Raw genomic sequence first — 57,671 nt, 5'->3', positions numbered from 1 at the left:
ATTCGTACTCATCTTATAGAAAGCATTAAGCAGAAAAATAGTTTTAGTAGTCTTGATTTCTTGATTGTATTTCAGGCTATTGAAGGCTTTGCCATTCGATTCCTTTATGGAGATAAGGGGCCTAAAGTTCTATTAACTTCTTTAATTCGAGATTTCAACGGTATTACAAAGCTCAAGTGCGATGAAATAGATATTGCGGCAGCTATTGATTCTCGCAACTATTACTCGCATTTCATGAATAAATCAAAGAAACCGAAAACACTTGATGGCGCAGAATTATACTATATGACAAGGAAGCTGAGAAATTTATTGATATGTTGTATGCTGACCTTTATAGGCTTCTCGCATGAAAACATCAATAAATTGCTATCGAAAAGCACTTATAATTTCAGTGCATAGAGCACATTCCTAAATGCGCTTTTTGAACATATTTTTGTTGCTATTTTGTTACTTGTCGCAAGAAAGGCTTTATTCTATTTATTAATAATCAGATGAATACAAACGAGAGTAAATAATATGTGGCAGAACTTCGTGAACTCTTATCAGATCTGGAGGAAGGACAACGGCGGAGCGCAGTGAACGGCCGCACGGGGCGCTCTTCGTGCCGTGGGCGGATAGGGGAGGCGGAGTAGAGTAGAGTGCCGGCTGCAGGATGTGTCCTTTATCGCCGGCCGCCGTCCCGGACTTCGACATTGGGCAGAAAGCCCGCAACGATGCCCAATAGAGGCAGGAGCGTACTGATCCGGAAGATGAATTCGATGCTCGTCCGGTCGGCGAGCCACCCGAAAAAAGCCGATCCGAGCCCGCCCAGTCCGAACATCAGTCCGAAGAAAACGCCGGAAATCATGCCGACCTTGGCCGGCATCAGATCCGTCGCATAGACGAGGATCGCCGAAAAGGCCGACGAGATCACGAGACCGATGACGACGGCCAGTGCGACCGCTGAGGTCAGTCCTACGTAGGGCAGCAGCAGCGTGAAGGGCGCCGCACCGAGGATCGAACCCCAGATGACGTATTTGCGGCCGATGCGGTCGCCGAGCGGACCGCCGAAGAACGTTCCTGCGGCCGAAGCCGCGAGGAATGCGAAAAGGCAGTACTGCGCCCCCTGCATCGACACCGAGAATTTGTCCATCAGGTAGAACGTGAAGTAGTCGGTCATCGAAGCGATGTAGAAATACTTCGAGAAGACCAGCACGCCCAGAATGCCGAGTGCCGTGCGGACCTGCCGTTTCGAAAGCGTATGCGTGCGCACCGCTTCGGGTTGTGCGGTCCGGCGGGCCGCGACGAGCAGACGGCATTCGTACCAGCGTCCTATGCGCACGAGGATGAAGATCGCGAGCAGCGCGGTCAGTGCGAACCACCCGATCGAGCCTTGCCCGAACGGAATGACGATCAGCGCCGCAAGCAGCGGCCCGACGGCGCTGCCGGCGTTGCCGCCGACCTGAAAGATCGACTGTGCGAGTCCCTTGCGGCCGCCCGAGGCGAGCTGTGCCACGCGCGAAGATTCGGGATGGAAGACCGAAGAGCCGCATCCGATCAGCCCCACGGCCGCCATGATCCACCCTAAGGCCGGGGCCGTTGCGAGCGCCAGCAGGCCGACGAGCGTGAAACACATGCCCGCTGCGAGCGAGTAGGGCCTCGGATGGCGGTCGGCGAGCCGGCCCGCGACGGGCTGCAAAAGCGAGGAGGTGAGCTGGAATACCAGCGTGATGGCTCCGATCTGGGCGAATGAGAAGCCGAATTTTTCCTTCAGCAGCGGGTAGACGGCCGGAATGACCGACTGCATCATGTCGTTGAGCAGATGGGCGAATCCGATGGCGAACAAAACCGAGTAGACGGTTTTGCGGCGGTCGGATCGGAGGTTTCGGGGTGTTGTCATCGTTGCTGTCGCATCTTTGTTCGAACGGGGCTCGCGGGCGCAGGGCGGTGGGGCGTGGTGCGGGCGCAAGCCTTTCATCGGGGAAGCTGCGAGGCCGCCTCCAATTCCAGCAAATATTTTTTCGCCTCCAGCCCTCCGGCATACCCGGTCAGCGAACGGTCGCTGCCGACGATTCGGTGGCAGGGTGCGAATACCGACAGCGCATTCGCACCGTTGGCGTTGGCCACGGCCCGGACGGCGCGGGGAACGCCGATGCGGCGTGCCAGTTCGCCGTAGGAGACGGTCGAGCCGAACGGGATGTGCAGCAGTTCGTTCCATACCCTCGTCTGAAACTCCGTGCCGGCGAAAAGGAGCGGCACGTCGAACTCGCGGCGTTTCCGGGCAAAATATTCGTCGAGCTGCCGCACGGCCTCGTCGATCACCTCCGACGCGCCCTCTTCGAATTCGGCGTGCAGGAGCCGTTGCAGCCGCCGGCTCACGCGACTGCGGTCTTTCGCCGCCTGCCAGTCGCACAGGCAGAGCCGCTCGCCGAGCGATCCGAGCAGCAAAGCGCCGCACGGCGATTCGTAACGTGTCGTCAAAATGACGTTTCGGTCGTTCCGTTGCATCTTTTTTCTTTTTCGTTCGTTTTTTCGGTGGCCGTTGCTTTCGACCTTTTTTTGCCGTCGGACCGGACCGGAGCGACGTGCCGGACGGCGAATCGTACAAAATTAACGATTCTAATCGTTTTTACGACTATTCGGAGCGGATTATTTCCGACTTACGGACGGGAACGTGCGGTACACGATCGACCGTCCGGAAATTCGAGTGGACTGCGGGACGGTTTGTTTTTTTGCGGCGCGAATTCGGGGATTTACGTATTTTCGACTTCGTTTTAGATACTCCTGCTTTGCAAAAGCGAATAGATTTGCTTTTGCACTCGGCTTATTCGTATCTTTGCGAATCGTCGGGGAACGAATGTAAAGATTCGGAATATTATGGATGGTCTGGAGACGGAGAGATTGATTTTGCGGCATTTCACGGAAAAAGACATCGCCGCTTTGTTTGCGCTCCTGAGCGATCGGGAGGTCAACGCATTTCTGCCGATGTTTCCTCTCGAAGAGATCGGGGAGGCGGAAGCGTATCTTTCGTACATAGGGGATCGTATACGTGAGGGCGGATTCTATTATGCGATCTGTCTGAAGGAAGACGACCGGCCGATCGGCTGCGTGCATGTAAGCGCGGACGACAGCCGCGATTTGGGGTACGCTGTCCGCAAGGAGTATTGGCATCGGGGAATTTGCACCGAGGCGTGCCGGTCCGTGGTCGGGATGGCGAAACGGTCGGGTATCCCTTATCTGACGGCCACGCACGATGTGAACAACCCGCGAAGCGGACGTGTGATGCGAGCCATAGGCATGACCTACCGCTATTCCTACGAGGAGCTGTGGCAGCCTAAGAATTTTCGGGTTACGTTCCGGATGTATCAGCTCGATCTCGACGGGAAGGAGCACGGAGTTTACGAAAAATACTGGAATCGCTATCCCGTTCATTTTATCGAGGAGCAGCCGTTCGGACGATCGGGCGGCCGGGCATCGTGCGGTACGGAATCCCAAAATCCGGAATGTGTATGATTATTCTGATTGCGGGGGATACGCATACGGGCAAAACCTTGTTGGCGCAAAGACTGCTGGAGAGGTATCATTATCCCTACCTGTCGATCGACCACTTGAAGATGGGGTTGATTCGAAGCGGCCGATGCCCTGTGCCGGCCGACGGCAGCGATGCCGAACTGACGGAGTGTCTGTGGCCGATCGTGCGTGAGATGATCAAGACATGCATCGAAAATTCGCAGAATCTGATCGTCGAAGGGTGTTATATTCCTTTCGGCTGGGAGGCGGATTTCGCAGATGAATACCTTGCGAGGATCCGTTACGTCTGCCTCGTGTTCAGCCAAGCCTATCTCGAACGGAATTTTCGGGATATACTGCTCCATGAGTGTGTGATCGAAAGGAGAGGCTCGTCGGAAGCGGTTCTCGAACGGATGAGCCGTACCAACCGGTATAATCTGGAGCAGTGTATGGCGCGGAACTACCGATACGTTTTAATAGAAAGCGACTATCGGATCGACATCGAGGAGTTGTAAGTGTCGGGAGCATGCGGTCCGACCGTCGGCATGTCGTTCCCGTGCCCGACGGCCGCGCGGAATACGCGGGATGCCCGTTCGGTTTCGTGTTCGCTCCCGTCCCTGACACTGTTTTCGTTTTCGCCTTCATCCCCCGTCTTTGCCGCCGTCCTTCGTTTCCGTGTCCGCCTTGTCGAAGGGGCTTTTAGGCGTGGCCTCCCCTCGATCCGGCGGGTCGTCCCGCTCCGTCTCATGCGCGGGTATATTTCGACGAGCCGCATGCCGTGCCGGTGCAGACTGCGGTTCGAGCGGACTTTGAGAACGGATTGAGGGACGGACTGGATATTTTTGCGGACAGGCGTTGCGGGCGGAGTGCCGCCTTTGTCCGGTGCAGGTTCTTCCTTCGGCGAACTTCTTTCGCCGAGACCGGCGGGTACTTTTCCGGCATCTGCGGCCGGAAGCCTTCCCTTGTGATCGAAGAGGCTGTCCGACGAATTTCGGACAGCCTCTTGGTTCGTACCGTCATACGATGTCTTTTCGAGCAGGCTATTCCCGGAGGCGGCTTGTCGGATAGCCCTTTCCGATTTGCCCGGACGAATGAATACGATGTGCCGAAGTGTGCGGAGCAAGGAGTCTGCGTAAGCATATGAACGGGCGGCGACACCGTTAAGGACGCAGCGGACCGCTCGTTACGACACGGAATTTCCGCGCGACCGGGTTCGTCCGGAAGGTCGGAGCCGCCCCCCCCCGGATGCTTCGGATTCACTTCCCGCCTCGGGACATCACCTCCTCTTCGGGGAGCGGCTTGGTGCAAAAATACCAATCGTAGCAGCGCACGCCCTCCGCAGGCCGCTCCATCCGTTCGTCCGCGGCACTCTTCGTGCTCCCGGCCGGAGCGATCACGTCGTCGCCCGGGCGCCAGTCGGCCGGAAGGGCGACGCCGAAAGCGTCGATGGTCTGCAAACCGATGAGAATACGTTTGATTTCGGCGAAGTCGCGGCCCAGCACGAGCGGATAGTAGAGGATGGCGCGGATGATGCCCCGGGGGTCGATGAAGAAGACGGCCCGCACGGCGGCCGTGTCGCTTTCGCCCGGATGGATCATGCCGTACTTTTTGGCGACCTCCATCGTCATGTCGGCGATCAGCGGGAAACGGATGTCGAGGTTTCTGATCCCTTTGTATTCGATCTTTTCCCGTATGGCCCGGAGCCATGCGATGTGGCTGCTCACGGTGCCCACCGAAAGCCCTACAAGCCGGCAGCCGAGGGCCGCGAATTCGTCTTCCATTTTGCCGAAGAGCATGAATTCCGACGTACATACGGGCGTGAAGTCGCTCGGATGACTGAACAGAATCACCCATTTCCCTTTGAAATCTGCGGGAAAGTCGATCTTCCCCTGCGTGGTCGCGGCCTCGAATGCGGGCGCCGGATCGCCGATGCGCGGCATGGCGGCGGTTTGATTTTCCATCTCCATAACAACTGTGAATTTGACGTTGTCGGGAGAGATTCAAATTGGATGCCGCACTCTCCGCCTCCTTGCCGATGCGCCGGAAAAGAGGTCGGACCTCTTATTTTCGGAAGACGAAGTAGACGGCCAGTACCAGACAGCAGAAACCTGCGAGATGGTTCCAGCGCAGCGGTTCGGACTTCATGAAAGCCACGGCGAAGAGCGTGAAGACCAGCAGCGAGACGACCTCCTGAATCACCTTCAGCTCCCAGAGCGTGAAGGGACCGCCGAATTCGAGGCTGCCCATACGGTTGGCGGGGACCTGAAAACAGTATTCGAACAGGGCGATGCCCCAGCTGACGACGACGATGGCCGCGAGGCCGAAACGTTCGAGTTTCGATTTGAAGGCGATGTGTCCGTACCACGCGAGCGTCATGAAGGTATTCGACACGATCAGCAATCCGATGGTCAGCAGTCCTCTGAGCATAGTTGTTTTAATAAACGGTTGAATGCTTTTTCCGTCCGTTTCCCGCCTTGCCGGAGCCCGGCCGGCGTTCGGTTCTGCGAAACGGTTCGCTTTCTTGCAGTTGTTTTTTCGTCCGGGCAATCATCGGGCGAGGCAGGATCGCACTTGGCCTGACGAAACGGTCGATCGTCTTCCGTCTTCTCCGAAAGTTTCGACAGCGCTGTGTGCGCCTTGGGTTGTCGAGTGCGGGGCCCTCCGACATTGCCCCCCCCCGACAAAGTCGGCCGTTCGCCGTCGGCTCCTCGGCAGCGGACTGCACTCGTTGTCGCCCGCGTATTCCTGCCGCCGGCGACGAACGTCGATCACGCTCCGCGACCGACTGTAAAAAATGCCCTCCCCCCTCTCTTCCCGTCTCGGCAGGGTTTGGACGAAGACCGTACTCGCGTCCTGTCGGTCGGAATCGCTCCCTTTGCCGAGGCGGGGGGGGCCGCGTCGAACTCCGGATTTTACCCGGGTTGCACGCGGTCTGCCGGGACCGCTCCCCCTCCCGTTTGCGGGGATGCTCTCCCTGTCCGGCAACTGCCGGCCTATGTCCGGATTGCGTGCGGTCTGCCGAGAAAGCTCAGGTCGGTGATTTCGGTGAAGTCTCCGATGACCCGGTCGGCAGCGGTCGTTCGCAGCTTTTCGCGGGAGAGCGTCGTCGCCAGTGCGAAGATGCGTCCGGCTCCGGCGCGGCGTGCGGATTCGATGCCCGCTTCGGCATCCTCGAACACGAGACACTCGGCCGGGTCGAGCCCGAGTTTCGCCGCGGCCGTGCGGTAGATTTCCGGATCGGGTTTGCAGCGCTTCACCTGATCGCTGTCGACGATGGCCGCGAAGTATGTGCGGATGCCGCACGTATCGAGTACGAAATCGACGTTCGCACGCGGACCCGACGAGCCGACGGCGCACGGAATGTCCGCCGCACGGAGCCGTGCGAGCAGCTCCGCGAGACCGGCGACGGGCCGGATCGCGGGGGCATAGATCTCGCGGTAGATCGCCTCCTTCTCGGCGGCGAGGGCCGGCAGTCCCTTTTCGCGGAGGATGTTCTCGGGCAGTATGAGCCGCATGATGTCGTCGTTACCCATCCCGAAGGCCGCGGAGAGTTTCCGCTCCCAGTCTTCGACCCCGTAGCGCCGGCAGAAGATGCCGAACGCATCGACGTGTACGCGGGTGTTGTCCACCAGTACGCCGTCCATATCGAACAGTATGCCTCGAATCATGGCGCAAAGATAGGTTAAAAATCGAGCCGCAGGCTGAAATCGACCGCAAAATTCTGAATTTTCGCGCCCCGTTTCCGTTCGCCTCGGGTGAGTTGCCGGATGAAGTCCGCACGGATGGGGCGGAAGATATTTTCGGGCCGAATCCCGTCTCGACGCGGGAGTGTCGCACGGACGACATGCCCGCGGGAGGAGCCGCATACGGAAGGCGCGCATGACGACCGTGCTTGCAAAAACGGAGAAAATGCGGCCGTCGGGGGCGATTATGGATTTTAATCGATTAAATTTGCAGGACGAATCGGACACGAATGAAGCGGGAACGCATGACGACGCACACGAAAACGGAGAAGACCAATGCGGCGCGCCTGCTCGACAAGGCGAAGATCGCCTGCGAGCTGGTCCCGTATGCGGTGGACGAGGAGCATCTGGATGCGGTGCATGTCGCGGAACAGTTGGGCGAAGCGGTCGGCACGGTCTTCAAGACGCTCGTGCTGAGAGGCGACCGGACGGGCTGTTTCGTCTGTGTCGTTCCGGCCGATTGCGAGGTGGACCTCAAGACGGCGGCGAAGATCTCGGGAAACAAGAAGGCGGAACTGATTCCGATGAAGGAGCTGCTGCCGGTAACGGGATACGTTCGCGGCGGCTGTTCGCCCGTGGGGATGAAGAGGCGCTTTCCGACTTTCGTCCACGGTTCGGCGCTGGAGCACGAGGCCGTCTACGTCAGTGCGGGGGTGCGCGGTTTGCAGATGAAGTTGGACCCTTCGGACCTTATCGCATTCCTCGGAGCCCGGACGGCCGACATCGCACGGCCGAAACAGTCCCCGCCCGTTGACGTTGAGACCTGAAATTTTAGCGGGAACTCCATGCCGGTGCCGGATTTCGAAAACGGATGCAACAATGTATTTCACGGTCCATTCGTTTCTCCTGCGGCCGCAATGTGCAGCTGTGAGGCGTCGCGCCCGCGTCGGGGGGCGGTTGCGCATATGCTTTTCCCGACATCGGAAGCGGCGGGAATCGCAGGTGCGCCCTCACCCTCGCCGTGTCAGTTGCTCCCTTCGAGCCATTTCAGAAAATCGTCGACACGCGAGCGACTTACGACCATCTTGAATTCGTGGCTCGGTCGTGCCGTGATTTTCAGTCGGTTGCCCATGTATTTCACGATGCTGACGATCGCCGGCATGGCGATGATGCAGCTGCGCGAGATCCGGAAAAACCGTTCGGGATCCAGTTCGTCCGAGAGGACTTCGAGCGACTGGTCCATGATATAGCGGTTGTTGTCGTTGGTAACGAGGTAGGTATTTTTCTCTTCCGAGTAGAAATAAGCGATGTCGGAGGCTTGTACCGGCACGATCCGGTCGTTGAAACGCACGATGAAACGCTGTTTGTATTCGCGCGGGCGGCGGATCGCATTCAGCAATACGTCGGTGTCGATGCCGTTGCCGCGTATGCGGCAGCGTTCCACGGCGCGCTTGAGCGCTTGCAGTTCGATCGGCTTGAGCAGGTAGTCGATGCTGTTGACTTCGAATGCCCGTACGGCGTAATTGTCATAGGCGGTGGTCATGATGACCCGCGCCGTTACGTCGATTTGCCGGAATATCTCGAAACAGTCTCCGTCGGAGAGTTCCACGTCCATGAAAATCACGTCGGCATTGTTTCCCGGCGTTCGCAGCCAAAGCACCGTATCTCTGACCGAGCCGGTGGTGCCGACGATCCGCACGTCGGGGAAATGTCGGGTCAGAACCCGCGCCAGATTGACTTGGGCCATCGTTTCGTCTTCTACGATCAGTACGTCCATATTATAGCAAAGGTAAGGTAATGCGATATTCGGTATTCGTGCAGCGCACCCCGATCTGTATGCCCGACAGGTCGAGGTACTGCTGACGGATATAGTTCAGCCCCACACGGGTCGAGGGGGGCTCGGAAACTTTCATCCGGAGGTTGTTCGACACCGTTACGGCTTCGCCCGCAGCCGCAATGCGTATCACGAGCGGCCGGTCCGCTCCCACCGTATTGTGTTTGATGGCGTTCTCGATCAGCAATTGTACCGAACAAGGCACGACATGGCGGTTCATGGCCTCGTCCGATATGTCGGTCTCCACCCGGAACCCTTCGGGGAAGCGCACCTGCAACAGGTCGACGTACATCCCCACGAAGGCCATCTCCTCGCGCAGACGCACGAGTGTCTTCTCCTCGTTTTGGAGCATGTAACGGTACATGCCCGCCAGCTTGTGTATGTAGGCGCTCGCCTGCTCCGTGCGCTGCTCGCAGACTAAGCAGTCGAGGATATTGAGCGAGTTGAACAGGAAATGGGGGTTGACCTGCTGTTTGAGCTTCATGTAACGGAACTGCGCTTGGTGCGCCTTGCCGCGTTCGGCACGCAGTACGGCGCGTGCGACCATGGCGTAATTTATTATGAATACGACCGAATAGAGGGTCGCCTCGACCAGCAGAGTAACGATCCACAGTTGCAGGAACTCCCGGGCCGTGAACGAGCGGTCGACTGCGAACGGCAGATGCAATCCCGTGACGAGCGCCGCGCAGGCCGACGTGCACAGTACGAACAGGAGGAAAGCCGCGATTTCGGCGATGAGACCGTGCCGGGTTTCACGCCTGTGCGTATGCCGAACATAGATGATATTGACACACAGTAGGATAATCAGTACCACGGAGTTGGATGCCAGCAAGTCGGCGATGCGGTAGAGGCGGTCCGCGGAAAAGGAGGGCGAAGAGAAAATCTCCGCATAGGCCAGCCGGAGCGCGAAGATCACGCCCACGGCCAGCAGCAGCAATCCTATGCGGGGAGTCCAGACCGTAGGCTGAGCGGGCGCTTCGTCGCCGCGGCGGAACAATCTGGTGAACCATACGACGCCCCAGCCCAGCAGTTCGGTGGTAACGAAGGTCGATAGGGCATGTACCGCGGGCGGAGAATGCAGCACGGTTTCGATCAGTTGCGCTCCGCCCGTACCCAACAGATAGCCGACCACGTTGACGACGATCACGCTCGCGGCGGTGAATTCCGCATTCAGACCCCGTTTCAGGCAGATCAGAACGATCAGTACGATCGTCAGTAGCGTGAGCACCAATTCGTCGTTAATGCCTGCCGTGCGGCACAGAAACGCTACCGCCGCATGTAGAAAGGCGAAAAGATGAATCGTTCCGGAAACTTTAAGCAATCGCATCGAACCCATTTGCAGACCCGCAGATTTATAATTTCGGCTGTTTTTACGACTAAAATATACATTCCCTCCGGAAATTCCAAATTCGGGTAGTTCTGCTTAACCATTCGTCGTGAAATTCCGACCGTTCATCTGTCCGAACGTTCCGTTCATCGTCCGGAAAAAGCGCGACCCGATTTTTTTATTAAAATTTGCATCGCCTAAAAACTAACCGAAGAGTCGGAATGAACAAACCTAAACTCTCATTTTGGCAGATTTGGAATCTCAGCTTCGGATTCCTCGGCGTGCAGGTCGGATATTCGCTCCAGAATTCCAATACGTCGAGCATCTTCGAATCGCTGGGGGCCGATGTCAGTCATTTGAGCTATTTTTGGCTGGCGGCACCGCTGGCCGGTATGATCGTCCAGCCTATCGTAGGGCTCTTTTCCGACGGTACATGGACGCGCTTCGGCCGCCGTATTCCCTATATTCTCGGCGGTTCTCTGGTCTCCGCTCTGGCGCTCGAACTCATGCCCAACTGTCCCCGACTGCTCGCGTTCGCTCCGCTCGCCATGGGCGTTTTCATCCTGTTGTTCATGGATCTGTCTTTCAACGTTACGATGCAGCCTTTCCGGGCGCTGGTGGCCGACATGCTCGACGATTCGCAGAAGACGCAGGGGTACGTGGTGCAGACCTTTCTGATAAACCTCGGTGCCGTCGCGGGTGCTGTCCTGCCACTCGTCATGACATGGCTCGGCGTATCCGACGAGGCCGCTCCGGGGGGCGTTTCGCCCCACATCGCCTATTCCTATTATGTCGGAGGAGCGATCCTGCTGCTTACGGTGCTCGTTACCTCGTTCAAAACGAAGGAATACCCGCCCGAGGAGTTCGCCCGCTACAACGATCTTTCCGAAGAGAAGGCCGGGTCCGAGAGTTTCGTGGGGCTCGTGCGCAGCGCTCCCCGCGTGATGGTGCAGCTGGGCATCACGCAGTTTTTCTCGTGGGCGGCACTCTTCCTGATGTGGACTTACCTCAAGCCTGCCATTACCGGCGTAGTTACCGACCACACCACGGGCGAGGTGCTCTCGGACGGTGCCACGCAAACATGGGTCGGCGTACTCAACGGCATCTATCCCATCCCCGCCTGCATCGTTGCGCTGTTCCTCGGACGCATTGCCGCACGCTGCGGCAACAAGCCCGTCTATGCGGGTTGCCTGCTGGCCGGGGCGCTGGGCTTCGCGGGAGTGTACCTGCTGCACGACCAGTATGCTCTGATGCTTCCGATGGCGGGGATCGGCATCGCGTGGGCGGGCATCCTCGCCATGCCCTACGCCATCCTGTCGCGTGCCGTCGAACCGCGCCGCATGGGTATATACATGGGTATCTTCAACTTCACGATCACGCTTCCTCAAATCGTCGTCGGACTGGCCGGCGGTGCCGTCGTCGAGTACTGCTTCGACCGTGAGGCGGCGGACATGCTGGCTCTGGCCGGGGTATTCATGCTGTTGGCGGCGCTGTCGGTTTTTCTGGTGAAAGAACACAAGGCCGGATAACGGCCTGCATCGTAAAATCAATTCACAACTAACCAAAAAGCTTATGAAACGGATTTTAACTATGTGTATGAGCAGTTTGCTCATATGTATCATTTCCCCCCCCCTCCTCGTGCGGGCGCAGAATGCCGGTTATGAGGTCAAAGGCGTGGTTGTCGACGATTCGGGGATGCCGGTTCTGGGAGCTACCGTAATCGAACGGGGCACGGCCAACGGGGTCTCGACGGACGTCGACGGTAGCTATGTCATCCGTACGGCCGGCCCGGAGTCGGTCGTCGAGATCAGTTACGTCGGATACAAGACCGTCAGCTTGGTCGCCAGTTCGTCGTCGCTGGCGCACGTTTCGCTTGAGGTGGATGCCATGGGTATCGACGACGTGGTGGTGATCGGTTACGGCACGGTCAAAAAGAACGACATGACCGGTTCGGTCGTGGCGATCAAGGCCGAGGAGTTCAACCGCGGCGCCGTAGTCTCCGCGCAGGACATGCTCAAGGGCAAGATCCCCGGCGTGCACATCATCCCGGGCGACGGCGGTCCCGGTTCGAGTTCCACGATCCGCGTGCGCGGTGCGGCTTCGCTCAATGCGTCGAACGACCCGTTGATCGTGATCGACGGAGTGCCCATTGCGGTAGACGGCGGCAAGGGTATGGGGAATCCGCTGGAGACGATCAACCCCAACGACATCGAATCGTTCACCGTGCTCAAGGACGCTTCGGCGGCGGCCATCTACGGTTCGCGTGCTTCGAACGGCGTCATCCTCGTTACCACCAAGAAGGGGTACGGCAATACGCCCCGTGTATCGTACAGCGGCAGCGTGAGCGTACAGACCAATTCCGACGAGCTGCCCGTCATGTCTCCCGGCGAGTTCCGCGACTACATCAATCAGGTCTACCCCGCAGGGACGACGACCGGCGACAAGGTGCAGTCGATGCTCGGCGATCAGAATACCGACTGGCAGGATTTGGTTTTCCGCACCGCCATTTCGCACGACCACAACGTCAGCCTGATCGGCAATGTCAACGACCGCATGCCCTATCGCGCGTCGGTGGGCTACACCAATCAGCAGGGTACGCTCGAAACGTCGAAATACGAGCGCGGAACGCTCGACCTGAGCCTTTCGCCCAACTTCTTCGACAAACATCTCACCGTCAATCTCAACGCCAAGGGCGTCATCACTTCGCAGCGGTACGCTTCGAGCGGAGTGGTGGGGGTGGCGGCTTTCTTCAATCCCACGATCGACCCCTACTTCCGCAACGAGGACGGTTCGATCGACTACACGACTACCAACGGCTATTGGAACTACGGTTCGGGTCGCGGCGAAGACTTCACGCCCAACACCCTGCTCGGCGCGGGACCGCTTTCGCAGCTCTACGACCGCGACAATACGGCGCGTGCCCGACGGTTCATCGGCAACGCCCAGATCGACTATAAGGTCCACGGTTTCGAGGCGCTGCGTTTTAACCTCAATCTCGGTCTCGACATATCGAAAGCCAAGACCTATGACGGCGTGAATCCCGGTTCGTTTCAGGCGTATGCCGACACCGAAGCCCGCGGCTGGGGGCAGTATTCGCGGACGACGAATTTCCGCCGCAACCAGTTGCTCGAATTCTACGCCGACTTCGACAAGGAGTGGGGGATCCACCACCTCGATGTGATGGGCGGTTATTCGTGGCAGCATTTTTACAGTTCCGATCGCTCGGTGTCGTATTTCAACGAGACGCACGAACAGAAGGGCGAGGATTCGCGCTATCCGTTCAACCGGCAGGAGAACTACCTGATTTCGTTCTACGGCCGCGTGAACTATTCGATCGCTTCGAAATACCTCTTTACCTTCACGTTGCGGGACGACGCCTCGTCGCGCTTCTCGAAAGACACGCGCTGGGGCCTCTTCCCTTCGGCCGCCTTCGCATGGAACATCGCCGAAGAGAACTTCCTGAAGAACCAGCGCGTGTTGTCGACTCTCAAACTCCGTCTCGGCGCCGGTCAGACCGGCCAGCAGGAGATCGGGTCGAACTATCCCTATCTGGCGCGCTATTCGATGTCGACCGACGTCTACAAACAATACAACATGGGCTCCAACGGCTACATGTTCTACCTGACGCCGGCGGCTTACGATCCCAATATCAAGTGGGAGACCACGACGACCTATAACGTCGGCCTCGACTTCGGATTCCTCGACGGCCGCATCAGCGGCAACGTCGACTGGTATCTGCGCCAGACGGACGACTTGCTGAACAACGTCCTCACGCCGATGGGGTCGAACTTCGGCAACAACGTGCTGACGAACATCGGTTCGATGGAAAACCGGGGCGTCGAATTCTCGCTGAACCTCATCCCCGTGAGCACGAAGGACTGGAACCTGACGATCGGTCTGAACGGTACGTTCCAGCACACGGAGTTCACGAAGCTCAACAATACGAACGATCCCGACTACAACATCCAGACGGGAAACATCACCAAGGGTACGGGCAACCAGCTCCAGATCCACAAGGTGGGATATGCGCCCTACACCTACTATTGCTTCCAGCAGGTGTACGACGCCGACGGACATCCCATCCAGAACGCGCTCGTCGACCGCGACGGCGACGGACAGATCACGCAGGCCGACCGCTACATCACCGACAAGAGCCCCAACCCCGACTTCTTCTACGGCATCAGCCTCAAGCTGAGCTGGAAGAATTGGGACTTCGGCTTCAACGGCCACGGTTCGGCGGGCAACTGGGTCTTCAACGATTTCGCTTCGGCCAATTCGACGTCGAACATAGATATCAATGCCGGCAATCTGCCGAACTTCGCCCGTCTGGTCAAGAAGACCGGCTTCACCGAGGCCAACAGCGGCGAACAGTGGTATTCGGACATGTTCCTCGAAAATGCCTCGTTCTTCCGCATGGACGACATCAATCTTGGGTATACGTTCCGTGAGTTGGGAAGTTGGAAGGGTACGCTGCGTCTGGCGTTCGGCGTGCAGAACGTCTTCGTCATCACCGGATACAGCGGCGTGGATCCCGAAATTCCGGGCGTGAACGGCATCGACGGTTCGATCTGGCCCCGTCCGCGCACCTATTCGCTGCGTCTGAATGTAAACTTCTAAAATCCAAGAACCATGAAAATGAATCTGAAATACATCGCTTTGGCTGCGGCGGGCGCGGCGACGCTCATCACGTCGTGCATCAGCGACCTCGATACCTTGCCGCTCAACCCTTCCGATTCCACTTCGGAGACGGTTTACGGTACGGATGAATACGGCTACCTCGCCGGACTGACCAAGCTCTATTTCCAGTTCGTGTCGAACGATACGACCGATCTGCTCGTGAGCGACGGCGGCTCCTCGGAGCTCATCCGCGCCTTCTGGACCATTCAGGAAGTTACGGCCGACGCCTGCAAATGCGCTTGGGAGAACGATGCTTGGGTGCGCGCCATGAACACCAACACGTGGTCGGATGCCGACAACGATGCGACCTATGCGGTCTACGTGCGCACGTTGCAGGGTATCGCCTTCGTGAACGAATACCTGCGCCAGACCGCTCCGGACAAGCTCTCCGACCGCGGCGTGAGCAGCGAGCTGGCCGCCAAGATCGAGAGCTTCCGTGCCGAAGCCCGTTTTCTGCGCGCTTATTTCTACTGGATCGCCCTCGACGTGTTCGGGGATGTGCCTTTCACGACCGAGTCCTCGCCTTTCGGCGGCGGCGTGAATCCCACGCAGGCTACCCGTGCGGAGGTGTTCGATTTCTGCATTACGGAGCTGAAGGAGCTGGCCGCCGACGGCAGCGCCATGCCGGCCGCCCGCTCGAACTACCCGCGTGCGGACAAGGGCGCCGTCAACGGCCTGCTGGCCCGCATGTACCTCAATGCCGAAGTCTATACCGGCACTCCCATGTGGACGGAGGCCAAATCGGCGTGCGAAGCCGTCTTCGGCATGGGCTATTCGCTCTGTCCGGAGTATTCCGACCTCTTCCGCGGCGACAACGGCGAGAATCCCGACGCACGGCAGGAGATCATCTTCGGCGTGGACTACAACGCCGAACGGACGCAGTCTAACGGCGGCACGTCGTACCTTACTCTGGCGGCCATTGCCGCCACCGACGTAACGGCCGATCAGAAGATCAACGGAGTGAACAACGGCTGGGCCGGTATCCGCGTGCCCTACGAATACGTGCAAAAATACTTCGACGTGCGTAATCCCGACTATTCGGCGGGTACATATGAGGTCGACGACAAGCGCGGCGAAATGTTCTACATCAAAGGACGTCAGGAGTCGATGAACGATGCGCTCTACGTTTTCCTCAACGGCTGGTCTTGCATCAAGTTCAATAACATCCCCCACGATATGACCAACGACGAATTCCTCGCCACGGCTGCCACGAAGGCGTACAGCGACATCGACTTCCCGATGATCCGCTTGGGCGAAATCTACCTGATTTACGCCGAAGCCTGCATGAATCTGGGACAGGCCAACACCGCACTGCCGAAGCTCGCGGAGCTGGCCGACCGTGCCGGGGTTTCCGCACCGTCGACGGTTACGGCCGACTGGCTGCTCGAAGAGCGTGCCCGCGAGCTGATGTGGGAAGGACACCGCCGCACGGACCTGATCCGCTACGGTTTGTTCACCACTTCGTCTTTCCTCTGGACCTACAAGGGAGGGACGTTCACCGGACAGGGGTTCCAAGACTATATGAAGATCTTCGCTATTCCCTCGTCGGAGCTCGCTTCCAACCCCGAGTTGAAGCAGAATCCCGGTTACGGAACCGCAACCGATAAGTAATCAATCATAAAAACCGTACGACCATGAAAATTACACGATATGCGATGATGCTGGCGGCCGCGGGGACACTTCTCTCCGCCTGCCAGAAACTCGACGAGACGCGGGCTTACGACCCCGACAAGGTCGTGCCTCCCGTGCTGCATGCGTTGCCCGAGGAGATCGTCATCACGTCCGATAATATGAGTACGACGCAGGTCTTTACGTGGGACGGTGCCGATTTCGGCGTCCGCACCCAGATCAACTATTCGATCGAAGCCTCGTACCGGGACGATGCGAAGCAGGTGCTCTTCACGGGAATCTCCGGCACCTCGTCGGAACAGACCTACGAAAGCCTCAACAACCTTCTGGCCCTGCCGGTCGAGAACGGAGGGCTGGGACTTCCGTCGGAAGAACCTGCGGAGGTGAAATTCTACGTCAGCGCCACGATCGGAACCGACTTCGAGAAATACTACTCGGAGCCCGTTACCGTCCGCATGACGGTAACGTCTGCCGATCCCACCTACCCTGAAGTTTGGGTGATCGGCGACTACTGCGGCTGGAGCTTCGACAGTGCGCAAAAACTGTTCAGCTTCTCGGGCGACGAGATCGCTTACGAGGGTGTCGTGGATTTCGGCGATAAGGCTGCCAACGGATTCAAGCTGAGCGGTGAAGCGGGCTGGAACGACGCATGCAACTGGGGTACCGACGGCGATGCTGCGGCGCCCGATTCCGAAGCCGCTTCCATCACGCTGATTTCCAGCGGCGGATCGGGCAACATCACGGCTTATTCGAAACGCTTCTATCGGTTTGCGTTCGACCGTTCGTCGCTGACGCTGACCAAGGAGCTCGCCTTCGACCAAATTGGCATCGTGGGCGACGGAGCCGAAGGTTGGGACGGACCGGACATCGTGATGGAGTTCGATGCTGCGAAACAACGTTTCTGGGCCGACGCGGAGCTCTCGTCCGGTGAAATCAAATTCCGGCTCGACGGCAAATGGGACACTTCGTTCGGTTCGGCGACCGAGGGGATGCTCGACGGCGAAGGCAACATCGGGGTCTCGGCGGGCAAGTACCGTATCTATGTCGATCTGAACAACTCGGCCGAGCAGACTTACGAACTGAGCGCCGACGACTACGGTGCAGGCGGCGAAGAGCCCGAGCCGGATCCCGAGACGGCCGACTGGTATGTCCACGGACAGACCGTAGCCACTCCCGACTGGGGGCCGACGGCCATGGAGAGCGCCAGCACGAACATCGTGGCCTACAAAGCCGCAGGAGTCGAGGTGGCCGCCAACTCGGAATTTCTCTTCAGGAACGGCGACGAAACGCAGTGGATCGGTGCCGATGCCGCGTTTGCGGGGAGTAGTCCGTACACCCGCACGATCGGCTCGGCCTTCAAGGTTTCGGCCGATAAGGTCAATGCCCTGATCGCCGACGCCGGCACCTACGATTATTGGCTGCTGCCCGAGGCGGGACGCGCCTATGTCATGGCGGCCGGTGCCAAACCCGAGCTGGTGCCCGATACGTGGGGTGTGGTCGGAAACATTACCGGCTGGGGCGATCTGGGCGACTTCTCGATGAGCGAGCAGGGCGAATACTTCGTCCGCAAGGGCGTAGCGCTCACTACCGCCAGCGAATTCAAAATCCGCTTCAACAACGTTTGGGACGATGCCAAGAACTATGGCACGGTTTCGGGCGGCACGGTTGACATCAACAAGGCGGTCGGGGTCATTACCGGCGGAGGGTCGCAAAACATGAAGGTACAGCTCGACGGTACCTACGACATCTATTTCGACCTTGCGAATTCGAACGTATACATCATGTCCGAGGGCAAAACCCCGGCTGAGGCCGAATAACGGCCGCTGTTTTACAGGACGGCGCATCGTGCGCCGCCCTGTTTTTAGCCTGTCGGCTCTGACCGGCCGATAGGCCCCGAAACGAATATTAACCGAATTATCGTTATGAGAAAATATCTATTCGCGCTGCTGGCGTTCGCGTTTTCCGCGTTCGTATCGTGCGGCGACGACAAAGCCGACGAGATCGGCGGCGGTTTGCTCTCCGTGTCTCCCGCGGAACTCGTATTCGAAGCGGCCGGCGGCAGCCGGGTGCTCGATCTGCGGACCGATGCGAAGTCATGGTCGTTGACCCAAAGCGAAAATTCCGCGTGGTGCGTGCCGGCGCTCACGTCGGGCAAAATCTCCACGTCGTTCGTTATCACCGTTGAGGCGAACGAATCGTCGAAACGCGAGGCGACGCTCACCTTCACCGCTCCGGGGTGTGAGCCGGTCGTCGTCAGCGTTACGCAGAGCGGCGATCCCGCCTTGGATTTCGAAGGCGAGGAGGTCGTCGCCGAACCCGATGCGTGGGACGACCGCAAACGTGCCGACATAAGCTATCAGTTGTTGGTCTACAGTTTCGCCGACGGCGACGGCGACAAGGTGGGCGACCTTCAGGGGTTGATCCGCAAGCTCGACTACATAGATGCGCTCGGCGTTTCGGCCGTGTGGCTCTCGCCGATTCATCCGGCCGCTTCGTACCACGGCTACGATGTGCTCGATTACGCGGCAGTCAATCCCGATTTCGGGACGGACGCCGACTTGCAGGCTTTCATCGATGCTGCGCACGCTCGCGGTATCCGGGTCTATCTGGACTATGTGCTCAACCACACGGCCAAGGATCACCCGTGGTTCCGGTCGGCGATTGCGTCCGAAGATAGCCCTTATCGGGACTACTATGTTTTCTCGGAAGACCCGCAGGCCGATATTGCGGCCGGCCGGATCGCTCAGATCGCCACGGAAGGCGCTTCGGGATACGATTCCGGTCAGTGGTTCTCGACCGATACGGGAAGCGGGGCCTCGGGACGCTTCAAGTTCGTGCTCGATTGGACGGATGCCGATTCCCCGACCGTAACGGTGTCCGAAACGACCGATGCGGCGGATGCGGACAATACGCAGAGTGGGGCGGATGACAAGTACCTCTATTACGGCGACAACACGAGCAAACGCTTCTATCCCAAAGGGGACGGTCGTTACGAGCTGACGCTCGACTTCGATTCCGACTGGGGCTTCCTCATCCGCACTTCGACCTCCTCGTGGGCTGCCGGTACCAAGTACGGTGCTCCGGACAACCGGACGATCATCCGGTTCGGCGACCCTTTCACGCTGATGTCGAACCGTTCGGCCGAGCCTGCGAACGTGCAGTTCTCGTTGCCGACGATGTACCATTCGCACTTTTGGACGGCGGCATTCGCCGACCTCAACTATGGCAAAGCCGACGAGGCCGAGCAGTCCGGGGCATTCGAAGCCGTTGCGGAAGCGGCCGACAAATGGGTGCGCATGGGTGTGGACGGATTCCGCCTCGACGCCGTGAAACACATCTACCACAACGCCTCCGGTGATGAGAACCCCACCTTTCTCAAGAAATTCTACGACCGCATGAACCGGACCTACAAAGCCGCCGGCGGCGAGGGCGATTTCTATATGGTGGGCGAAATGCTCGACGAAGCGGCCAATGCGGCTCCCTACTACCGGGGGCTCCCTGCCCTGTTCGAATTCACGTTTTGGTATAAGCTCAAGTGGGCGCTGCAAAACGGCATAGGCTGCTATTTCGTCAAGGATATTCTCGATGCGCAGTCCCTCTACGCGCAGTATCGCGAAGACTACATCGAAGCTACGAAACTTTCGAACCACGACGAGGACCGCACGGGGTCCGATCTGGGACGGTCCGTCGAAAAGATGAAAGTGGCGGCTGCCGTACTGCTCACGGCGCAGGGATCGCCCTACATCTATCAGGGCGAGGAGCTGGGCTATTGGGGGACGAAAGCCAACGGCGATGAATATGTCCGTGCTCCGATCCTGTGGGATGAGGCGGGCAGCGACCTTGCTTCGGGAAGCCTTTCGGGCAAGATCGACATGCAGATGCTTACCGCAGCGATTTCGGTCGAGGCACAACAGGACGAAGAGAACTCGCTGCTCAACCATTACCGTACCTTTGCGCGGCTTCGCAACACGTACCCGGCGCTGGCTGAGGGCAAGATGACCCAACACCCGGTCTACAACGACAGCAATACCTCGCAGCAATCCATTGCGGCGTGGTACCGTGAACTGGACGGCGAACGGATGCTCGTCGTGCACAACTTCGGCGACGAAATGCAAATACTGACTCTTACCGATCCGTTGGACAAGGCGGTGGGCGTTTCGGGCGAGGTGAAACTCCAGCGCGGCGACACGCAGTCGAAGCTGTTCATGGGCGCCTGCTCGTCGGTGGTATTCGCGCTTTAGCCTCGGACGATGAAGCGCCTGCCCGCACCGTCTCCCGCACCGGCGGCGGCTCGGGGCTTGCGGACACAGCATCCGGCCGCCCGTCCGGGCTGTGCTCGGCCGGCGGCCGTCTGCGGAACGAACGTGCGCCGGCGCACGTTCCGCACGACGACCGCCGGGGACGCAGGCTGTACGTACCGGGATGCGGGCTGTGCAGCGGCGGTACGGAGCGGCGGATGCTGACCGCCCGGTCTTCTTCCCGGCCGAAAAAGGGGAGAGTACGGAAATGAATTTTTGCTAACTTTACAAACGACGATATTGTGAACCGATTTTTCATGACATTCGCAGCAGTCGGACTGCTCTCCTGCACGAGTGCAAGGCAGCCCGCATTCGATCCCGCTTCGGTGGCAGACGCCTCGGGCGAAGTTTCGCGCATCGAACCTCTTTCGTGGTGGACAGGAATGCAAACCCCGCTCCAGTTGCTCGTCAACGGGGCCGGCATCGGAGAATACGAAGTCCGCATCGAAGGCGGACGGGGCGTCGAGGCGACAGCCTGCCACAGGGCCGACAGTCCCAATTATCTCTTCGTGGATGTGGAGATCCGCCCCGAAGCCGAACCGGGGACCTATTATCTCGTATTCACACGGGGCGATCGCACGTTCAAGGTCCCCTATGAAATCGCGGCGCGTAGCGAAGGCTCGGCCTCGCGCACGAGCTTCACGACGGCCGATATGATCTACCTGCTGATGCCGGACCGTTTTGCCAACGGCGATGCGTCGAATGACTCGGTGCCCGGCATGCGGGAGCGAGCCGACCGCAGCGATTTGTCCGGCCGTCATGGGGGCGACCTGCAAGGGATGATCGACCATCTGGACTACATCGCGGAACTGGGTGCCACGGCCGTATGGCCCACGCCGCTGCTGTTGGACGACGAGCCTGAGGGTTCGTACCACGGCTACGCCTGTGGCGACTACTATCGCATAGACCCCCGGTTCGGTTCGAACGAACTATACAGGGAATTCGTCGGCAAGGCCCATGAAAAGGGGCTGAAGGTGATTATGGATGTCGTAACCAACCATTGCGGTACGAGCCATTGGTGGATGGAGGATCTGCCCTTCGAAGACTGGATCCATCAGTTCCCCGAATTCACGGGAACGAACGTCTGCTTCTCGACGAACATGGATCCCAACGCATCGAAATACGATCTCGACCGGCAGGAGAGCGGTTGGTTCGTTCCGTCGATGCCCGACATGAACCTCGACAATCCCTATGTGCTGCAGTACTTCAAGCAGTGGGCCGTGTGGTGGGTCGAATATGCCGGTTTGGACGGATTTCGCGTCGATACCTATCCTTACAACGAGAAGGTGCCGATGAGCGAGTGGTGCGCGGCCGTGCGCAGAGAGTATCCCGGTTTCAATATCGTGGGAGAATGCTGGACGTCGTCGATCCCGCAATTGGCATACTGGCAGGGCGGCAACCTCAACAAGGACGGTTTCGACTCGCACCTGCCCTCGATCATGGATTTTCCGTTGCAGGAGGCGATCTGCCGTGCGCTGTCCACCGATTCGCTCCGCTGGGGCGAAGGGATGACGCGCGTCTACGACTGCCTGTCGCATGACTTCGTTTACCACGACTTGTCGAAGATGCTGATCTTCGCCGCTAATCACGATACCGGCCGCATCGGCGATGTCGTGCGCAAAAATCCCGACCGGCTGAAGCTCTCGATGGCGATGCTGGCCACGATGCGCGGAATCCCGCAGATATTCTCGGGCGACGAAATGATGTTCACCTCGAAAGACCTCTCGCAGGGGCATGGCGGACTGCGCGTGGATTTCCCGGGAGGCTGGGAGGACGATCCGGTGAATCTGTTCGACCCTGCTCAGCGCAATGCCCTGCAAACGGATCTTTTCGACTATACGCAGCGGCTCTTCCAATGGCGCAAGTCGAAGCCTGTGATCCACAACGGACGCACGATGCACTTCCTCTCCCGCGACAATACCTACGCTTACTTCCGCTACGACGACACCGATGCGGTGTTCGTTTTCATCAACAATTCGCGCGGCAGCAAGCAGGTGCCTTGGGCGCATTACGCCGAGATCACGGCCGGGCTCGGCGAGGGCCGCGAGATCCTGACGGGGAAAGCCGTGCAGGTGGGCGACGCTACGGCGGTCGGGCCGCGGCAGGCATTGATCGTAGAATTCGAACGCAACTGAAATAAGACGATATGACCATGAAAAAGATGTTTTTATTCATTTCCGCACTGTTGGCCGGCGGGACCGTTCCGGCACAGGAGGTACTTCTGTCTCCCGACGGAGACATCCGCATGCAGTTCAGTATTACGGACGGCGGACGCCCCACCTATACGCTCGACTTCAAGGGACGCGCCGTGATTCTGCCCAGCCACATGGGACTCGAACTGCGCGGCGAAGCTCCGAAACTCGAATTCGGGACGGAAATCGAGAAAGGCGAACCCGGCACGCCCGTATCGCTCTACGACGGGTTCACCGTGGCACGGGTCGAGCGCAGCGAATTCGACCAGACTTGGCGTCCCGTCTGGGGCGAGCAGGCCGAGATACGCGACCATTATAACGAAATGGCCGTTACGCTGCATCAGGAGGCGACGGACCGCGATATGACGATCCGCTTCCGGCTCTACGACGATGGTCTGGGATTCCGGTACGAATTTCCCGAACAGAAGACGCTGACCTATTTCGTCATCCGTGAGGAGAAGACGCAGTTCGCCATGGCGGGCGATCACACGGCCTTCTGGATTCCGGGCGACTACGACACGCAGGAGTATGACTACGTGGAGTCGAAGCTTTCGCAAATACGGGAGCTGATGCCCCGGGCGATCACGCCCAACTCGTCGCAGACGCCTTTCTCTCCCACGGGAGTGCAGACGGCGTTGCAGATGAAGAGCGATGACGGGCTCTACATCAACATCCACGAAGCGGCGCTGGTCGACTATTCGTGCATGCATCTCGATTTGGACGACCGCCGTTTCGTTTTCACCTCTCACCTCACGCCCGATGCACAAGGATGGAAAGGCTACATGCAGGCGCCCTGCCGTACCCCGTGGCGCACGGTGATGGTTTCGGACGACGCCCGCGACATCCTCGCCTCGAATCTGATCCTCAACCTGAACGAACCGTGCGCTTACGCCGATACTTCGTGGATCAAACCCGTGAAGTACATGGGCGTATGGTGGGAGATGATCACGGGCAAAAGCGACTGGGCCTATACGCGCGACGTGCCGTCGGTTCAACTCGGTACGACGGATTACACCCGGTGCAAGCCCAGCGGCCGCCATGGAGCGAACAACGACAACGTGAAACGTTACATCGACTTCGCGGCGGAGCACGGGTTCGACCAGTTGTTGATCGAAGGCTGGAACGTCGGCTGGGAGGATTGGTTCGGGCACATGAAGGACTATGTTTTCGATTTCGTTACTCCTTATCCCGATTTCGACATCGCGGCGTTGAACGACTACGCTCACAGCAAGGGAATCCGGCTCATGATGCACCACGAGACCTCGGCCTCGGTGCGCAATTACGAACGCCACATGGACGCAGCCTACCGCCTGATGAACAAATACGGGTACAACTCGGTCAAAAGCGGTTATGTGGGCGATATTCTTCCCCGCGGAGAGCACCACTACGGACAGTGGATGAACAATCACTATCTCTACGCCGTCCGTCGGGCCGCCGACCACAAGATCATGGTCAACGCCCACGAGGCAGTACGCCCGACGGGACTTTGCCGCACCTATCCCAACCTGATCGGCAACGAGTCGGCGCGCGGCACGGAGTATCAGGCGTTCGGCGGGTCGAACCCCCATCACGTAACGATCCTGCCTTTCACGCGCCTGCAAGGCGGACCGATGGACTACACGCCCGGCATCTTCGTCATGGATGTCGAAGAGATCAACCCCGACAACCATTCGCACGTCAATGCGACGCTTGCGAACCAGTTGGCGCTCTATGTAACGATGTACTCGCCGCTGCAAATGGCGGCCGATCTGCCCGAGCACTACGAAAGATACATGGATGCGTTCCAATTCATCAAGGACGTGGCGGTGGACTGGGACGAGAGCCGCTACCTGTTGGCCGAACCGGGCGATTACATCGTCGTGGCACGCAAGGCGAAAGGTGCGGACGAATGGTTCGTCGGCGGCGTAACGGATGAGAATCGTCGTACGGTAACGCTTCCGTTCGACTACCTCGCCCCCGGAAAGGAGTACGTGGCGACGCTCTACGCCGACGCTCCGGATGCCGATTACCAGACCAACCCGCAGGCATACGTCATTCGTACGGGCAGGGTGAATGCGCATACGAAACTCGATGTTGAAATGGCTCGCGGCGGGGGTTTTGCGATTTCGGTGCGCGAAGCGACCGACTCGGATCGCAAACTTCGGAGACTGAAATAGCTGGTTGTCGTACAGGCGAATCACGGCATTTCCCCTGCAGAGGCCTCTTATTCGATCAACGCTGCAACTTTTCAGGTTGCAGCGTTGTTTTTTTGAGTGAGGCAATGATCCGCAAACGGATCTCCCAATCACCGAATATCATGTCTGTATCCTGTCGAACAACCTAATATGCAAAGGTTCACCGGAATCTGTAAATCCTTGTTTTTCCTGATTTCGGCCCTGCTGTTGAAGATCCTTATTCGTCCCTTGCGGAACATGCAGGGCGCTTCGTTCCGGGATGCTGTTATTTCCCTGCCGTCTGTCCGTTCGAGCAATACTATTCATGGGGCCGTGAAGTACGAAATGAAAGCGTCGGCGGCTTACCGGGCATTGCTATCGCTCGTCATCCGCCTGTGCGGCCGTATCGCGCATCGGGCTCGTTGTCCGTGCCTTCCGACCCGGACGCAGCCCATGCGGGATGAAGTCGGCAAAGCCATGCGTATTACCGGACGGGACCTGCCGTGTTGCCGCCAGACCGGAATCGTTCCCCATGCCTTCATCGGGATTCCGATCCGGAGGCTTCGATCGTCCGCCGGTCCGCGACCGCTGCTCCTATCCCGGGGGGGGGCGGCAAGGGCTGCGAGGGCATCGGCCCTCGCGGCGAGGAACCGTGCCGCAGCTTTATGGGGGCATGTCTGATTTAGGGCGTCCGGCAGCACGATGCGAATAAGGTATTTTTATTCCAACGTGTCGCGTTTTATTCTTCGAAACGTGCGGACCATGGTGTTCGGCCGAACGCATGACGGGAATAATACTGGGGTTGGAGGTAATTCGTTCCGGATGGATGCGAAAATCCTCATAGGCTTGCCGCCGCTCCTGCGGCGTGGTTCGAGACTGGAGGTGTCGTGCGGCTCTTTCTAAAAGCGAGAGCAGACCGGCTTGGGTTTCAGGTTCCGTAGGCATGTCGATAAATTGGAAAATGAGTGAGTTATAGAGGGATACGATCCCTTTCGACAATCAATTTCGGTCGCGTATGGAAACCGTCGTAAAGACGAAGACCCCGATCGCAGCGGACAGGGGCTTCATTATATTTTTTAAGACAGAAATGAATATACACTATTATTCATATGGACAACAGCGTTTCGAATCTCAACGGATTTTCGGATAACGCAAAAAGTACAACGGTTGCTTCGGAACTTCAAGTTTAACGTTAAACGATTGAGAATAAATATTTTCGACACGGAAAATACAAAAAAACAGTCTGAAAAGCAAACGAACGCCTGCTTTCCGTATCACAGCTTGCCTAAAGGTCGTATTATCAGGGCGGAGCTATCCTCCGCTATGTGCCGGTTGAAACCTATTTGCTTTCATGGTATTCGCTGTCGCTGTTTACCCGCCATATATTCGCTTTGTCGGGAATGCGGTTCACGATATTGTCCACGGCAGTCATCGCCGTGAGCATGGAGTGATCGATGTTGTTGTAGCGGTGCATGCCGTTGCGGCCGACCAGAAATAGATTGTCGATGCGATCCGTCCAATTCCTGATCTCATCCATGCGGCCGTATGAGCCGAAGTAGGCTGGGTATGCTTTGGGCATGCGCACGACGACGGCATCGAGCAGATCGGCGCGGTCGATCATTCCGATCCGTTCCGTTTCACGCGCCGCAAGGTCGATGAACCGTTCGTCGGGCATCGTCCAATAGTCGTCGCCTTCGTTCACGAAATATTCGATTCCGATCCAGACCGTACCGCTGTCTTTGACCATATAAGGACTCCAGTTGTTGAAAATCTGTATACGTCCGGCCGTTACGTCAGGTTCCTGAATGTAGATCCACGTATCGGGAGGATAGGGCCTGCCGTCCGAAGAGTTGACGTTCATGCGTCTGAGCAGCATCCCGACGGTCATGAAATCACGGTAAACGAGCCCCGACGCCACCTCGCGGACATTCTCCGGTACGGGTGCGTCCATCGCGGCGATCAGATCCCGCACCGGCATGGTAGAAATCAGCCACTCGCCTTCGATTCTCTGTTCCCCGCCGTCTTTGCCCGCGACGGTTACGCCCGCAATGCGCCCTTGCTCCATGTGAACGGCCGTAACACGCCGTCCGAGCAGGAGGGTGCCGCCTGCCTGCCTGATACGCTCGGCAGCGACCTCCCAGATGTGGCCCGAACCGAACTTGGGATATAAGAATCGTTCGATGAGCGAGGTTTCGACCTGCTTCTGGTCTGCTGCGGCATTCTTGCCGCGGCCGATCCGGCGTGCCATATGCGCCAGCGCGGTTCCGATGGAGAGACCCTTGACGCGCTGGCTGCCCCATTCCGGACTGATCTCGCGACACTCCACACCCCATAACTTTCGGGTGTAATCGCGAAAGAACGTCTTGTAGAGTTCGCGGCCGAATCGGTTGATGTAGAAATCTTCCAGCGAGCGTTCTGCGCGTATGGGAAACAGGCGGATCCGTGCGTAACTCGCGCCGATCTTGACGAGGCGGCGTACCCCCAGATTGCGCATGGTCTGCCACGAGAGCGAGATCGGATAGTCGAAGAACCGGCGCAGGAAATAGATCCGCGACAGACGGTTGCGCACCAGCATCACGTCGTCCTTCTTTCGGGCGGAATGCGTCGCGCCATCCTCGGCGGGCATCCACTCCAGCCACCGGTTCGTAACGGTGTCCGACTTGGAAAAATAGCGGTGTCCGCCTATATCCATGCTATTGCCTTTGTAGCGGACCGTTCGGGCTATGCCTCCGACGGTTTCGTCCTGCTCGACGATAATGGGGTCGATGTCGCTGCGATGCAGCAGCTCCCATGCGGCAGTCAAACCGGCTGGGCCTGCACCTATGATGATCGCACGTTTTTTATTCTCGGTTTTTTCCATTGAACAATAAATATTTTCGAGCCGTGAAGTTCCAGAAGAACACGGCGGCGGTCGCCACCGTTTTAGAAATCAGATAATGCAGTTCCAGAAAATCCGTCATACTCCAGAGGATCGCTTCGTTCAGCCCCAATCCGACAATTCCGATCGAGACGAAAGCCGTGAACTCGGCTATGCGGCTATGCAATGTACGTTCGCTGAATACCCACGATACGCTTAATGCATAATTCACGGTCAATCCGGCCGCAAATGCGATCGCCGCCGACAGCAGATAATGTACGCCGCACCATCCGGTCAGCAACCATAACAGTCCGAAATCGACTGCGAAAGCCGTCCCGCCGACCCAAAAGTATCGGAACAGCTGCACCCAGCCGCTACGGGCCGGCCGCTTGAGAAGACCGTCTGTCATTTTGATCCGAATTTCAGGGCGGCCGTCTTACGGTCGAACCGCAAAAGATAAGTGGGAGGGACCCGAAACGCCCCCGCGACTTCGAATAGTTCCGGGTGTTTGCAGATCGCAGGATAGAGATAACGGCCTGTGGCGGCATATCCCATCTGGTCGAGCACCACGTAATCGACTTCGGAATCGACGAGCCCGCGAATCAGCGATTCGTCGTCTTCGGTATAGCGGAAATTGCAGACGTGGCACTGGGCATAGACATAGAAAACGGACGGTTTGCGGCTGCATACGACCGTTTGCGCCGGGAGCCGCCTGCGTACCGTTTCCGCAGCGTCTATGAAACCGGCCAACTGCGGAGGCATAGGTTTTCGAGATTCTTCGGCTACGGCCGCGAGCCTCGGGCCGGCCAGCAGCGCCGCCGGAATCAGAAGCCACAACGGACTGAATGCGCTCTTTGCGCCGAAGCGTTTGCGCAACCCCATTTCTATGAGCGTGCAGACGCCGATCGTCAGGCCGATCTCCAGCAACGGAACCAGTGTGGTGATATAGCGATTTCCGCTCGGAGCGCTCCACAGGCAGATGATGCCCAATACGGCAGCCGAATAAGCCGCGAAGAACCAGAAGTAGCGTCTTATCCGCCAGAATCCGAAGAGTATGAGGGCGATCAGCGTCAAACCGACGGCCCACTCCCCGAATGTCGAAACCGCATCGTAATCGACCTTCAAGTAGGGTGTTACGGTATTCGGGATAGCTTTGGTAATCAGCATTTGCAGCGTTTTCAGGCCGCGGTCGATCATTTCACCCAACGAGACCGTACCCTGTTCGGGTTGCCAGACATTGACGGCCAAGAGCTGATCGAGGTAACGGCTCCCGCCCAAGCCGGCGAGGCGGTTGCGTACGGCCCACGGCAAGGTCGTGAGCAGGAAGCCGGCGACGAACCCGATCGCCGTCCGCCACTTACGCACGCACAGCAGCCAGAGCGTGATGCCGGCGATGAGCGTGATGCCCTGCGTGCGGATCATGTAACCGTATCCGGCCGTGAGAATGAGCAGATAGAAATAGGGATTCCGCCACCACTTCCGGTTTTCGGCGCTCCGGTCGAAGAGATAAAGCAGGTAGATGGCAAGAGCCGTGAACAGCAGATAGGAAGTTTCGCTCATCATGATGGTGGCGAATTGCAGTACCCTGTAATTGAGCGATGCCACGATTACGGCCGTCAGCGCCAGCGATTGCGGCACCACGCGCCGCAGGAACAGGAACAATAGGGCCGCAGCACCGAATAGCATCAGGCCGTTCCATATTTTCTGTGCGACGATGCTGTCGGTCAATACCCGAAGCGGAGCCATCAGCAACGGGTAGCCCGGCGGAAAGCCGTTCGACGCGGGATGTCCCGGCGTGCCCAATTCGGTGTATCCTTCCCCTTGGGCGAGCGAGGTCGCATAAATATAGTATTGGCTGGTGTCGCCGTTCATGTCGAGCGTCGGTTTGAACGTGTAGGCGAACAGCGCCGCACAGACGGCTGCGATCGCGGCTATGTACGGCCGGACGCTTTGCGTCCTTTCCGGGGAATTCGGAGTTCGGTTGTTCATATGAATTCGGGGTAATAGGGAGGAGAATGCATTTTGGGCGCAGAGGCGTTTTTATTTTCTCTCAGAAAAGAAATTTTGCGTAGGGAGGCTGCCGGTAGACCTCTTCTTGCAGAGCGGGGCAACGTCGCAGACCGCTGACATCGCGGCAATAGGACATACGATTTTAGGATTCATGATCGGCAACGGTTATTTGGGGTATTGCAAAATTAGCGTCGGCGTATGAACACAACAAAAAATCGCCTCGTAAAAAGATTACAATACGATAGTTAAATTGTTTGATTATTAGTAGTATATGTTGTGTGGAATGGACATAATTATTACATATCAATAAATAATTGATTCACAGCGGTTTATATTTTAATCGTTCTTTTCGGGAGGAGGTATTGTTTTGACATACAAATAATTACGACATTAAATCTATGAAGCAGGCTTTCGACGGAGCGTCCGATGCTGCTATTTTAGCCTTGAGACGCGATTTTTTCACCGCAGTGTAATTGAGGCTGTCGCCGGTAAAAACACTGATTACCCGTAACGAAAATCCGGCATATATGTAACGCAGCAGATCGAGTTCGGATTCTTTCAGCGAAGGGAGCTCTTGGCGTATTTTCACCATTACGTCGTCGTAACACAGATTCACGGCTTTTTCGATCTCTTCCTTTCCCTTTTTATCCGAAGCATAGGAATCCAACAGTGCTTTCACTTTGCCGAATATCGCTTTCTGCTCATCCGTTCCCCGACGTTCGTAATAGGTCGCCGCAAGTTCGCTGACTACGCCGAACCGCTCCTTCATGAGGTGCCGCAGCTCTTGTGTTTCCAGCATTTTGCGCTTTTCGAGTTTCCGAAACAGGAGTTGGTTGGCCTTTCGGATTTCTCCGATCGCTTCGATGTATTGCGCCCGAGTTTGTTGGCGTTTGCGATAATTGATATACGCAATATATCCTACAAAGAGAATGAATATTGCGGCAGCCATTGCGGATAACCGAAACCGATGCTTCATCGCATACAGGGCACTCATCGTCGCATGTTGGCGTTCGCTTATAAAATCGCGGTGCAGACTTGCGTAAGATTGTTGCAGGGCAATGCGAACCAACGAGTCTTGAACGGCGGCACAGTATTGATACTCCTCTGCGGCTTTTCGATATTCGCCGGTTTTCATATGAATATTCGCGGCCGAAAGGCGCCAATGAGCTTTTCCCCGGGAATCGTCGAAAGGAATATCTGCCTGCTTCAAATAATAGAGGGCGCTGTCGAGATGGTTCATCATTTGCTGTGCCGTCGCCATGACGACATATTCCCAAGCATCCCAATCGGTATCCGACTGCCGCCGGATTCTCCATAATGTCGTAGCGGCCTTTTCCGGCTCCTTGTTATTTATATATACCAGAGCCAGATAGCAGAGCGTCGCCCGCATCATGGCCGTATCGCGCACCGATTCGGTAATATCCAACGAGGACAGATAATAGAACTCGGCGCTATCGGGGCGTTCGAGTTGCGCATAGGCGTCTCCTATATCGGACAACGCATATCCGCAATGACGGGTTTTACCGGCCCGGCGGTAATTATCATAGGCTTTCTTAATATATACGAGCGAATTGGAGTAATCGTATGCGGATCTGTATATGTTGCTGATTTGAGTATATAACAGCCCCGATAAATACGGATCGCCGAGTTTCAGACAGTCGTCTTCCGCGGCGAGAAAATGCACGAGGGCCTCGGCATGTTCCTGCCGGTTGTACAAGACCAGCCCATAGTAGTAGTCGGACAGATAGCGTCTTCGAATATCGCCGGAATCGTGATAAAAATTGCGGGCGATCCGGATCAACGAATCGGATTCGACCATGATATAGTTCTTGTCGAGCGCCATGGAATAGAGCAAGGCGTATTCCGCGCGTATCCGGTCTTTTCGGATCTTGTCGGGCTCGATGCTTTGCAGGATGTTCAAGGCGCTGTCGGGAGCGTCTTGCAGAAGAGTTTCCGCCCGGGATAACTCGTTCCGAATATCCGCCCCATACCGGCAAGCAACCATCGGCAAACAAAAAAACAATATATAGAACAGTTTCATTTCACTTACTTTCATATCGCTATGCCTCGCTTCTGTATGATGCAAAAATATCCGTATTTTCGAATATGGCAAACGATCCGGCGTGTCGGGCTGCATGATGATCCTGCTTTTCGACTGGTGTCCGCAAACCGATTTTCGCCACGGTCCATTCGTTCGAAGCGGAGCATCGGTTCAACCGCCGATGCCTTTGATCGCTTTGCCTGTAGGTTGTCGAGATGACCGGCTCTCTGTTCCCGTCGCTGCGTGTATGGCTGCCGCGCGGCGGTCGGGGGGCTTTGCTTGTCGTAGTCTGCGCGAATGTCGCGGCGATTCGGGATTCCCTGCTTCTGCGCCTGTACGGTCGTTGTCGTGCAGGGTCTTTCGCTGCTGAACGGCTGCCGCAGTGCCCGTAAGTTTTTGCAGCAGCCCTACCGGCAGGCGGAGTTCTGCACACGGACCGGTAGTGCGCACCGCGATTCGCCTCTTCCTGCCCGAATGTGCCCTCCGCTTGTTATTTGATGATGGATCGCGGACGGATCAGATGCGCCCAGCAGAGCCACAGGAAACTGCCTGCGAGCGAATCCTTGTACACGAGGCGGTGTTTCCACCGGTTAGCCCACCAGCGGCGGAGCTTGAAGAGGGCGGGGGCTGCGATGCCGCGATCGGGATGCTTCTCCGAGAAGAGCGGATGGAGCGTTTCGTTCAACAGTTCGTTTTGCAGGACCTCGTCCTGCGTATAGTCGTAGGCCCGGTCGGGGGACACGCCCAAGCGTTCGACGCAGATCGCCGTCGCCGCATCGGCGAAACGGTCCATGTTCTGCTCCTTGTAGATGGCCCGTATCGTGGGCCAGTCCACCTTCCGACCGTCGGCTTCGAGGAACATGGCCCAATCCGCGAGGTGGCGCAGTCCGATTTCGACCGCCGCGAAATGTACGGCCATGTGGCGCATCAGAAACAGGGCATTGAAGTCGGGCGGCGGCAGGGCGACCTCCCGGTCGCCGACGGCGAGCCGGCCGCCCTCCTTTTCTGCGAAACGGTGCAGATGCCGTTCCAGTTCGCGGTTCGAACGGTGCGACCAGAGATTCAGGAAGTCGAAATGGTTTTCGATCATCACGCCTTTGTAGGAAAAGATCGTGTGGTGATGCACGTCGTTGCTGACCGCTATGCGCAGCTCCTCGCGCACGAGCCGGTCGGCCTCGCGCTGGCGTCCGTAGAGCCAGATGTCGATGTCGCCGCAGGGGCGGTGGGCCGGCACGGGGTAGAGCGCGGCGAGACCGGCTCCCTTGAGCAGCATCAGGCGGATGTCGTGCGAAGCGTAGAAAGCCGCCAGATCCTCCAGAGCCCGCTGCCGGTGTGCGAATTGGCGTTCGATCCGGTCCGTGTTCACGGCCCAGCGGAGCATCAGCTCCCGGGGAGGCTGCTGTGCGGCCGGAAGACGGCGCAGGGCGTCGTACGCAAGGGCCAGCACCCCTTGCGCGGCGGAAAGACGGAAAACCTCCAGCCACGTTTCGGGGGGCACCGTCCCGGGCAGCACGGGATGCGGCTCTCCGCGCAGTCCTGCCGCCAGCAGTCGCAGCAGGACTGCGTCCGGCAGTTCCGCGTGTAAGTTACGCTGTCGCACCTTGCGTTCCGACATTTCGTTGCGGGTTTATTGCTTGGCGGACTCTTCTGGTTGCGGCTCCTCCCCGTCTTTTCTGCGCGCCGAAGCGAAGGCTTCGCGCAGCGTGGGGGCGATGAGCACATAACCGCAGGCCGCCACGCCTCCGAGGAAGGTGAAACCCACGAGAATCATCATCTTGCGCGGTTTGGACGGCTTGATCGGCATCGAAACCGGATCGATCACCGTCAGGATCGGGGTGGTCTCCTTCACTTGGATCTTGGCCTGTTCCAGCTGGGTCGCCATCTCCGAATAGATGCTGTAAGCCAGATTATACTGGTTGTCGAGCTTTTCGAGGTTCGTGCGTGCGCGGCTCGTGGAGATTCCCTGATTCGCGTCCTTGTAGGCGGCCCTCTGCTCCTGAATCTCTTCGTACTCCTTCTTGAGTTCGTCGTAGCGTTCCTGAATGAATTCGAGGTTGCTCTGCACCTTGTCGACCTTGAACTCGGTGATGTATTTTTGCAGCAGTTCGAGTGCGCTTTCCGCGACCTGTGCGGCGGCGTATGGCTCGGGCATCTGGGCCGAGAGCGCGATGTAGCCCTTCTTCTCTTCGACCTCGATCCCGATGACCGATTCGAGGGCGCGGACCGCCGTGTACTCCTCCTTGGTCAGGACGACGAACGATTCGTCCGCGATCGTCTCCTGCTCTTCGGGCTCCCCCTTGATCGCATGCACGATCAGCCCCGGAAGTCCGACCGTGTACTTCAGGATCGTCCCCGTCAGCGAGAATTTCCGATATTTCTTGTCGCTCAGATACGTAAGCAGCGTGATCGGTTCCTCTTCGCCATTGATTCTGATTTGCGTCTGCAACAGGTCGCGCTTGAAAGCGATGCTGTTCAGTACGTTGGGATAGACCAACGGCGAGAGCAGCTGTTCGCCGGTGGCGAGGCTTCCCATGTTGATTCCGGCCAGCGAGGCGAGGCGCGCCATGCTGGAGTTGTTCGCGTTCTTGCTGGTCTGGGGTACGAACTGGCACGAAGCCGTGTACTCCTTGGATCCGGTCAGGGCCGTCAGCAGCCCCAAGAGGATGAATACGCCCGTTACTTTGAGGATGAACATGCGTTCGAGCCACAGTTTGCGGATCAGGTCGATCAGGTCGATCTCCCGTTCTTCGGGCTGCTGCGTGGTGTCGGTATTGTTTTTTTGCATCTTGGTGTCGCGTCGTTATCGGTTTATCTGAACATATTGGCCATCGAGGCGACGATCGAAGCCATTGAGGCGGTGGTCGAGGTGATGCCGAGTATCTCGCTGATGCTTACACCCGCCTGTCTCGACTTCATCGGCACGACGATCTTACATCCGGGGACGATCTTCGCGTTGCGCCCCGTGGCGGCCGTACCGTTCATGTAGAGCACGAAGACCTTGTTCCGTCGTGCGAGCGGGCTGTATCCGCCGGCCGCCTTGACATACTGGTCGAGCTTCTTGCCCTTCTCGTAGGCGATGGCATTGGGGTAGAGCACTGAGCCGAGGATCTGCACCGTTCCGTTGTACTCGGGCACGGTGATGATGTCGCCGGGCTGGAGGATGATGTCCGCCGGAGAGCCCGGTTTTTCGAGCGCGGCCTTCAGGTCGAAGCCGACGTTGTAGTGCCGGTAGGTCTGTTTGAAGAGGTTCGTGTCCACCGAGTCTTTGCGCGACGCCTGCCGCGAGAGGATGTACATGATTTCGTTCATCTTGTCCTGCTCCTCGGGCGTCATCTGCCGTTCGAGCGAAGCTCCCTCGATGAAGCCGGCGGGCGTTACGCCGCCGGCTTTGGCGATGATCTCCGACACGCGCACGCCCGTGTTCTCCAGCGCATAGGAGCCTGCGAAGAGCACTTCGCCCTGAAGCGTTACCGTATTCTGCATATTGTACGAGGGCGATTTGCGGATGTAGACCTGATCGAACGGCTCCAGAATGAGGTCTTTCCCCTCCTCGGTCTGCAAACCGTCGCCGAGCGTTACGGTGAAGAGCTGCGAGCGCACGGGGGAATAATCGGTGCTGTGCGGGTCCTTGATGCGGCGCGAAACGTCCACTTTGACCAGCGACGCCGATTCGAGCAGACCGCCCGAGCGTACGATGAGGTCCTTGACGGTCATGCCCTCGGCATAGAGGTAGTCGCCCGGCAGAGCCACCGGACCTGCGATGCTCACGATATACTCTTCGCGCATGTCGGTCTTCGACGCGACGTAGAGTTCGTCGTTGGGGCGTAGTTCGATGTCGGGAATGAGGCCGGCATAGAGCTGGTTGAGGTCGACCGACTCCATTTCGAGCGTCCAGTCCGGCATCTCGCGCTGCAACAGGGCGCGGTCGAGGAAGGCGTCTTCGCGCAGACCGTCGGCCGCTTCGATCAGCTGTTTGACCGTTTTCACCTCGTCGTCGATGGCATAGGTGCCCGGATTGTAGACGGCTCCCTCGACGATCACCTTGTTTTCCGAACGCTGGTAGCGCTGGCCGATCGCCACCTTGTCGCCGTCGGCCAACACGAAACGGGCGTAGTCGGCCGAATCGACGTTGAACGATTTGAGGCCTTTGTCGTCCTGCCGCATGATGTTGAGCGATTTGCGGAAGGCGTCGTTGGTGAAGCCGCCGGCATATTCGATTGCGTCGGCGACCGTTTCGTCCTGCAACAGTTCATAGCGCATCGGACGTTTCACGCCCTTGTGGATGGAGACCAGATTGACATAGGGCGGGATGAGTACCACATCGCCGTCCTGAAGCACGATGTCGCCCGAATTGTCGCCGGTGATCAGCAGGCGGTAGACATCCACCTCGCCTGCGGTTCGGTTGTTGCGTATGACCTTGATGGCGCGCAGCGTACCGGTGTTCGTTACGCCGCCCGCGGCATAGAGCGCATGGAAGACGGTCGCCAGCGAAGGCAGGGTGTAGGTGCCCGGGACGGTCGCCTCGCCCATCACATTGACCTGTATGCTCCGGATGCCGCTCAGCGTTACATCCACCGAGGCCGAGCCGTCGGTCAGTCCGCCGAAGATGCGTCCCAGTTCCTTGCGGAGTTTCGTGCGGGCTTGTGCGACGGTGAGCCCCTTGAGCGAAACGGGCCCCAGACCGCTGATGTAGATGCGCCCTTCGGGGGTTACGGTCTGCGACAGATCGGCCTCCGAGGAGCCGTAGACCGCGATGCCGAGTTCGTCGCCCGGGCCGATGACGTAGTTGTCGGGCGTGGCGATCTGGAGGTTGGGTTCGAACGAGAGTTTGGCGTTGTTGAACAGATCGTGTCCGTAGATCCGGTTCAGCGAATCCAGACGAGTCATCTTTGGAGGCTGTATGCGGTCGAGCGAGTCGGCAGGCGTATTCTGCATGCTCTGCGTATTGTCCAGTCCCATGGCGAGCGAGTCCGTCTGGTTCATCTGTGCCGTCCGCTGCACCGTGCGTGTCAGGGAGGCGTTCGTTCGTTCGCGCGACGTTTTGCCCGACTGTCGGTCGATGTCGAGCGTGCCGTTCTCATACTGGGTCTTGAGCCGTTTCATCTGTTCGATCGAGACGCCTTTCTGCTGGAGCACCTTCACGGCCTGTTCCATCGAAAGCCCCTGACCGTAGCACTCCTTCGCATATTCGATGGCCTGCGTGTCCGACACTTTCTGGGCGCAGACCGACCCGAAACTCAGCAGTGCGCCAGCCAGTAAAATTACAAATCGTTTCATTCTTCGTTTCGTTGCTTATGGTGTCGTGAAAATCGTCCGGACGCTACCGGTTCCGGTACATGCTTTCGTAGTATTTCTCGTATTCGCCCGAGGTGATGCGGTCCATCCACTCCTGATTGTCGAGATACCACCGGACGGTTTTCTCGATGCCCTCTTCGAACTGGAGCGACGGCTCCCAGCCCAGCTCGTTCTTGAGCTTGCTCGAGTCGATGGCGTAGCGCAGGTCGTGGCCGGCGCGGTCCGCGACGTAGGTGATCAGGTGGTCCGACGCGCCCTCCGCGTTGCCCAGCAGGCGGTCCACCGTCCGGATGATTACCCGGATGAGGTCGATGTTGCGCCACTCGTTGAAGCCGCCGATGTTGTACGTGTCGGCGATCCGTCCCTTGTGGAAGATCAGGTCGATGGCGCGGGCGTGATCCTCGACGTAGAGCCAGTCGCGCACGTTCTCGCCCTTGCCGTAGACGGGCAGCGGCTTTCCGTGGCGGATGTTGTTGATGAACAGCGGGATCAGCTTCTCGGGAAACTGGTAGGGTCCGTAGTTGTTCGAGCAGTTGGTTACGATCGTCGGCATGCCGTACGTGTCGTGGAACGCCCGCACGAAGTGGTCCGACGAAGCTTTCGAGGCCGAGTAGGGCGAGTGCGGATCGTATTTGGTCGTCTCCGTGAAGAACGAACCGTCGAACCGGAGCGCTCCGTATACTTCGTCGGTCGAGATGTGGTAGAAGCGTTTGCCCTCCCACCGGCCGTCCCAGTGAAGGCGTGCGGCCTGCAGGAGCGAGAGCGTGCCCAGCACGTTGGTCTTGGCGAAGGTGAACGGGTCTTTGATCGAGCGGTCCACGTGGCTCTCGGCCGCGAGGTGGATCACCCCGTCGATGTCGTATTTGCGGAAGATGCCGCATACGGCGTCGAAGTCGCAGATGTCCGCTTTCTCGAAGACGTAGTTGGGGCGCTGTTCGATGTCGCTGAGGTTGGCGAGGTTGCCCGCATAGGTCAGCTTGTCGAGGCAGACGATCCGATAGTCGGGGTATTTCGTTACGAAGAGCCGCACGACATGCGACCCGATGAATCCGGCTCCGCCGGTGATCAGAATATTGCGTTTCATATCGTTGGGTGTCTTTATTTCAATCTTTGCATGCAGCGTATCAGCGAGTCGCGCCAATGGGGGACCGCGATGCCGAACGTCTGTTTGACTTTACTCTTGTCGAGCACCGAGAAGGCCGGCCTCCGGACTTTCGAGGGGTATTCGGACGAGTGGCAGGGCAGGATCTCGCAGTTCGTGCGGCCTGCTATGCGTGCGATTTCGTGGGCGAAGTCGTACCACGAGCAGACCCCTTCGTCCGAAAAGTGATAGATGCCTTCGCGGCCTTCGTAAGCGCCGTTTTCGAGGATGCCGAAGATCGCCTCGGCCAGATCGGCCGCATAGGTCGGCGTGCCGACCTGATCGAACACGACCGTCAGCCGCTCGCGTTCGCCCGTGAGGCGCAGCATGGTTTTCACGAAGTTGTTGCCGAATTCGGAGTAGAGCCATGCCGTGCGGAAAATCAGGTATTTGCATCCTGATGCCTGCACCGCCGCTTCACCTGCGAGCTTCGTCCGCCCGTACACGCCCAGCGGGTCGGTCGGCTCCTCTTCGCGGCAGGGGGTGTTGCCGTTGCCGCGGAACACGTAGTCCGTCGAGATGTGGATCAGCGTGGCGCCGTACTCCTTCGCGGCGCCGGCCAGAATGGCGACCGCCCGGTGGTTCAGCAGATCGGCCGTCGCTTCGTCCTCCTCGGCCCGGTCCACGTTGGTGTAGGCCGCGCAGTTGACGATCGCGTCGATCCGCTCGTCGCGGATCGTGCGGCGCACGGCCTCTTCGGAGGTGATGTCGAGTTCGGCCGCGTCTGTGTAGACATAGCGGTGCCGCGATGCGGCTCCGAGCCGCCGCAATTCGCTGCCGAGCTGCCCGTTGGCGCCTGTGATGAGTATGTTAAGCATAGTAATCCGTATTGTAGTCGAACAGTTCGGGCGCCTCCTTCAGTCGCGGGTGGGCGCTGTCCTTGGGCGAGAGGAGCACCTCTTCCGGCGCGAGCCGCCAGTCGATCCCGATATCGGGATCGTCCCATGCGATCGCCCCCTCGGACTGCGGGGCATAGAAGTTGTCGCACTTGTACTGGAACACGGCCTCGCCGCTCAGCACCGAGAAGCCGTGGGCGAATCCGCGCGGCACGAAGAACTGCCGTTTGTTCTCGCCGGTGAGCTCGACGGCGACGTACCGGCCGAACGTGGGCGATCCGCGCCGGATGTCGACCGCCACGTCGAGCACCGCGCCCTGCACGACGCGCACGAGTTTCGACTGCGCGTCGCGCCCCTTCTGGAAATGCAGGCCGCGCAGTACGCCGCGTTTCGATTTCGACTCGTTGTCCTGCACGAACCGCACGGGCCGCACCTGTGCGTCGAATCGGGCCTGCGAGTAGCTTTCGAAGAAGTATCCTCGCGCATCCCCGAAGACATCGGGTTCGAGGATCACTACGCCTTCTATATCCGTCTCTATCACTTTCATCGCTTGTTCTCTCTTGGAATCGTTCGCGTTTTTCCGGGTTCGTCTCTGCATTCGGGCGCGGCTGCCGCGGATCGGCCGTTTGCCCGCAGACGCCGCCTCGCGGAGCGCGTGTCTATCGCTTCAGTTCGTCGATCACCTTCAGCAGGTATTGGCCGTACTGGTTCTTGAGCATCGGTTGGGCCAGCGCACGCATCTTCTCCTCGGCGATCCAGCCGTTGCGGTAGGCGATGCCCTCCAGACAGGCGATCTTGAGTCCCTGCCGCTTTTCGATCACCTCCACGAAGATCGAGGCTTCGGCCAGCGAGTCGTGCGTGCCGGTGTCGAGCCATGCGAATCCGCGTTCGAGCGTCTTGACCTTCAATTCGCCGTCGCGCAGGAATTGCTGGTTGACGCTCGTGATCTCCAGCTCGCCGCGGGCCGACGGGGCGATGCGTTTGGCCACATCCACCACTTTGTTGGGGTAGAAGTAGAGCCCCACGACGGCGTAGTTCGACTTCGGATGTTCGGGCTTTTCTTCGATCGAGAGGCAGTTGCCCGCCCCGTCGAATTCGGCCACGCCGTAGCGTTCCGGATCGTCCACCCAGTAGCCGAAGACGGTGGCCTTGCCGTCCTGCTCGGCGTTGCGCACGGCCTCCTTCAGATGGGCCGAGAGGCCGGCTCCGTGGAAAATGTTGTCGCCCAACACCAGACATGCGCAATCGTCGCCGATGAACTTTTCGCCGATGATGAACGCCTGCGCCAGACCGTCGGGCGAAGGCTGCTCGGCGTATTCAAACCGCACGCCGTAGTCCGATCCGTCGCCCAGCAGGCGGCGGAATCCCGGCAGGTCGGTCGGGGTCGATATGACGAGGATGTCGCGGATGCCGGCGAGCATCAGCACCGAGATGGGGTAGTAGACCATCGGTTTGTCGTAGATGGGGAGCAGCTGTTTGCTCACGCCTTTGGTGATGGGGTAGAGGCGGGTTCCCGATCCACCTGCCAGAACGATACCTTTCATTGTTTTGTAGTGGGTTGTGGTTGGTTGCTTTCGATTTTCTCGACGGACTGCGCGGGCAGCGTAACCGTCAGTACGGCCACGCCCGCGACCTGCACGGCGATCCGTTCCCCGTTGCCGGAGCGGAGCAGGAGCCCTTCGACGCCGCGGAGCGGCCCCTCGGCGATGCGCACGCGCTCGCCGCTGCGCAAGGTCTGCGCATCGGCCGCGAGCGGCGCGGCATCGGGCAGACCGCTTTCGGCCACGGCGATGAAGTCGGCCATTTCGCGGTCGGAGACGACCGCCGGACGTCGTGTCGCCCGGTCCATGAGGCAGCGCACGGGAATATCTCCCTGCCGGACGAGGGCGCGCAGCGTCTTTTCGTCCGTGCGGACGAAGATCAGATTGCGGAACGCCGGAACGAGCAGCCGCTTGGTCCGGCCCCTGAAACTGCGTTCCGCATAACGCATCGGCAGAAAGCATTCGATGCCTTGCGCATCGAACCGTTTTTTCGCCTTTATTTCGCAGGCATAGGTTACATTCAGCCCATACCAGTGTTTTTCTTCGCCGCTCATATCTTCGTGTGGACGGCTGCCTTGTGGAGGACAGCCGGCGTTTTTCTATTTTCAAATTCATTCCCGCCCCGCCGTGATTCACGGTTCACGGTTCACGGTTCACGGTTCACGGTTCACGGTTCACGGTTCACGGTTCACGGTTCACGGTTCACGGTTCACGGTTCACGGTTCACGGTTCACGGTTCACGGTTCACCTGAATGTTAGAGACAAAAGTACGAAAAAAACTCGATTCCACAAGCAGTTCCGAGGTTTTGACGGTTTTTCATATCATACTCACAATATATTGTGAATCAATATGTTGACTTTTGAACCCTTTCGAAAAAAACAAAAAAAGGCACATGATTATTCATCTTGCGCCTCTTTCCATTTGTTTTCCGTCGCAAAGATAATACATTTTTTAAGATCTGCAATATTTTCGGGCGGTTAATTTCGGTTCGAGAAAGATCCGATCGGTCGTTTTTGCCTTCATCCCGGCGGCGTTCGAGTTCCGCGTGCGCCATTTGACGGCCGGAATCGTCGCAAGACACGCAGCGGTGGGGCGGTGCGGATTCGGCCCCTCCCCGCGAATATTCCGGATGAGGAGGGGGCGTCCGCTCTCCTCCGGTTGTGAAATACAGTATCGGACCGGGGCGGCGGATGCGAGTGGTACGATCCGCGAATCGGAGAGGCGTGAAGTGCGAAGTGCGCGAAGACGGCTGAAGCCCCGGCGGGATGTATTGCGATCCTGCGGACGGAACCGACGATGTGTCCTGACGAGCCCCCTTCCTTTTCTGACGGACGGGATGCCTGATTCTGCAGTATTGCGGTTCGGTCGTCCGCCCCCCCCTCTATGTAACATACTATGAACTCAACGAAGACTGTCTTACAAGTTTTAGACGACCCTTTTTTTATTCGTACTGCTATTCGGGCGTTTCCCGAACAGGCGATTTCCGAAGGGTGGAAAAACTTGTCAGACAGCCTTCGTCCGTTACAGCATGCGGCTTACGACCCGCTACACTTCGAGGTCGACGTCGAACTTCTCGACCCACGGAAGGCCCTGCTCTCCCAGCTCGGCGAGGAACGGATCGGGATCGAACTCCTCGACGTTGAACACGCCCGCGCCGCGCCAGAGCCCTTTGGCCCACATCGAGGCGCCCAGCGCAGCCGGAACGCCCGTCGTGAAGCTCACGGCCTGTGTGCCCGTTTCGCGGAAAGCCTGCTCGTGGTCGCAGTTGTTGTAAATGTAGTAGGTGCGTTCCTTGCCGTCCTTGACGCCCCTGATCCGGCAGCCGATCGACGTCTGGCCGTGGTAGTTGGCGCCGAGCGACTTCGGATCGGGCAGCACCGCCTTGAGGAATTGGATCGGGACGATCTCCACCCCGTTGTACACGATCGGGTCGATGCGGGCCATGCCGATGTTCTGGATCACGCGCAGGTGGGTGAGGTACTCCTGTCCGAAGGTCATCCAGAAGCGGGCGCGCCGGATCGTGGGGTAGTTCTTCACGAGCGATTCGAGCTCTTCGTGGTAGATGACGTACGATTCGCGTTCGCCGATTTCCGGATAGTGCAGCGGTTTGTGAATCTCGTGGGGTTCGGTTACGACCCAGCGTCCGTTCTCGTAGTAGCGCCCTTTCTGCGTTACCTCGCGGATGTTGATTTCGGGGTTGAAGTTGGTGGCGAAGGCCATGCCGTGATTGCCGGCGTTGCAGTCGACGATGTCGAGGTAGTGTATTTCGTCGAAGTGATGCTTGGCGGCATAGGCCGTGAAGATGGCCGTAACGCCCGGATCGAAGCCGCAGCCGAGGATGGCCGTGAGGCCTTTGGCCTTGAAACGGTCCTGATAGGCCCACTGCCACGAATACTCGAAGTGCGCCTCGTCCTTGGGTTCGTAGTTGGCCGTATCGAGGTAGTTGGCGCCGCATTCGAGGCAGGCGTCCATGATCGTGAGGTCCTGATAGGGCAGGGCGACGTTCACGACGATGTCGGGCCGGAAGGCGCGGAACAGCGTACACAGCTCCTGCACGCTGTCGGCGTCGACCTGCGCGGTCTGCACACGTCCGCCGCCGATGGCGGCAGCCACGGCGTCGCACTTGGATTTGGTGCGGCTGGCCAGCATGACCTCCGAGAATACGGGGTTCGCGGCTATTTTCTGAGTTACCACCGTGCCGACGCCGCCGGCGCCGATAATCAAGGCTTTCATAATAGGTATTCCGGTTTAAGTGTTATGAATTCTTCGTTATGCGCAACAAAATTAGTTTTTTATTTTGGCAAAACAAAAATAATCCTTACATTTGCACCACCAAAAACGGAAATGCCGTCTGCGGACGGTTTTCGATTTGGCGACGGAGATCTCGTAGCTCAGCTGGTAGAGCACAACACTTTTAATGTTGGGGTCCTGGGTTCGAGCCCCAGCGGGATCACGGAAGGGGCTGTCTAACAAGTTTTAGACACCCCTTTTTTATTCGTACTGCTATTCGAGAACTTTTTTCGAATACGCATTCTCGGAGGGTTAAAAAAACTTGTTCGACAGCCCCTTTTCGCATGCGGCGGCGACGGCGGACACCCGTGGCCGGCGGGGCCTGCCTTCAGAGCCGCCTTACTTGAAAATCTGGTGGGATCGGATCAGCGTGGAGTGCGGATCGTCCTCGCGGATTTCGTCGTCGTTCAGCCGGTACGCCTTCTTCACGGCTTTCCCGATTTGCCGGTTGACCTGATTCAGTCCTTCGTTCTCGACGAGTCTTAAATAGTTTTGCATCAGGTCGCGGCGTGCTGAATCAGTAAAAAGATTTCGTCGGTGATCGTCCGGTTTTTCAGGGAGATCACCCTTTGATGAAATTTTCCAAATCCATGACTTTCGAATCCATGATCGGACGTATTTATCGGTCGCAGAACAAAGATAGCGGTTTTGAGCGGATTATCCGCATGGACCGGGTGGAAATCGGTTGATCGCGCCGTTGCAGGAATCGGAGTCCCGTCCGATCCGTCGGACGGGGCCGCAGCGTCGTGCGGTTCCGCCGGATGCCGTTCGCGGCTCGAATCCCTCGCCGGAGGCGCCGCTTTGCCCTCGGGTGCCTATCCCTTGACTGATTCGTCGTGAACCGTCGTCTTCTGAGGGCGGTTCCGCTGCGGACCTTCGCGTGTCTGCCGTCCGACGATGGGGCCCGGCTGCGAATCGGGCGGACCCGTCGCATCGCGGCTGTGGACGAAGGGGATGGGGTGCCTTGCCGCAAGCGGGCGGATGGGCGGAGAGACGGAGAGACGGAGAGCCCCTGCCCGTTAAGTATAAATACGTATTTTCCGCAAATATCCGGCCCGCAAGATGCGCCCGATCGGATCAATTTCATATTTTTGTGTCGTTTCTAAACGACAAGGACCCGATAGATGGTTGATTTTCAAAAACTGCCTTCGCCGTGTTTCGTTCTCGACGAGACGTTGCTGGACGCGAATCTGGCGAAGATCGACAGCGTGAGGGCGGCGACCGGCGCCGAGATCATCGTAGCGCTCAAGGCATGCGCGATGTGGCGTATTTTCCCCGAGCTGGCCCGCCATTCCGACGGCGCCACGGCCAGTTCCGCAGCCGAAGCACGGCTCGTATTCGAGGAATACGGCCGTCCGGCCCACACCTATGCTCCGGTCTACACCGACCGCGACATCGGGGAGATCCTTCGGTGCAGCGACCACATTACGTTCAACTCCGTGGCGCAGTTCGAGCGTTTCGGACCGATGGCGCTTCTGCGCGGCATCTCGTGCGGACTGCGGATCAATCCGCAGTATTCGCCCGTCGAGACGGACCTCTACAATCCTTGCGTGCCCGGTTCGCGCCTCGGCATCGCCGCCGGCGAACTCCGGGAGCTGCCGGCGGGTGTCGAAGGGCTTCATTTCCACGTGCTCTGCGAGTCGCGTCCGCATCATCTGCATCTGGCGCTGGAAGCGGTCGAGCGGCATTTCGGCCGTTTTCTCGATCGCATCGCGTGGCTCAACATGGGCGGCGGCCATCTGATGACCCATGCCGATTACGACTGCGACGAACTGATCCGCATTCTCCGCGGGTTCAAGGCGCGGCATCCCCGTCTGCGCCTCATTCTCGAACCGGGCAGCGCCTTCACGTGGCGTACGGGTTTTTTGGTCTCGACGGTCGAAGACATCGTCGAGAACGGCGGCATACGCACGGCGATGCTCGACGTGTCGTTCGCCTGCCACATGCCCGACTGTCTCGAAATGCCCTACAAACCGGCGATCGTCGGCGCACACGAGCCCGCCGCGGGGGAGATGCGCTGGCGCATGGGGGGCAACAGCTGTCTGGCGGGCGACTATGCGGGCGACTGGGCTTTCGACCGCAGCCTGCGGGTCGGCGACCGGATCGTGTTCGAGGACATGATCCATTATACGATGGTCAAGACCACGATGTTCAACGGCGTGGCCCATCCCGCGATCGCCATCGCGCAGCGCGACGGCCGGGTAGAGATCGTCCGCGAATTCGGTTACGAGGATTTCCGCGACCGGATGTCCTGATTCGGATAAAACTTACAAACCGCTTATAAATGAAAGATTTTACACCCACTTCCTATACGCTCGAATGCGTTGCCACGGGCCGCACGTTCGAAGACGAAGGCTGGATGATGGAGGACCGCTCCTGCAAGACCCCCTCGCTCGTTCGGGCCCGTTACGCCGCAAGACGGCTCGAAGTCCGCTCGTCCGAGCTCGGGCTCTACAAATACGCCGACTGGCTCCCCGTCAACCGCATGCTGGAAGGCTCGTCCGCTCCCGTAACCTATAAGAGCAAGGGGCTCGCCAAGCACCTCGGACTGGAGAATCTCTACATCACCTTCAACGGCTACTACCCGGCTATCGGCGCCCGAATGACCACCTGTTCGTTCAAGGAGACCGAAGCTTTCTCGGTGTGCGCCCGCGCGGCGAAGGACGAGAAACGGGTGCTGGTGGTGGCTTCGGCCGGCAATACGGCCCGCGCTTTCGCCAAGGTCTGCTCCGACAACGGCATCAAGCTGCTGCTGGCGGTGCCCGCCGAGAACCTTCAGGCCCTCTGGTTCGAGGAGCCGCTGAATCCCTGCGTGAAACTGATCTGCTGCGAATACGGAGGCGACTATTTCGACGCCATCCGCCTGAGCGACCTCGCGCTCAAGGGCGATAACTTCTATGCCGAGGGCGGCGCCAAGAACATCGCCCGCCGCGACGGCATGGCGACCACCGTGCTCTCGGCCGTTACGACCATCGGCCGCATCCCCGACTACTATTTTCAGGCCGTCGGCAGCGGCACGGGCGCCATCGCGGCGTGGGAGGCCAACCTGCGGCTCATCGAAGACGGACGTTACGGCCCGAATCTGATGAAGCTGATCGTCTCGCAGAACGCCCCCTTCGTGCCGATGTACGACGCATGGCGGGTCGATTCGCGCGAAATGCTCGCGGCCGACGAGGACAAGATGCGCCGCAACGCCGAGATCATCGACGCCAAGGTGCTCTCGAACCGCCGTCCGCCTTACGGCATCGCCGGCGGCCTCTACGACGCGCTGAAGGCTACGGGCGGCGACGTGATGGTCTGCACGAATGCGCAGGCGCGCAAGGCGCGCGCCCTGTTCCGGGAGCTGGAGGGCGTGGATATTTATTCGGCCGCCGGCGTGGCGCTGGCGTCGCTCGTCAAATGCGTGGAGGCCGGCCGCATCGCCAAGGATGCCGTGGTGATGCTCAACATCACGGGCGGCGGCGAAGAGCACTTCAAGGAGGGCAAGGAGCTCTGGTACCTGAAACCGAGCCACATCTTCCCGCTGGAACCCGACGTGGAGGATGTCGTGGCCAAGGTGGAGGCCCTGTTCGCCTGATGCGGCCTCCGACAGACGGAAAATCCTCGGTCCGCCGAGCGCTGCGCAGCCGGAGCGCTCGGCAGGCCGTTTTTTTATTAACTGATCCGATTAAAAAAACGAACAAGATGAAAGAGATCCAAACGAAGCGTATTCCCTGCTTCAGGCGTTGGACCCGCACGGGCTGGGCAGCCTTTGCGAGCCTCCACCGCCCTGTAACGATCGGGGTGCTCTCCGTTACGATGTCGATCCTCTTGCCGGCGGCGGCCGCCGCGCGGGTGCAAGTCTCCGACTCGCTCGAAATCTGCAAGATCTTGCAGATCGACGAGGTGGGGATCACGGGCAATTTGTCCTCGCCCACGCGCAGCGTCGTGCCGCCTGCCACGCTCTTCGACCGGAAGGCCGGGGGTGCGGGGCCGCTTCAAACCTTGGAGTCCGCCCTGCGCCTTGCGCCCGAAGTCGACGTCCGAGAGCGGGGCGGCAAGGGGGTGCAGGCCGACATCTCGATACGGGGAGGCTCCTTCGATCAGACGATGATCCTGCTCAACGGCATCAACTTTACCGATGCGCGCACGGGGCACCAGTCCCACGCGCTGCCCGTCGATCTCGACTGCGTGTCGGGTATCGAACTCATCGACGGGGTAACGGGCGTCGGCGCCTTCGCGGGCGCCGTGAATATCCGCACCGCACCGCTCCGGCCCACCTATCTGCGTTTCGAAGGGGCCGGCGGCGCATACGGCTATGCCTACGGCAACCTTTCGGGCGCCCTGACCGCCGGCCGGTTCACGCTCTTCGCAGCCGGTTCCTACCGCCGCAGCGACGGGTATATCCACAACACCGACTTCGACAACTGGAACGGGTTTCTGCGGATGAACTACGACTCCGGACGGGCCGGTTTCTTCGACGTGCAGGCGGGTTGGCAGAGCCGTTCGTTCGGCTCCAACGGGTTCTATGCCGCCTACAATCCCGATCAGTACGAGCAGACCCGCACGGCGCTCGCTTCCGTTCGGTGGGTGAAGCGGTTGGGCGACGTTACCCTGAATGCCACCGCAAGTTACCGCAAGAACTTCGACCGCTACGACTGGACGCGCGGCACGCCGATGAACCGCCACAATACGGACAATGCCGGTGCGGAGCTGTGGGCCGACTACGGCTGGCGGTGGGGCGAGACTTCGCTGGGCGGCGACTACACCTACAACCACATTTTCAGCACCAATCTGGGCCTTCCGCTTGCCGAACCGTACGGCGAGTACACCCACGCCGATGCACGCCGTGTGGGCAACCTCTGGCTCCGGCACACGAAACGCTGGCGGCGTTTCGATCTCTCGGGTTCGGCGGGCGTGAGTTTCTCGCCCTACGGCACGGCGGCGCTCTGGAGCCTCTCGGGCGGGTTCGCGCCCGCGGCGGGGCTGCGTCTGGATGCGGGCGTCTCGCAGTCGATGCGTCTGCCGACCTTCACCGACCTCTACTACACCTCTCCGGCCCAGCTCAACAATCTCGATCTGGGTCCGGAACATGCTGTGTCATATCGCGTAGGAGCCGATTATCGGAAGGGGCGCTGGAGCATCTCGGCGAATCTTTTCTACCGCGACGGCCGCAACATCATCGACTGGGTGTGGCGTCCCGATCTGGGCGACAAGTGGCATTCCGAGCAGACGAGCAGTCTCGATACGTTCGGCGCCGAGGCCACGGGCGGATATACCTCCGGCAGAGGTTTCCTGCGCCGTGCGACCCTCTCTTACGGCTGGCTTTCGACCGACCGCCGCGGAGAGGTCATCACGTCGAGCGCGATGGACTACATGAAGCATAAGCTCTCGGCCGCACTGGAGGTGTGTTTCCTGCGCCGCTTCACGCTTTCGCTCACGGGCACGTTCTACGACCGCAACGGAGCTTATACGGCCTACCTGCGCAATCCCGACGGATCGCTGAGTTTGGACGAGACGGGAGCGATGAAGACCGAGATGCGCGACTTCGAGCCGTACTTTCTGTTGGATGCCCGTATCGCTTGGGAAAAAGGATGTTGCAAGCTCTATGTCGATGCGACCAATCTCACCGATGCGGAGTATTTCGATTTCGGCGGTCTGGAGTTGCCGGGCCGCTGGCTGACGGGCGGCGTGGTGATTACGCTCGGCAGGTAGCGCTCCTTTCCGGCTGCGACGAACGGGGGCCTGCGGCAAATGCCGCGGGCCCTTTTTGCGCGGGCCGGTGATATTTCTTAACCGGAATGCGATTTTTTCGTTACATATTTGGTGTCCGATTCCTGAAAATTTGTTACTTTTGAAGTCAGAACTTAAATCCAACCGAAAATATATGGAAAAACGTATCGTAGAATGCGTGCCCAATTTCAGCGAGGGCCGCGACAAGAACATCATCCGGCAGATCACGTCGGCGATCGAAGCCGTCGAGGGCGTCAAACTGCTCGACGTCGACCCGGGCGAGGCGACCAACCGTACGGTCGTAACTTTCGTCGGCGAGCCCGAGGCGGTCGTCGAGGCCGCCTTCGAAGGGGTGAAGAAGGCCGCCGAACTGATCGACATGTCGAAGCACCACGGCGCGCATCCCCGTATGGGCGCCACGGACGTGCTGCCGCTGATCCCCATCGCGGGCATCACGCTCGAAGAGTGCGCCGAGCTGGCCCGGGCGCTGGCCAAGCGCATCGCCGAGGAGCTGCGCATTCCGACCTACAACTACGAAGCCGCCGCCTTCACGCCCGAGCGCCGCAACCTCGCCGTGTGCCGCCGGGGCGAGTACGAGGCGCTGCCCGAGCGCATGACCCGCAAGGAGGAGGCGCCCGATTTCGGCGCCCGTCCGTTCGACGAGGGGATCGCCCGCACGGGCGCCACGGCCGTGGGTGCGCGCGACTTCCTGATCGCCGTGAACTTCAACCTCAATACCACCTCCACGCGCCGCGCCAATGCCGTCGCGTTCGACGTGCGCGAGAAGGGCCGCCCCGTGCGCGAGGGCGGTTCGCCCGTGGGCAAACCCCTCAAGGACGAGAACGGCAAGACGATCATGCAGCCCGGGACGCTCAAGGCGACCAAGGCGATCGGCTGGTTCATCGAGGAATACGGCATCGCACAGGTGTCGATGAACATCACGAACATCTCCGTTACGCCGTTGCACGTGGCGTTCGACGAGGTGTGCCGTGCGGCCGGCGCCCGCGGCCTGCGCGTTACGGGCACCGAGATCGTCGGTCTGATCCCCAAGCGCGCGCTCGTCGAGGCGGGCAAATATTTCCTGAAGAAACAGCAGCGCTCGACGGGCCTTTCGGAGGCGGAGATCATCAAGATCGCCGTGAAGTCGATGGGGCTGGCCGACCTCAAGCCCTTCGACCCCGAGGAGAAGGTGATCGAGTACCTGCTCGAAACCGGCAAGGGAACCCGGAAACTCGTCGATCTCACGTGCGACGGTTTCGCCGAGGAGACCGCGAGCGAGTCGCCGGCCCCGGGCGGCGGTTCGATCTCGGCCTACATGGGTGCGCTGGCCGCTGCGCTGGGCACGATGGTCGCCAACCTCTCGTCGCACAAGGCCGGCTGGGACGCCCGTTGGGAGGAGTTCTCCGATTGGGCCGACAAGGGCCATGCGCTGATGCGCGAACTGCTACATCTGGTGGACGAAGACACGGAGGCTTTCAACCGCATCATGGCCGTCTTCTCGATGCCCAAGTCGACCGACGAGGAGAAGGCCGCCCGTGCTGCCGCACTCGAAGCCGCCACACTCTATGCCACGCAGGTTCCGCTGCGCACGATGCAGACCGCATTCAGGACTTTCGAAGTCGTGAAGGCGATGGCCGAAATCGGCAACCCCAACTCCGTCTCCGACGCGGGCGTGGGTGCGCTGGCGGCCCGCAGCGCCGTGCTGGGCGCCTGCCTCAACGTGAAGATCAACGCCGCGGGTCTCAAGGACCGCGCCGCGGCCGACAAGCTGGTGGCCGACGCCGTGGCGCTGGCCGCCGATGCCGAGCGCATGGAGCGCGAGGTGCTGGAAATCGTGGAAAACAAAATCAAATAGCCTATGACACTGCAAGAGTTTCAAGACGATATCCGCGCGGGCATTCCCGATGTGCTGCCTGCCGCGAAGCCCTATGACAAGCAGATCAACCATGCGCCGCGCCGCAAGGAGATCCTGACGCCCGAGGAGCGCGTGCTGGCGATCAAAAACGCCCTGCGCTACTTCCCCGCGAAGCACCACGCCGTGCTGGCGCGCGAATTTGCGGAGGAGCTGCGCAAGTACGGCCGCATCTACATGTACCGCCTGCGTCCCGATTACGAGATGCACGCGCGTCCGGTGGAGGAGTACCCCCACAAGTCGCGTCAGGCGGCGGCCATCATGCTGATGATCCAGAACAATCTGGACAAGGCCGTGGCCCAGCATCCGCACGAGCTGATCACCTACGGAGGCAACGGCGCCGTGTTCCAGAACTGGGCGCAGTACCGCCTCACGATGAAATACCTCTCGGAGATGACCGACGAACAGACGCTCGTGATGTACTCGGGCCATCCGCTCGGACTGTTTCCGTCGCACCGGGATGCTCCGCGCGTGATCGTTACGAACGGCATGGTGATCCCCAACTATTCGAAACCCGACGACTGGGAGCGTTTCAATGCGCTCGGCGTGTCGCAGTACGGCCAGATGACGGCGGGATCCTATATGTATATAGGTCCGCAAGGCATCGTGCACGGCACGACCATCACGGTGATGAACGCCGCCCGCAAGCGTTTCGGGCCGGGCCGGACCGACGCCCGCGGCATGTTGTTCGTAACGTCGGGTCTGGGCGGCATGTCGGGCGCACAGCCCAAGGCAGGCAATATTTCGGGCGTGGTGAGCGTTACGGCAGAGATCAACCCCAAGGCCGCGCGCAAACGCTACGATCAGGGCTGGGTCGACGAACTGCACGAGTCGCTCGACGAACTGATCCCGCGCATCCGCAAGGCCGTGGAGGCGAAGGAGGTCGTCTCGCTGGCCTACGTGGGCAATGTGGTGGACCTCTGGGAGCGCCTTGCCGCAGAGAACATCCGTGTCGATCTGGGCTCGGACCAGACGTCGCTCCACAACCCGTGGGCCGGCGGTTACTACCCCGTGGGCCTGAGCTACGAGGCTTCGAACAAGATGATGGCCGAGGAGCCCGCCCGCTTCAAGGAGTGCGTGCAGGAGTCGCTGCGCCGTCAGGTCAAGGCGATCAACAAGCTGGCTGCCGGGGGGATGTACTTCTTCGACTACGGCAACGCCTTCCTCTTGGAGGCGTCGCGTGCCGGCGCCGAGGTGATGGGCGAGAGGGGGCGTTTCCGCTATCCTTCCTACGTGCAGGATATCATGGGCCCGATGTTCTTCGACTACGGCTTCGGCCCCTTCCGCTGGGTCTGCGCTTCGGGCAAGCCCGAGGATCTGGAACTCACGGACCGTCTGGCCGCCGAGGTGCTGGAGGAGATCCGCCGCACGGCGCCCGCGGAGATCTGCGGACAGCTCGACGACAACATCCACTGGATCCGCGAAGCCGGCAAGAACAAACTCGTCGTGGGCTCGCAGGCGCGCATCCTCTACGCCGATTCCGAAGGCCGCACGAAGATTGCGCTGGCCTTCAACGAGGCCATCCGCGACGGCCGTCTGTCGGGTCCCGTCGTGCTGGGCCGCGACCACCACGACGTGTCGGGCACCGACTCGCCCTACCGCGAGACGTCGAACATCTACGACGGTTCGAACCGCACGGCCGACATGGCCGTGCAGAACGTCATCGGCGATGCGTTCCGCGGCGCGACGTGGGTTTCGATCCACAACGGCGGCGGCGTCGGCTGGGGCGAGGTGATCAACGGCGGCTTCGGCATGGTGATCGACGGATCGGACGATTCGGCGCGCCACATCCGCGAGATGCTGCTCTGGGACGTGAACAACGGCATCGCCCGCCGCAGCTGGGCCCGCAACGAGGGTGCCGTGTCGGCGATCAAGCGCGAAATGGAGCGTACGCCCGGACTGCGGGTTACGCTGCCCAACTTCGCCGACGAAGCTCTGATCCGCAAGGCGTTGGAGGAGTAAATGCGCAGGGCTCCGGCCGACCGTGAGGGGCGGAGGCCCGGTCGGTCGGGTTCTCCCGATCCCGACCGGCGGACTGACCCTATCGGCCGTTTCGGAGAGGCCGATCCTGTTTGCTGCCGTCTTTTCGACTCTTCCGGATGTTTTTCGCAGCCGTCTCCCTGCTTCGGCAATATGCGGGCGCCGGCTCGGTTCGCACCCGGTTCGGCGGGAGCGGTCGAATGCTCCGGCCGTTCACTCTGCACGGAGCACCGATGGACGGAACGGGTTTCATCGCTCCGAACTCCGGGCCGGATTGCTGCCACTTCCTGCTTTGCTGGCCGGAAAAGGGGCGCGCATAGTTGTCGGTCGGATTCCGTGCGGAAGCAGAGCGGTGCGGATGCGGAAAGCCGGTTCCCGAAGGTCGGCGGATCGCTGCCTCTTCTTCGTTGCGCCGCGCCGGAAAGGGATTGCGCATGATTGCGGCCGAAGCGCGGGTACGGGAGGACGTTAGCGCGTCGGGCCCGTTCGAAATGCGGTTCCGGTCCCGACGGCCGAGCAGGGGCGTGTGAAGCGGAGCCGGCAAATCGGACCGTTTCGACAAGCCGAGGGCAAAGCCGAACGAGAGTTCGAGCTGTGCCGAGATGGGAAATGGAAGAAAGCGATCCGACCCTATTGATGAGCAAGGGAGAGTGCCGCACGCCGGTCCGGACTTTGCCGCGGCGGGAAGCCGAAGGACGTTTCGTCGGGCCGAATGGCGGGCCAAATTCTGGGGCGGATTGCGCCGAGGCGGAAAATGGAAGAAAGCAGTTCAGCCGTTTTGTCGGGCCGTACGCTGGTTCGGGCTGTGCCGGGGCGGGAGCGGGATTGCACGAAAGCGAATGATCCGAACTCCTGAAGGAGGGCCGGTTCCGGAGGATCATCGCTCTCCGCTTCCGACGGAGGGCGGAATGAAACGATACGAAAACAACCGATTTGAAAAACCTTAAATTCGAATAAACCGATGATTCATCACATCAGCGCCGACCACCTTTCGGTGGAGCGCGTGGAGGAGATCCTCACCAAAAACTACAAACTCGCACTCAGCGACGATGCCCGCGCACGCATCCAAAAGTGCCGCGACTACCTCGACCGCAAGGCGCAGGACACCGACCGGCCGATCTACGGCGTTACGACGGGCTTCGGTTCGCTGTGCAACGTCTCCGTGGGCCGCGACGAGCTGGCTCGGCTCCAGCAAAACCTCGTCATGTCGCATGCGTGCGGCACGGGCGAACGCGTACCTGCGCAGATCGTGAAGCTGATGCTCTTCCTGAAGGCGCAGTCGCTCTCGTACGGCTATTCGGGAGCGCAGGTCGCTACGGTCGAACGTCTCCTCGATTTCTTCAACAACGACATACTCCCCGTGGTTTACCAGCAGGGATCGCTGGGCGCTTCGGGCGACCTCGCGCCGCTCGCGCACATGACCCTGCCGCTGCTCGGTCTGGGCGAGGTGGAGTACGGGGGTGCCGTGCGTCCCGCCGCCGAGGTGCTCGAAGAGCTGGGCTGGGAGCCGATCCGCCTGCAATCGAAGGAGGGGTTGGCCCTGTTGAACGGTACGCAGTTCATGGCTTCGTTCGGCGTGTGGTCGCTCATCAAGGCCAAGCACCTGAGCGCACAGGCCGACATGGTGGGTGCTATGTCGCTCGACGCTTTCGACGGCCGTATCGAACCTTTCGCCGACAACGTGCACCTGATCCGCGCCCACAAGGGCCAGCTGGAGACGGCCCGTGCGTTCCGCCGTCTGCTGGAGGGCAGCGAACTGATCGCCCGGCCCAAGACGCATGTGCAGGATCCCTATTCGTTCCGCTGCATCCCGCAGGTGCACGGCGCGTCGAAGGATACGATCGCCTATGTCGAGAGCGTGCTGACGACCGAAATCAACGCTGCGACCGACAACCCGACGGTCTTCCCCGACGAGGATGTCGTGGTTTCGGCCGGCAACTTCCACGGCCAGCCGATCGCGCTGGCGATGGATTTTCTGGCGATCGCCGTGGCCGAGCTGGGCAACATCTCCGAGCGCCGCACCTATAAGCTGATTTCGGGCGCGCGCGAACTGCCCAACTTCCTCGTGAAGAATCCGGGCCTGAACAGCGGCTTCATGATTCCGCAGTACGCCGCCGCTTCGATCGTCAGCCAGAACAAGGGGCTCTGCTGGCCCGCTTCGGCGGATTCGATCCCCTCGTCGCAGGGGCAGGAGGACCATGTGAGCATGGGCTCGAACGCCGCGACGAAACTCTGGCGCGTCGTGCTCAACACGGAGCGCGTGTTGGCCATCGAGCTCTTCAACGCGGCTCAGGCGCTCGAATTCCGCCGTCCGCTCCGTTCGTCGCCCGCCATCGAGGCGCTCCACGCCGCCTACCGCAAGCAGGTGCCCTTCATCGAGAACGACGAGGTGATGTATCCCCATATCGAATCCTCGATCCGGTTCCTTCGTTCGTTATGAGGCTGCTGGTAAAGAATATCGCCCGGATCGTCGGCATCCGTCCCGCAGGCGTCGAGCGCGTCTGCGGTGCCGGGATGGCCGAGCTGCCCGAACTGACCGACGCATGGCTGCTGGCCGAAGAGGGGCGCATCGCGGCCTTCGGACCGATGTCGGAGCTCGGACCGATCGAGGCCGACGAAACGGTGGATGCCGAGGGAGGGACGCTCTTCCCGTCGTTCTGCGATTCGCACACCCATCTGGTCTATGCCGGCAGCCGCGAACAGGAGTTTCTGGACAAGATCAACGGCCTGAGCTACGAGGAGATCGCCCGCCGGGGCGGCGGCATTCTCAACTCCGCCGACCGGCTCCGCGCCGCCTCGGAGGACGAGTTGTACGAGCAGGCCATGGAGCGCATCCGCGAAATCATCCGCATGGGTACGGGGTGCGTCGAGATCAAGAGCGGCTACGGCCTCGCGACCGCAGACGAACTGAAGATGCTGCGCGTGATCCGCCGTATCCGCGAGACCTCGCCCATCGCTGTGCGCGCCACCTTCCTCGGGGCGCACGCCGTGGCCCGCGACTACATCGGCCGTCAGTCGGAGTATGTCGATCTGGTCTGCCGCGAGATGATTCCGGCCGTAGCCCGCGAGGGATTGGCCGAGTTCGTCGACGTCTTCTGCGACGAAGGGTTCTTTACGGTCGAAGAGACCGCTCGGATCATGCGGGCGGGAGCCGAGCACGGGCTCGTACCGAAGATCCACGCCAACGAACTGGCCGTTTCGGGCGGCGTGCAGGTCGGCGTTGAGCACGGTGCGCTGTCGGTGGACCACCTCGAACGGATGGATGCCGCGGCGATCGCTGCGCTGCGCGGTACGCGCACCATGCCGACGCTGCTGCCGGGGGCCGCCTTTTTCCTCGGTATGAGCTATCCGCCCGCCCGCGAGATGATCGCCGCCGGACTGGGCGTAGCGCTGGCATCGGACTACAACCCGGGGTCGTCGCCGTCGGGCAACATGAAGATGGTGGTCTCGCTCGCCTCGATCCGCATGCGAATGACGCCTGCCGAAGCGATCAACGCCGCGACGCTCAACAGCGCTTACGCCATGGGCGTGAGCGGCGACTACGGTTCGATCACGGTCGGCAAGGTCGCCAATTTCTTCCTCACCGATCCGATTCCGTCGGTGGCGTTCCTGCCCTATGCCTATACGACGCCCCTTGTCCGGCGCGTGTTCCTGCAAGGGCGGGAGATCGGACAGGCCGCCGTTTGACGCCGGCGGGTTTGTGCCGCCGCAGCGGACGACGGGAGCAGGGGAGCCGGAATCTGCCGGACGGCGCAGGACCGCTGAGACGGCCGGGCTCAGGCGGTTTGTCGAACGTCGTATGTCGCTGTGCGGCGGCAGCATGACGCGGATGAGCCGGATGCGTATGCCGTTGCGGCCACAGTAGAGAACGGAATGCCCCGGATCATGAGGGAGCATCTTCGAGACAAATGTTCGGGCGGCATCGGAAGGGATGCCGCAACAGGATCGTCGAAAGGGGCGGTCCTGTTTTTTTCGGGTCGTATGCAGGGCGACGAGCGGGAAGACTCCGGATCGGGTATCCGGCGACACCTGCCGCCGGAGGCCGTCCGCACCGGGGAATTCGGCGACACTTGCCTCCGGACGCAGCCCGCACCGGGAATCCGGCGAATGACGGAATGCCGAAAGCCGGTCCGGATGGACCGGTACGAGGCAACCGGTCCGTCGGTTCGGGCCGGTACGGGTGGAACGGCATCCGCCCGGCAGCTTCCCGGGGAACGGTCGGGGGGGGGGGCGTCCGGTCATAGGCGGAAGCCATACGACCGGCAGCTGCGGG

Annotated in this window: 39 protein-coding genes and 1 tRNA gene (1 of these 40 running past the window's edge); 19 read left to right on the top strand and 21 right to left on the bottom strand. The window is 59.6% G+C overall.

Annotation, left to right across the window (positions count from 1 at the left end; genetic code table 11):
- A protein-coding gene (locus BN3659_RS12925) for an ApeA N-terminal domain 1-containing protein (RefSeq protein ID WP_141682568.1) crosses the window boundary here: on the top strand, nucleotides 1-399 show its end. It extends 888 nt beyond the left edge of the window; the window shows 399 of its 1,287 coding nt (coding positions 889-1,287); its start codon lies off the left edge, out of view; its stop codon occupies nucleotides 397-399.
- A gap of 262 nt (nucleotides 400-661) precedes the next feature.
- Here BN3659_RS12925 and BN3659_RS10890 read toward each other — a convergent pair whose 3' ends face one another.
- Nucleotides 662-1,879, bottom strand: a complete 1,218-nt coding sequence (locus BN3659_RS10890) for an MFS transporter (protein WP_091536928.1) — start codon at nucleotides 1,877-1,879, stop codon at nucleotides 662-664.
- Nucleotides 1,880-1,953: 74 nt separating this feature from the next.
- On the bottom strand, nucleotides 1,954-2,487 hold the full coding sequence (locus BN3659_RS10885; protein ID WP_091536926.1) for a methylated-DNA--[protein]-cysteine S-methyltransferase: 534 nt from the start codon (nucleotides 2,485-2,487) through the stop codon (nucleotides 1,954-1,956).
- A 369-nt stretch (nucleotides 2,488-2,856) separates the two neighbouring features.
- Between BN3659_RS10885 and BN3659_RS10880 the strand changes: the two genes are divergently transcribed.
- Complete coding sequence (locus BN3659_RS10880) at nucleotides 2,857-3,492, top strand: GNAT family N-acetyltransferase (protein ID WP_091536925.1); 636 nt, start codon at nucleotides 2,857-2,859, stop codon at nucleotides 3,490-3,492.
- The gene (locus tag BN3659_RS10875; protein ID WP_091536923.1) at nucleotides 3,489-4,004 is read left to right on the top strand and encodes an adenylate kinase; all 516 of its coding nucleotides are present in this window, start codon (nucleotides 3,489-3,491) and stop codon (nucleotides 4,002-4,004) included. Before BN3659_RS10880 ends, BN3659_RS10875 begins: the two co-directional genes overlap by 4 nt.
- 741 nt (nucleotides 4,005-4,745) lie before the next feature.
- Here the strand turns inward: BN3659_RS10875 and BN3659_RS10870 are convergent.
- The 3 genes from BN3659_RS10870 to BN3659_RS10860 form a co-directional block, all read right to left on the bottom strand.
- Nucleotides 4,746-5,450 (bottom strand): peroxiredoxin, encoded by a 705-nt coding sequence (locus BN3659_RS10870; RefSeq protein ID WP_410488795.1) that lies wholly within the window; start codon nucleotides 5,448-5,450, stop codon nucleotides 4,746-4,748.
- Between the two features lie 100 nt (nucleotides 5,451-5,550).
- The gene (locus BN3659_RS10865; RefSeq protein ID WP_091536920.1) at nucleotides 5,551-5,916 is read right to left on the bottom strand and encodes a DMT family protein; all 366 of its coding nucleotides are present in this window, start codon (nucleotides 5,914-5,916) and stop codon (nucleotides 5,551-5,553) included.
- Between the two features lie 566 nt (nucleotides 5,917-6,482).
- On the bottom strand, nucleotides 6,483-7,157 hold the full coding sequence (locus tag BN3659_RS10860; protein WP_091536918.1) for an HAD family hydrolase: 675 nt from the start codon (nucleotides 7,155-7,157) through the stop codon (nucleotides 6,483-6,485).
- A gap of 305 nt (nucleotides 7,158-7,462) precedes the next feature.
- Between BN3659_RS10860 and ybaK the strand changes: the two genes are divergently transcribed.
- Nucleotides 7,463-7,999 carry a Cys-tRNA(Pro) deacylase gene (gene ybaK / locus BN3659_RS10855; protein WP_224757869.1) on the top strand — a complete coding sequence of 179 codons (537 nt, stop codon included), beginning with the start codon at nucleotides 7,463-7,465 and terminating at the stop codon, nucleotides 7,997-7,999.
- Nucleotides 8,000-8,196: 197 nt separating this feature from the next.
- Here ybaK and BN3659_RS10850 read toward each other — a convergent pair whose 3' ends face one another.
- The gene (locus BN3659_RS10850) at nucleotides 8,197-8,949 is read right to left on the bottom strand and encodes a LytR/AlgR family response regulator transcription factor (protein WP_091536915.1); all 753 of its coding nucleotides are present in this window, start codon (nucleotides 8,947-8,949) and stop codon (nucleotides 8,197-8,199) included.
- Nucleotide 8,950: 1 nt separating this feature from the next.
- On the bottom strand, nucleotides 8,951-10,333 hold the full coding sequence (locus tag BN3659_RS10845) for a sensor histidine kinase (RefSeq protein WP_091536961.1): 1,383 nt from the start codon (nucleotides 10,331-10,333) through the stop codon (nucleotides 8,951-8,953).
- 221 nt (nucleotides 10,334-10,554) lie between these two features.
- On the opposite strand from BN3659_RS10845, the gene BN3659_RS10840 reads away from it, so the two are divergent.
- The 7 genes from BN3659_RS10840 to BN3659_RS10810 all read left to right on the top strand — a co-directional run bounded on the left by BN3659_RS10840 (nucleotide 10,555) and on the right by BN3659_RS10810 (nucleotide 25,285).
- The gene (locus BN3659_RS10840) at nucleotides 10,555-11,862 is read left to right on the top strand and encodes an MFS transporter (protein WP_091536913.1); all 1,308 of its coding nucleotides are present in this window, start codon (nucleotides 10,555-10,557) and stop codon (nucleotides 11,860-11,862) included.
- A gap of 61 nt (nucleotides 11,863-11,923) precedes the next feature.
- Nucleotides 11,924-14,950 (top strand): SusC/RagA family TonB-linked outer membrane protein, encoded by a 3,027-nt coding sequence (locus tag BN3659_RS10835; RefSeq protein WP_317041655.1) that lies wholly within the window; start codon nucleotides 11,924-11,926, stop codon nucleotides 14,948-14,950.
- Nucleotides 14,951-14,962: 12 nt separating this feature from the next.
- A complete protein-coding gene (locus tag BN3659_RS10830; RefSeq protein ID WP_091536907.1) occupies nucleotides 14,963-16,621 on the top strand; it encodes a RagB/SusD family nutrient uptake outer membrane protein in 1,659 nt (552 codons plus the stop codon).
- A gap of 23 nt (nucleotides 16,622-16,644) precedes the next feature.
- Nucleotides 16,645-18,456 (top strand): SusE domain-containing protein, encoded by a 1,812-nt coding sequence (locus BN3659_RS10825; protein WP_091536905.1) that lies wholly within the window; start codon nucleotides 16,645-16,647, stop codon nucleotides 18,454-18,456.
- A gap of 105 nt (nucleotides 18,457-18,561) precedes the next feature.
- A complete protein-coding gene (locus BN3659_RS10820) occupies nucleotides 18,562-20,880 on the top strand; it encodes an alpha-amylase family glycosyl hydrolase (RefSeq protein ID WP_091536903.1) in 2,319 nt (772 codons plus the stop codon).
- A 314-nt stretch (nucleotides 20,881-21,194) separates the two neighbouring features.
- On the top strand, nucleotides 21,195-23,072 hold the full coding sequence (locus BN3659_RS10815; RefSeq protein WP_091536960.1) for a glycoside hydrolase family 13 protein: 1,878 nt from the start codon (nucleotides 21,195-21,197) through the stop codon (nucleotides 23,070-23,072).
- Between the two features lie 17 nt (nucleotides 23,073-23,089).
- Complete coding sequence (locus BN3659_RS10810) at nucleotides 23,090-25,285, top strand: glycoside hydrolase family 97 protein (RefSeq protein ID WP_091536958.1); 2,196 nt, start codon at nucleotides 23,090-23,092, stop codon at nucleotides 25,283-25,285.
- 1,336 nt (nucleotides 25,286-26,621) lie between these two features.
- Here BN3659_RS10810 and BN3659_RS10800 read toward each other — a convergent pair.
- The 13 genes from BN3659_RS10800 to BN3659_RS10740 all read right to left on the bottom strand — a co-directional run bounded on the left by BN3659_RS10800 (nucleotide 26,622) and on the right by BN3659_RS10740 (nucleotide 43,740).
- Nucleotides 26,622-28,142, bottom strand: coding sequence for an NAD(P)/FAD-dependent oxidoreductase (locus BN3659_RS10800; protein ID WP_091536898.1), 1,521 nt, complete (start codon nucleotides 28,140-28,142; stop codon nucleotides 26,622-26,624).
- Entirely contained in the window at nucleotides 28,123-28,548 is a 426-nt protein-coding gene (locus BN3659_RS10795) for a GtrA family protein (protein WP_091536895.1), read from the bottom strand. The genes BN3659_RS10800 and BN3659_RS10795 overlap by 20 nt, the downstream gene beginning before the upstream one ends.
- A complete protein-coding gene (locus tag BN3659_RS10790; protein ID WP_091536892.1) occupies nucleotides 28,545-30,128 on the bottom strand; it encodes an ArnT family glycosyltransferase in 1,584 nt (527 codons plus the stop codon). Before BN3659_RS10790 ends, BN3659_RS10795 begins: the two co-directional genes overlap by 4 nt.
- Nucleotides 30,129-30,531: 403 nt before the next feature.
- A complete protein-coding gene (locus BN3659_RS10785; RefSeq protein ID WP_091536890.1) occupies nucleotides 30,532-32,286 on the bottom strand; it encodes a hypothetical protein in 1,755 nt (584 codons plus the stop codon).
- Between the two features lie 394 nt (nucleotides 32,287-32,680).
- Nucleotides 32,681-33,805 (bottom strand): nucleotidyltransferase domain-containing protein, encoded by a 1,125-nt coding sequence (locus BN3659_RS10780; protein ID WP_091536889.1) that lies wholly within the window; start codon nucleotides 33,803-33,805, stop codon nucleotides 32,681-32,683.
- Between the two features lie 12 nt (nucleotides 33,806-33,817).
- Entirely contained in the window at nucleotides 33,818-34,975 is a 1,158-nt protein-coding gene (locus tag BN3659_RS10775) for a Wzz/FepE/Etk N-terminal domain-containing protein (protein ID WP_091536887.1), read from the bottom strand.
- A gap of 23 nt (nucleotides 34,976-34,998) precedes the next feature.
- Entirely contained in the window at nucleotides 34,999-37,467 is a 2,469-nt protein-coding gene (locus BN3659_RS10770; RefSeq protein ID WP_091536886.1) for an SLBB domain-containing protein, read from the bottom strand.
- Between the two features lie 43 nt (nucleotides 37,468-37,510).
- A complete protein-coding gene (gene rfbB, locus BN3659_RS10765) occupies nucleotides 37,511-38,569 on the bottom strand; it encodes a dTDP-glucose 4,6-dehydratase (protein WP_091536885.1) in 1,059 nt (352 codons plus the stop codon).
- 14 nt (nucleotides 38,570-38,583) lie between these two features.
- Nucleotides 38,584-39,444 (bottom strand): dTDP-4-dehydrorhamnose reductase, encoded by an 861-nt coding sequence (gene rfbD, locus BN3659_RS10760; RefSeq protein ID WP_091536884.1) that lies wholly within the window; start codon nucleotides 39,442-39,444, stop codon nucleotides 38,584-38,586.
- Complete coding sequence (rfbC, locus tag BN3659_RS10755; protein ID WP_091536883.1) at nucleotides 39,437-40,009, bottom strand: dTDP-4-dehydrorhamnose 3,5-epimerase; 573 nt, start codon at nucleotides 40,007-40,009, stop codon at nucleotides 39,437-39,439. The genes rfbD and rfbC overlap by 8 nt, the downstream gene beginning before the upstream one ends.
- Before the next feature lie 112 nt (nucleotides 40,010-40,121).
- Nucleotides 40,122-41,006, bottom strand: a complete 885-nt coding sequence (rfbA, locus tag BN3659_RS10750; protein WP_091536882.1) for a glucose-1-phosphate thymidylyltransferase RfbA — start codon at nucleotides 41,004-41,006, stop codon at nucleotides 40,122-40,124.
- Nucleotides 41,003-41,557: a UpxY family transcription antiterminator gene (locus tag BN3659_RS10745; protein WP_091536880.1), complete on the bottom strand. Its 555-nt coding sequence runs from the start codon at nucleotides 41,555-41,557 to the stop codon at nucleotides 41,003-41,005. Before BN3659_RS10745 ends, rfbA begins: the two co-directional genes overlap by 4 nt.
- 992 nt (nucleotides 41,558-42,549) lie before the next feature.
- On the bottom strand, nucleotides 42,550-43,740 hold the full coding sequence (locus tag BN3659_RS10740; protein ID WP_091536878.1) for a saccharopine dehydrogenase family protein: 1,191 nt from the start codon (nucleotides 43,738-43,740) through the stop codon (nucleotides 42,550-42,552).
- Between the two features lie 144 nt (nucleotides 43,741-43,884).
- On the opposite strand from BN3659_RS10740, the gene BN3659_RS10735 reads away from it, so the two are divergent.
- Nucleotides 43,885-43,957 (top strand) — tRNA-Lys (locus BN3659_RS10735).
- A gap of 176 nt (nucleotides 43,958-44,133) precedes the next feature.
- Here BN3659_RS10735 and BN3659_RS13200 read toward each other — a convergent pair.
- Nucleotides 44,134-44,292 (bottom strand): hypothetical protein, encoded by a 159-nt coding sequence (locus BN3659_RS13200; protein ID WP_171847758.1) that lies wholly within the window; start codon nucleotides 44,290-44,292, stop codon nucleotides 44,134-44,136.
- Between the two features lie 626 nt (nucleotides 44,293-44,918).
- On the opposite strand from BN3659_RS13200, the gene nspC reads away from it, so the two are divergent.
- The 7 genes from nspC (at nucleotide 44,919) to hutI (ending at nucleotide 57,085) form a co-directional block, all read left to right on the top strand.
- The gene (gene nspC, locus BN3659_RS10730; RefSeq protein ID WP_091536877.1) at nucleotides 44,919-46,049 is read left to right on the top strand and encodes a carboxynorspermidine decarboxylase; all 1,131 of its coding nucleotides are present in this window, start codon (nucleotides 44,919-44,921) and stop codon (nucleotides 46,047-46,049) included.
- A gap of 29 nt (nucleotides 46,050-46,078) precedes the next feature.
- A complete protein-coding gene (locus tag BN3659_RS10725; protein ID WP_091536875.1) occupies nucleotides 46,079-47,371 on the top strand; it encodes a cysteate synthase in 1,293 nt (430 codons plus the stop codon).
- A gap of 107 nt (nucleotides 47,372-47,478) precedes the next feature.
- Nucleotides 47,479-49,488: a TonB-dependent receptor gene (locus BN3659_RS10720; RefSeq protein ID WP_091536874.1), complete on the top strand. Its 2,010-nt coding sequence runs from the start codon at nucleotides 47,479-47,481 to the stop codon at nucleotides 49,486-49,488.
- Nucleotides 49,489-49,660: 172 nt separating this feature from the next.
- On the top strand, nucleotides 49,661-51,361 hold the full coding sequence (gene ftcD / locus BN3659_RS10715) for a glutamate formimidoyltransferase (RefSeq protein WP_091536872.1): 1,701 nt from the start codon (nucleotides 49,661-49,663) through the stop codon (nucleotides 51,359-51,361).
- A gap of 3 nt (nucleotides 51,362-51,364) precedes the next feature.
- Nucleotides 51,365-53,380: a urocanate hydratase gene (locus BN3659_RS10710; RefSeq protein ID WP_091536871.1), complete on the top strand. Its 2,016-nt coding sequence runs from the start codon at nucleotides 51,365-51,367 to the stop codon at nucleotides 53,378-53,380.
- A 979-nt stretch (nucleotides 53,381-54,359) separates the two neighbouring features.
- Nucleotides 54,360-55,838, top strand: a complete 1,479-nt coding sequence (gene hutH / locus BN3659_RS10705; RefSeq protein WP_091536869.1) for a histidine ammonia-lyase — start codon at nucleotides 54,360-54,362, stop codon at nucleotides 55,836-55,838.
- Nucleotides 55,835-57,085 (top strand): imidazolonepropionase, encoded by a 1,251-nt coding sequence (gene hutI, locus BN3659_RS10700; protein ID WP_091536868.1) that lies wholly within the window; start codon nucleotides 55,835-55,837, stop codon nucleotides 57,083-57,085. The genes hutH and hutI overlap by 4 nt, the downstream gene beginning before the upstream one ends.
- Nucleotides 57,086-57,671: the final 586 nt, after the last annotated feature.

The sequence above is a fragment of the Alistipes sp. CHKCI003 genome (assembly GCF_900021155.1).
GTDB lineage: Bacteria > Bacteroidota > Bacteroidia > Bacteroidales > Rikenellaceae > Alistipes > Alistipes excrementavium.
This window is presented reverse-complemented; position numbering and strand designations above follow the sequence as displayed.

What these genes read in the sequence shown, in the direction of transcription:
- BN3659_RS10890 (WP_091536928.1), bottom strand. Translation starts at nt 1,879, where the DNA reads ATGACAACACCCCGAAACCTCCGATCCGACCGCCGCAAAACCGTCTAC.
- BN3659_RS10885 (WP_091536926.1), bottom strand. Translation starts at nt 2,487, where the DNA reads ATGCAACGGAACGACCGAAACGTCATTTTGACGACACGTTACGAATCG.
- BN3659_RS10880 (WP_091536925.1), top strand. Translation starts at nt 2,857, where the DNA reads ATGGATGGTCTGGAGACGGAGAGATTGATTTTGCGGCATTTCACGGAA.
- BN3659_RS10875 (WP_091536923.1), top strand. Translation starts at nt 3,489, where the DNA reads ATGATTATTCTGATTGCGGGGGATACGCATACGGGCAAAACCTTGTTG.
- BN3659_RS10870 (WP_410488795.1), bottom strand. Translation starts at nt 5,450, where the DNA reads ATGGAAAATCAAACCGCCGCCATGCCGCGCATCGGCGATCCGGCGCCC.
- BN3659_RS10865 (WP_091536920.1), bottom strand. Translation starts at nt 5,916, where the DNA reads ATGCTCAGAGGACTGCTGACCATCGGATTGCTGATCGTGTCGAATACC.
- BN3659_RS10860 (WP_091536918.1), bottom strand. Translation starts at nt 7,157, where the DNA reads ATGATTCGAGGCATACTGTTCGATATGGACGGCGTACTGGTGGACAAC.
- ybaK (WP_224757869.1), top strand. Translation starts at nt 7,463, where the DNA reads ATGAAGCGGGAACGCATGACGACGCACACGAAAACGGAGAAGACCAAT.
- BN3659_RS10850 (WP_091536915.1), bottom strand. Translation starts at nt 8,949, where the DNA reads ATGGACGTACTGATCGTAGAAGACGAAACGATGGCCCAAGTCAATCTG.
- BN3659_RS10845 (WP_091536961.1), bottom strand. Translation starts at nt 10,333, where the DNA reads ATGCGATTGCTTAAAGTTTCCGGAACGATTCATCTTTTCGCCTTTCTA.
- BN3659_RS10840 (WP_091536913.1), top strand. Translation starts at nt 10,555, where the DNA reads ATGAACAAACCTAAACTCTCATTTTGGCAGATTTGGAATCTCAGCTTC.
- BN3659_RS10835 (WP_317041655.1), top strand. Translation starts at nt 11,924, where the DNA reads ATGTGTATGAGCAGTTTGCTCATATGTATCATTTCCCCCCCCCTCCTC.
- BN3659_RS10830 (WP_091536907.1), top strand. Translation starts at nt 14,963, where the DNA reads ATGAAAATGAATCTGAAATACATCGCTTTGGCTGCGGCGGGCGCGGCG.
- BN3659_RS10825 (WP_091536905.1), top strand. Translation starts at nt 16,645, where the DNA reads ATGAAAATTACACGATATGCGATGATGCTGGCGGCCGCGGGGACACTT.
- BN3659_RS10820 (WP_091536903.1), top strand. Translation starts at nt 18,562, where the DNA reads ATGAGAAAATATCTATTCGCGCTGCTGGCGTTCGCGTTTTCCGCGTTC.
- BN3659_RS10815 (WP_091536960.1), top strand. Translation starts at nt 21,195, where the DNA reads ATGACATTCGCAGCAGTCGGACTGCTCTCCTGCACGAGTGCAAGGCAG.
- BN3659_RS10810 (WP_091536958.1), top strand. Translation starts at nt 23,090, where the DNA reads ATGAAAAAGATGTTTTTATTCATTTCCGCACTGTTGGCCGGCGGGACC.
- BN3659_RS10800 (WP_091536898.1), bottom strand. Translation starts at nt 28,142, where the DNA reads ATGGAAAAAACCGAGAATAAAAAACGTGCGATCATCATAGGTGCAGGC.
- BN3659_RS10795 (WP_091536895.1), bottom strand. Translation starts at nt 28,548, where the DNA reads ATGACAGACGGTCTTCTCAAGCGGCCGGCCCGTAGCGGCTGGGTGCAG.
- BN3659_RS10790 (WP_091536892.1), bottom strand. Translation starts at nt 30,128, where the DNA reads ATGAACAACCGAACTCCGAATTCCCCGGAAAGGACGCAAAGCGTCCGG.
- BN3659_RS10785 (WP_091536890.1), bottom strand. Translation starts at nt 32,286, where the DNA reads ATGCAGCCCGACACGCCGGATCGTTTGCCATATTCGAAAATACGGATA.
- BN3659_RS10780 (WP_091536889.1), bottom strand. Translation starts at nt 33,805, where the DNA reads ATGTCGGAACGCAAGGTGCGACAGCGTAACTTACACGCGGAACTGCCG.
- BN3659_RS10775 (WP_091536887.1), bottom strand. Translation starts at nt 34,975, where the DNA reads ATGCAAAAAAACAATACCGACACCACGCAGCAGCCCGAAGAACGGGAG.
- BN3659_RS10770 (WP_091536886.1), bottom strand. Translation starts at nt 37,467, where the DNA reads ATGAAACGATTTGTAATTTTACTGGCTGGCGCACTGCTGAGTTTCGGG.
- rfbB (WP_091536885.1), bottom strand. Translation starts at nt 38,569, where the DNA reads ATGAAACGCAATATTCTGATCACCGGCGGAGCCGGATTCATCGGGTCG.
- rfbD (WP_091536884.1), bottom strand. Translation starts at nt 39,444, where the DNA reads ATGCTTAACATACTCATCACAGGCGCCAACGGGCAGCTCGGCAGCGAA.
- rfbC (WP_091536883.1), bottom strand. Translation starts at nt 40,009, where the DNA reads ATGAAAGTGATAGAGACGGATATAGAAGGCGTAGTGATCCTCGAACCC.
- rfbA (WP_091536882.1), bottom strand. Translation starts at nt 41,006, where the DNA reads ATGAAAGGTATCGTTCTGGCAGGTGGATCGGGAACCCGCCTCTACCCC.
- BN3659_RS10745 (WP_091536880.1), bottom strand. Translation starts at nt 41,557, where the DNA reads ATGAGCGGCGAAGAAAAACACTGGTATGGGCTGAATGTAACCTATGCC.
- BN3659_RS13200 (WP_171847758.1), bottom strand. Translation starts at nt 44,292, where the DNA reads ATGCAAAACTATTTAAGACTCGTCGAGAACGAAGGACTGAATCAGGTC.
- nspC (WP_091536877.1), top strand. Translation starts at nt 44,919, where the DNA reads ATGGTTGATTTTCAAAAACTGCCTTCGCCGTGTTTCGTTCTCGACGAG.
- BN3659_RS10725 (WP_091536875.1), top strand. Translation starts at nt 46,079, where the DNA reads ATGAAAGATTTTACACCCACTTCCTATACGCTCGAATGCGTTGCCACG.
- BN3659_RS10720 (WP_091536874.1), top strand. Translation starts at nt 47,479, where the DNA reads ATGAAAGAGATCCAAACGAAGCGTATTCCCTGCTTCAGGCGTTGGACC.
- ftcD (WP_091536872.1), top strand. Translation starts at nt 49,661, where the DNA reads ATGGAAAAACGTATCGTAGAATGCGTGCCCAATTTCAGCGAGGGCCGC.
- BN3659_RS10710 (WP_091536871.1), top strand. Translation starts at nt 51,365, where the DNA reads ATGACACTGCAAGAGTTTCAAGACGATATCCGCGCGGGCATTCCCGAT.
- hutH (WP_091536869.1), top strand. Translation starts at nt 54,360, where the DNA reads ATGATTCATCACATCAGCGCCGACCACCTTTCGGTGGAGCGCGTGGAG.
- hutI (WP_091536868.1), top strand. Translation starts at nt 55,835, where the DNA reads ATGAGGCTGCTGGTAAAGAATATCGCCCGGATCGTCGGCATCCGTCCC.